This is a genomic window from Bradyrhizobium ingae (assembly GCF_055791185.1).
In genome coordinates this window covers 1-56,753 of record NZ_JBVUBB010000019.1, presented here as the reverse complement: position 1 = coordinate 56,753, position 56,753 = coordinate 1, and the positions used below count along the sequence as shown (strand labels likewise).

General features: G+C 64.2%; 49 protein-coding genes (1 of these 49 running past the window's edge). 27 read left to right on the top strand and 22 right to left on the bottom strand.

Annotated features, from left to right (window positions below):
• Nucleotides 1-1,046, bottom strand: the 5' portion of a protein-coding gene (locus ACV1FX_RS24920; RefSeq protein WP_473120217.1) for a cytochrome P450. 175 nt of this gene lie to the left of the window's left edge; 1,046 of the gene's 1,221 nt are visible here — the first part of the coding sequence; its start codon is at nt 1,044-1,046; the stop codon falls past the left edge of the window.
• 53 nt (nt 1,047-1,099) lie between these two features.
• Nucleotides 1,100-1,309: a ferredoxin gene (locus tag ACV1FX_RS24915; RefSeq protein WP_212402241.1), complete on the bottom strand. Its 210-nt coding sequence runs from the start codon at nt 1,307-1,309 to the stop codon at nt 1,100-1,102.
• A 160-nt stretch (nt 1,310-1,469) separates the two neighbouring features.
• Here ACV1FX_RS24915 and ACV1FX_RS24910 point away from each other — a divergent pair, with 160 nt between their 5' ends.
• Nucleotides 1,470-2,114 carry a TetR/AcrR family transcriptional regulator gene (locus tag ACV1FX_RS24910; RefSeq protein ID WP_473120216.1) on the top strand — a complete coding sequence of 215 codons (645 nt, stop codon included), beginning with the start codon at nt 1,470-1,472 and terminating at the stop codon, nt 2,112-2,114.
• On the opposite strand, the gene ACV1FX_RS24905 is transcribed toward ACV1FX_RS24910, so the two are convergent.
• From ACV1FX_RS24905 to ACV1FX_RS24890, 4 genes are all read right to left on the bottom strand, one after another.
• Nucleotides 2,111-2,749: an arylsulfatase gene (locus ACV1FX_RS24905; protein WP_473120215.1), complete on the bottom strand. Its 639-nt coding sequence runs from the start codon at nt 2,747-2,749 to the stop codon at nt 2,111-2,113. The genes ACV1FX_RS24910 and ACV1FX_RS24905 overlap by 4 nt on opposite strands.
• 169 nt (nt 2,750-2,918) lie before the next feature.
• On the bottom strand, nt 2,919-3,932 hold the full coding sequence (locus tag ACV1FX_RS24900; RefSeq protein WP_473120214.1) for an amino acid ABC transporter substrate-binding protein: 1,014 nt from the start codon (nt 3,930-3,932) through the stop codon (nt 2,919-2,921).
• Nucleotides 3,933-3,944: 12 nt separating this feature from the next.
• Nucleotides 3,945-5,294 carry an aspartate aminotransferase family protein gene (locus ACV1FX_RS24895; RefSeq protein ID WP_473120213.1) on the bottom strand — a complete coding sequence of 450 codons (1,350 nt, stop codon included), beginning with the start codon at nt 5,292-5,294 and terminating at the stop codon, nt 3,945-3,947.
• Nucleotides 5,295-5,297: 3 nt separating this feature from the next.
• Nucleotides 5,298-6,170 carry a MurR/RpiR family transcriptional regulator gene (locus ACV1FX_RS24890; RefSeq protein ID WP_473120212.1) on the bottom strand — a complete coding sequence of 291 codons (873 nt, stop codon included), beginning with the start codon at nt 6,168-6,170 and terminating at the stop codon, nt 5,298-5,300.
• Between the two features lie 107 nt (nt 6,171-6,277).
• Between ACV1FX_RS24890 and ACV1FX_RS24885 the strand changes: the two genes are divergently transcribed.
• A complete protein-coding gene (locus tag ACV1FX_RS24885; protein WP_473120211.1) occupies nt 6,278-7,465 on the top strand; it encodes an amino acid ABC transporter permease in 1,188 nt (395 codons plus the stop codon).
• A gap of 2 nt (nt 7,466-7,467) precedes the next feature.
• Nucleotides 7,468-8,574 carry an amino acid ABC transporter permease gene (locus ACV1FX_RS24880; RefSeq protein WP_473120210.1) on the top strand — a complete coding sequence of 369 codons (1,107 nt, stop codon included), beginning with the start codon at nt 7,468-7,470 and terminating at the stop codon, nt 8,572-8,574.
• Between the two features lie 67 nt (nt 8,575-8,641).
• Here the strand turns inward: ACV1FX_RS24880 and ACV1FX_RS24875 are convergent, their stop codons facing one another.
• Both ACV1FX_RS24875 and ACV1FX_RS24870 read right to left on the bottom strand, forming a co-directional pair.
• Nucleotides 8,642-10,063: an amidase gene (locus tag ACV1FX_RS24875; RefSeq protein ID WP_473120209.1), complete on the bottom strand. Its 1,422-nt coding sequence runs from the start codon at nt 10,061-10,063 to the stop codon at nt 8,642-8,644.
• A 182-nt stretch (nt 10,064-10,245) separates the two neighbouring features.
• Nucleotides 10,246-11,022, bottom strand: coding sequence for an SDR family oxidoreductase (locus ACV1FX_RS24870; protein WP_473120208.1), 777 nt, complete (start codon nt 11,020-11,022; stop codon nt 10,246-10,248).
• Between the two features lie 190 nt (nt 11,023-11,212).
• Here ACV1FX_RS24870 and ACV1FX_RS24865 point away from each other — a divergent pair, with 190 nt between their 5' ends.
• Complete coding sequence (locus tag ACV1FX_RS24865; protein WP_473120207.1) at nt 11,213-12,286, top strand: tartrate dehydrogenase; 1,074 nt, start codon at nt 11,213-11,215, stop codon at nt 12,284-12,286.
• Nucleotides 12,287-12,391: 105 nt separating this feature from the next.
• Here the strand turns inward: ACV1FX_RS24865 and ACV1FX_RS24860 are convergent, their stop codons facing one another.
• From ACV1FX_RS24860 to ACV1FX_RS24850, 3 genes are all read right to left on the bottom strand, one after another.
• Entirely contained in the window at nt 12,392-13,516 is a 1,125-nt protein-coding gene (locus ACV1FX_RS24860) for a GNAT family N-acetyltransferase (protein ID WP_473120206.1), read from the bottom strand.
• Nucleotides 13,517-14,014: 498 nt separating this feature from the next.
• Entirely contained in the window at nt 14,015-15,265 is a 1,251-nt protein-coding gene (locus tag ACV1FX_RS24855; RefSeq protein ID WP_473120205.1) for an allantoate amidohydrolase, read from the bottom strand.
• A gap of 117 nt (nt 15,266-15,382) precedes the next feature.
• Nucleotides 15,383-16,300 (bottom strand): LysR family transcriptional regulator, encoded by a 918-nt coding sequence (locus tag ACV1FX_RS24850; protein ID WP_473120204.1) that lies wholly within the window; start codon nt 16,298-16,300, stop codon nt 15,383-15,385.
• A 119-nt stretch (nt 16,301-16,419) separates the two neighbouring features.
• Here ACV1FX_RS24850 and ACV1FX_RS24845 point away from each other — a divergent pair, with 119 nt between their 5' ends.
• From ACV1FX_RS24845 to ACV1FX_RS24820, 6 genes are all read left to right on the top strand, one after another.
• A complete protein-coding gene (locus tag ACV1FX_RS24845) occupies nt 16,420-17,235 on the top strand; it encodes a putative hydro-lyase (RefSeq protein ID WP_473120203.1) in 816 nt (271 codons plus the stop codon).
• An 84-nt stretch (nt 17,236-17,319) separates the two neighbouring features.
• On the top strand, nt 17,320-18,570 hold the full coding sequence (locus ACV1FX_RS24840; RefSeq protein ID WP_473120202.1) for an ABC transporter substrate-binding protein: 1,251 nt from the start codon (nt 17,320-17,322) through the stop codon (nt 18,568-18,570).
• 231 nt (nt 18,571-18,801) lie between these two features.
• The gene (locus ACV1FX_RS24835; RefSeq protein ID WP_473120201.1) at nt 18,802-19,680 is read left to right on the top strand and encodes a branched-chain amino acid ABC transporter permease; all 879 of its coding nucleotides are present in this window, start codon (nt 18,802-18,804) and stop codon (nt 19,678-19,680) included.
• Entirely contained in the window at nt 19,680-20,657 is a 978-nt protein-coding gene (locus ACV1FX_RS24830; RefSeq protein WP_473120200.1) for a branched-chain amino acid ABC transporter permease, read from the top strand. Before ACV1FX_RS24835 ends, ACV1FX_RS24830 begins: the two co-directional genes overlap by 1 nt.
• On the top strand, nt 20,654-21,385 hold the full coding sequence (locus ACV1FX_RS24825) for an ABC transporter ATP-binding protein (protein WP_473120199.1): 732 nt from the start codon (nt 20,654-20,656) through the stop codon (nt 21,383-21,385). Before ACV1FX_RS24830 ends, ACV1FX_RS24825 begins: the two co-directional genes overlap by 4 nt.
• Entirely contained in the window at nt 21,369-22,073 is a 705-nt protein-coding gene (locus ACV1FX_RS24820; protein WP_473120198.1) for an ABC transporter ATP-binding protein, read from the top strand. Before ACV1FX_RS24825 ends, ACV1FX_RS24820 begins: the two co-directional genes overlap by 17 nt.
• 364 nt (nt 22,074-22,437) lie before the next feature.
• Here the strand turns inward: ACV1FX_RS24820 and otnC are convergent, their stop codons facing one another.
• Entirely contained in the window at nt 22,438-23,103 is a 666-nt protein-coding gene (gene otnC / locus ACV1FX_RS24815) for a 3-oxo-tetronate 4-phosphate decarboxylase (protein WP_473120197.1), read from the bottom strand.
• Between the two features lie 118 nt (nt 23,104-23,221).
• Between otnC and ltnD the strand changes: the two genes are divergently transcribed.
• The 6 genes from ltnD to ACV1FX_RS24785 all read left to right on the top strand — a co-directional run bounded on the left by ltnD (nt 23,222) and on the right by ACV1FX_RS24785 (nt 32,650).
• Nucleotides 23,222-24,136, top strand: coding sequence for an L-threonate dehydrogenase (gene ltnD, locus ACV1FX_RS24810; RefSeq protein WP_473120196.1), 915 nt, complete (start codon nt 23,222-23,224; stop codon nt 24,134-24,136).
• Between the two features lie 12 nt (nt 24,137-24,148).
• Complete coding sequence (gene otnI / locus ACV1FX_RS24805) at nt 24,149-24,931, top strand: 2-oxo-tetronate isomerase (protein ID WP_473120195.1); 783 nt, start codon at nt 24,149-24,151, stop codon at nt 24,929-24,931.
• Nucleotides 24,928-26,205 (top strand): 3-oxo-tetronate kinase, encoded by a 1,278-nt coding sequence (gene otnK / locus ACV1FX_RS24800; RefSeq protein WP_473120194.1) that lies wholly within the window; start codon nt 24,928-24,930, stop codon nt 26,203-26,205. Before otnI ends, otnK begins: the two co-directional genes overlap by 4 nt.
• Before the next feature lie 181 nt (nt 26,206-26,386).
• Nucleotides 26,387-28,078, top strand: coding sequence for a methyl-accepting chemotaxis protein (locus tag ACV1FX_RS24795; RefSeq protein ID WP_473120193.1), 1,692 nt, complete (start codon nt 26,387-26,389; stop codon nt 28,076-28,078).
• Between the two features lie 197 nt (nt 28,079-28,275).
• Nucleotides 28,276-31,461, top strand: coding sequence for an efflux RND transporter permease subunit (locus tag ACV1FX_RS24790; protein ID WP_473120192.1), 3,186 nt, complete (start codon nt 28,276-28,278; stop codon nt 31,459-31,461).
• Complete coding sequence (locus ACV1FX_RS24785; RefSeq protein WP_473120191.1) at nt 31,448-32,650, top strand: efflux RND transporter periplasmic adaptor subunit; 1,203 nt, start codon at nt 31,448-31,450, stop codon at nt 32,648-32,650. The genes ACV1FX_RS24790 and ACV1FX_RS24785 overlap by 14 nt, the downstream gene beginning before the upstream one ends.
• 114 nt (nt 32,651-32,764) lie before the next feature.
• Here ACV1FX_RS24785 and ACV1FX_RS24780 read toward each other — a convergent pair whose 3' ends face one another.
• Nucleotides 32,765-34,291 carry an acetyl-CoA acetyltransferase gene (locus ACV1FX_RS24780; RefSeq protein WP_473120190.1) on the bottom strand — a complete coding sequence of 509 codons (1,527 nt, stop codon included), beginning with the start codon at nt 34,289-34,291 and terminating at the stop codon, nt 32,765-32,767.
• Between the two features lie 498 nt (nt 34,292-34,789).
• Between ACV1FX_RS24780 and yghU the strand changes: the two genes are divergently transcribed.
• Nucleotides 34,790-35,671 carry a glutathione-dependent disulfide-bond oxidoreductase gene (gene yghU, locus ACV1FX_RS24775; RefSeq protein ID WP_473120189.1) on the top strand — a complete coding sequence of 294 codons (882 nt, stop codon included), beginning with the start codon at nt 34,790-34,792 and terminating at the stop codon, nt 35,669-35,671.
• A gap of 124 nt (nt 35,672-35,795) precedes the next feature.
• Here yghU and ACV1FX_RS24770 read toward each other — a convergent pair whose 3' ends face one another.
• From ACV1FX_RS24770 to ACV1FX_RS24760, 3 genes are all read right to left on the bottom strand, one after another.
• Nucleotides 35,796-37,070: an acyl-CoA dehydrogenase family protein gene (locus tag ACV1FX_RS24770; RefSeq protein ID WP_473120188.1), complete on the bottom strand. Its 1,275-nt coding sequence runs from the start codon at nt 37,068-37,070 to the stop codon at nt 35,796-35,798.
• A 307-nt stretch (nt 37,071-37,377) separates the two neighbouring features.
• Complete coding sequence (locus ACV1FX_RS24765; RefSeq protein ID WP_473120187.1) at nt 37,378-37,755, bottom strand: VOC family protein; 378 nt, start codon at nt 37,753-37,755, stop codon at nt 37,378-37,380.
• A gap of 123 nt (nt 37,756-37,878) precedes the next feature.
• Nucleotides 37,879-38,658, bottom strand: coding sequence for an SDR family NAD(P)-dependent oxidoreductase (locus ACV1FX_RS24760; RefSeq protein ID WP_473120186.1), 780 nt, complete (start codon nt 38,656-38,658; stop codon nt 37,879-37,881).
• Between the two features lie 171 nt (nt 38,659-38,829).
• On the opposite strand from ACV1FX_RS24760, the gene ACV1FX_RS24755 reads away from it, so the two are divergent.
• The 3 genes from ACV1FX_RS24755 to ACV1FX_RS24745 are packed head-to-tail and all read left to right on the top strand — an operon-like array spanning nt 38,830 to nt 40,995.
• The gene (locus ACV1FX_RS24755) at nt 38,830-39,618 is read left to right on the top strand and encodes an enoyl-CoA hydratase/isomerase (protein WP_473120185.1); all 789 of its coding nucleotides are present in this window, start codon (nt 38,830-38,832) and stop codon (nt 39,616-39,618) included.
• Between the two features lie 10 nt (nt 39,619-39,628).
• Nucleotides 39,629-40,615, top strand: coding sequence for a phosphotransferase family protein (locus tag ACV1FX_RS24750; protein WP_473120184.1), 987 nt, complete (start codon nt 39,629-39,631; stop codon nt 40,613-40,615).
• 2 nt (nt 40,616-40,617) lie between these two features.
• On the top strand, nt 40,618-40,995 hold the full coding sequence (locus tag ACV1FX_RS24745) for a DUF6285 domain-containing protein (protein ID WP_473120183.1): 378 nt from the start codon (nt 40,618-40,620) through the stop codon (nt 40,993-40,995).
• A 122-nt stretch (nt 40,996-41,117) separates the two neighbouring features.
• Here the strand turns inward: ACV1FX_RS24745 and ACV1FX_RS24740 are convergent, their stop codons facing one another.
• Complete coding sequence (locus ACV1FX_RS24740) at nt 41,118-41,897, bottom strand: enoyl-CoA hydratase-related protein (RefSeq protein WP_473120182.1); 780 nt, start codon at nt 41,895-41,897, stop codon at nt 41,118-41,120.
• A gap of 210 nt (nt 41,898-42,107) precedes the next feature.
• Here ACV1FX_RS24740 and ACV1FX_RS24735 point away from each other — a divergent pair, with 210 nt between their 5' ends.
• A complete protein-coding gene (locus tag ACV1FX_RS24735) occupies nt 42,108-43,382 on the top strand; it encodes an acyl-CoA dehydrogenase family protein (RefSeq protein ID WP_473120181.1) in 1,275 nt (424 codons plus the stop codon).
• A gap of 113 nt (nt 43,383-43,495) precedes the next feature.
• Here the strand turns inward: ACV1FX_RS24735 and ACV1FX_RS24730 are convergent, their stop codons facing one another.
• On the bottom strand, nt 43,496-45,076 hold the full coding sequence (locus ACV1FX_RS24730) for a fatty acid--CoA ligase (RefSeq protein ID WP_473120180.1): 1,581 nt from the start codon (nt 45,074-45,076) through the stop codon (nt 43,496-43,498).
• A gap of 86 nt (nt 45,077-45,162) precedes the next feature.
• On the bottom strand, nt 45,163-46,035 hold the full coding sequence (locus ACV1FX_RS24725; protein ID WP_473120179.1) for an SDR family oxidoreductase: 873 nt from the start codon (nt 46,033-46,035) through the stop codon (nt 45,163-45,165).
• Between the two features lie 101 nt (nt 46,036-46,136).
• Here ACV1FX_RS24725 and ACV1FX_RS24720 point away from each other — a divergent pair, with 101 nt between their 5' ends.
• The 4 genes from ACV1FX_RS24720 to ppc all read left to right on the top strand — a co-directional run bounded on the left by ACV1FX_RS24720 (nt 46,137) and on the right by ppc (nt 52,114).
• Nucleotides 46,137-46,949 (top strand): crotonase/enoyl-CoA hydratase family protein, encoded by an 813-nt coding sequence (locus tag ACV1FX_RS24720; protein ID WP_473120178.1) that lies wholly within the window; start codon nt 46,137-46,139, stop codon nt 46,947-46,949.
• Between the two features lie 93 nt (nt 46,950-47,042).
• A complete protein-coding gene (locus ACV1FX_RS24715) occupies nt 47,043-48,590 on the top strand; it encodes an acyl-CoA synthetase (protein WP_473120177.1) in 1,548 nt (515 codons plus the stop codon).
• A gap of 128 nt (nt 48,591-48,718) precedes the next feature.
• Nucleotides 48,719-49,123: a YccF domain-containing protein gene (locus tag ACV1FX_RS24710; RefSeq protein ID WP_473120176.1), complete on the top strand. Its 405-nt coding sequence runs from the start codon at nt 48,719-48,721 to the stop codon at nt 49,121-49,123.
• A 192-nt stretch (nt 49,124-49,315) separates the two neighbouring features.
• A complete protein-coding gene (ppc, locus tag ACV1FX_RS24705; protein ID WP_473120175.1) occupies nt 49,316-52,114 on the top strand; it encodes a phosphoenolpyruvate carboxylase in 2,799 nt (932 codons plus the stop codon).
• Between the two features lie 76 nt (nt 52,115-52,190).
• Here ppc and ACV1FX_RS24700 read toward each other — a convergent pair whose 3' ends face one another.
• The 3 genes from ACV1FX_RS24700 to ACV1FX_RS24690 form a co-directional block, all read right to left on the bottom strand.
• Nucleotides 52,191-53,105: an SDR family NAD(P)-dependent oxidoreductase gene (locus ACV1FX_RS24700; RefSeq protein ID WP_473120174.1), complete on the bottom strand. Its 915-nt coding sequence runs from the start codon at nt 53,103-53,105 to the stop codon at nt 52,191-52,193.
• A gap of 136 nt (nt 53,106-53,241) precedes the next feature.
• Nucleotides 53,242-54,381: a thiolase C-terminal domain-containing protein gene (locus ACV1FX_RS24695; RefSeq protein WP_473120173.1), complete on the bottom strand. Its 1,140-nt coding sequence runs from the start codon at nt 54,379-54,381 to the stop codon at nt 53,242-53,244.
• A 3-nt stretch (nt 54,382-54,384) separates the two neighbouring features.
• Nucleotides 54,385-54,798, bottom strand: coding sequence for a Zn-ribbon domain-containing OB-fold protein (locus ACV1FX_RS24690; protein WP_473120172.1), 414 nt, complete (start codon nt 54,796-54,798; stop codon nt 54,385-54,387).
• 188 nt (nt 54,799-54,986) lie between these two features.
• On the opposite strand from ACV1FX_RS24690, the gene ACV1FX_RS24685 reads away from it, so the two are divergent.
• Together ACV1FX_RS24685 and ACV1FX_RS24680 are read left to right on the top strand one after the other, a co-directional pair.
• Nucleotides 54,987-56,336, top strand: coding sequence for an amidase (locus ACV1FX_RS24685; protein ID WP_473120171.1), 1,350 nt, complete (start codon nt 54,987-54,989; stop codon nt 56,334-56,336).
• A partial coding sequence (locus tag ACV1FX_RS24680) for a DUF2848 family protein (protein WP_473120170.1) occupies nt 56,329-56,753 on the top strand: 425 nt, incomplete at its 3' end. The genes ACV1FX_RS24685 and ACV1FX_RS24680, both read left to right, overlap by 8 nt.

Here is a 56,753-nt window from a genome sequence, read left to right as displayed (position 1 = left end):
CCGAGCCCGAAGGCGGCATGGCGGTTCTCCCGCCGATCGAGCACGACCTTGTCGGCATCGGGAAACATTTTGGGGTCGCGGTTGGCCGCGGGGAAGGAGAGCAGGACCATGTTGCCCGGCTTGACCGGGCAGCCGGAGATGGTTGTCTCCTTCATCACTTCGCGCGCCATCGTCACCGGCGAATAGGCGCGCAGAAGTTCCTCGACCGCGATCGGTATCAGCTCGGGCTCGGCGATCAGGCGCTCGCAGTCCGCGGGCGTCTTTGCGAGGTGCCAGAGCGAGGAGCCGATCGCGCTCCAGGTGGTGTCGATGCCGGCGATCAGAAGCAGCCGCAGCGAGCCGTAGATGTGGGAGTCCTCGAGCGGCTGCCCGGTCTTGTCACGGGCATTGAGGAGATAGGAGATCAGGTCGTCGCCAGGCGTCTTCTTGCGCGCTTCGACATGGCCGGCGAAATAATCGGTCATCTCCTCGGCCGCCTGCTTCAGCATCATCTCGCTCTTGATGCTCAGCTCGAGGATCATGTGGATCCATTTGATGAAGAGGTCGCCGTCGCTCTCGGGGATGCCGAGCATGTGGGCGATCGCGCGCACCGGGATGTGCTTGGTGTAGCGAGCGGCGGCGTCGACCTTGCCGTCGGAAATGAATTCGTCGATCAGCTCGTTGCAGATGGCGCGGACGCGCGGCTCGAGTTTCCTCATCGCATCCGGCGTGAACGGTGGCAGCAGCAATTGCTTGGCCGGCTTGTGGTCGGGAGGATCCGAGGTGATCGGCGGCGCTGCGTTCTTGGCGACTTCGGGCCGTTCATCGCGAACGATGATGCGGCGCGAGGAGAAGCTTTCGGTGTCGTTGGCGATCTGCCGCACCGCCTCATAGGTCGTCGGCAGATAGCAGCCGAGAAATCGCTCTGTGTGCACGACGGGACTTGCAGCACGCATCTGGTCCCAGATCGGGAAAGGATCTTCCGTCCAGCGCGGGTCGGTGTGATCGAAATCGTGAAGCCAATCGGTGACGGGCGGATGGGCGGCGGGTTGGCTGACGTCGGACATCTCAGGATCCTCGGGGCTTGTGTTCACGGAAGAACGCAGGAACGCGCGGCGCGCTATTCCTCGGTCACTTCGATCGCGATTTCCGGACAGTTGGATTTGGCAAGCCAGGCCTTGTCTTCCAGGCCGGCTGGCACAGTGCCGTCGCCGACCTCATGCGCATTGCCGTATTCGTCGAGCTCGAACAGTTCCGGCGCGAGCGCCTTGCAGCGCGCATGGCCCTGACACTTGTCGGGATCGACGTGAACCCTTAGTCGTTCTGCCATTTAAGCTCCCTGGGTCATGCGTATCCGGGCTCCTCGAAGGGGCCGGGCGCGTTCCTCAATTGATTGTTCTCCGCAGCGGTCTCTGCGAATTAAGTTATAGTATATTACATTGCCGGCAGGCTTCCCCTGTCAAGCGCAAACTTATAGGTTTCCGCTCAACATGCCGACACAACTCGCCCGCAAGCCGCAAAACACCTATCACCATGGCGATCTTCGCGACGCCCTGATCAAGATCGCCCTGCGCGAGGCGGAGCAGGGCGGGGCGGAGGCGATCAGCATCAAGGCGCTGGCGAAGGAACTCGGCGTCTCCCAGCCTGCACCCTATCGTCATTTCGCCGACCGCGAGGCGCTGCTCGCCGCGGTGACGGCCGAAGCCTTCCGGCAATTCACGGCTGTGCTGCGCGAGGCCATGGCAAAGCCGTCGAAGCAGTCGAAACTCTCGCGGCTGGCGCAAGCTACGCTGGATTTCGGCCTGCGCCGCAACGGCATCTACCGGCTGATGTTCGCTTCGCGCACGGTTTCATGCGCCGCCAAGGGCAGCGAGTTGCACGCCGCGACCAACGAAACGTTCGCACTGGTGCTTGACGCATTGGAGGCGCCCGCCGTCGGTTATTTGCGCGAGCGGCATGCGCTGAAGATCTGGGCAGCATTGCACGGCGTGGTGATGCTGGCCGAGCAGGGGCTGTTCACCGGCGAGGCCGCGCACACGACGCGCGAGGAGTTGGTCGAGGATTTCGTGACCGAGACCAAGCTCGCGCTCGATGTCGCGATCAAGGAAGCCCGCCGTCGCGGGAAAGCGGACTAAACCTTCGCGGCAAGCAGCTTCTTCAGTTTCAGCACGGCGCTGTCAGGCGTCGTTACGACCGGCTTGCCGGTAGCGTCAGTGACCAGCGTCGCGGCGGCTGCGATACTGAACTGCGCGAGCGCGATCACGTCGCAGTCGCGCAGGTCTTTTGAGGCTTCCGCAATCAGGCGATCGTGCGTCGCGCGGTCGCCGCGGTCGAGCGCGGCGAGCGCGCCCTCGGCGAGCTTCGGCACGATCTCGACGGAGGCCGGAAATTCCGGCGGCATCGATTGCAGCGTCGGCGGGAAGGTCGAGAGCAGGCCGATGCGCCGGCCCATCGTCACCGCCTGCTCGATCATCGCTTCATTCGGTTTCAGGACCGGCATCGCCGCATGCGCGCGCGCGACCGCCTCGATGCAGGGTCCGAAGGCCGAGCAGGTGAACAGGATCGCGTCAGTTCCGGTCGCGACGGCATAATCCCCTAGCACGAGGAAGCGGTCGGTCATGGCGTCGGTCAGCGCACCGTCGCGCGCCAGATCCGCCGACAGGCTGTCGTCGAGTAGGTTCATCAGCCGCGCTTCCGGCCACAGGCGCGCGAACGCCGCTTCGATCGGGGCGATGGAATGTTTGAGCGCGTGGATCAGTGTGATGCGCATGGTGCCTCTTCTCCCTCGCCCCGCTTGCGAGGAGAGGGTCGGGGTGAGGGGAGTCTCCGCGGGGACGGTGAGAGTGGGATTCGCGGAAGCTCCCCCTCACCCGGATCGCATCTTCGATGCGATCCGACCTCTCCCCGCAAGCGGGACGAGCTGAAGAACGCGCAACTGGTTACTTGAACGGAATGGCGTACATCAAGCCGCCCTTGCTCCAGAGGCCGTTGAGGCCGCGCTCGAGCTTCAGCGGGCTGCCTTGGCCGACATTGCGCTCGTAGATCTCGCCGTAATTGCCGGTCGCCTTGATCGCCGTGACCAGCCACTTGTTATCGAGCCCAAGCCGGGAGCCGAGATCGCCGGAGGCACCTAACAGCCGCTGCACTGCGGGGGTCTGCGACTTCGCCATCTCCTCGACATTGGTCTGCGTCACGCCGAGCTCTTCCGCCTCGATCAACCCGTAATGCAGCCAGGTGATGATGTCGCTCCAGACTTCGTCGCCATTGCGGGTGAAGGGGCCGAGCGGTTCCTTGCTGATGGTCTGCGGCAGCACGACGTAATCGGCCGGGTTCGGTGCGGCCGTGGTCACTGCGCCGGCGAGTGCCGAGGCGTCCTGGGTCATGGCATCGCAGCGGCCGCCGAAGAAGGTCTGGTACATGGTGTCGACGCGGTCGAACACCAGCGGCTTCCAGTCGATGCCGTTGGCGCGGCCGTAGTCGCCGAGCGTCACCTCATGCGTGGTGCCCTGCGCAACGCAGACGGTGGCGCCCTTGAGATCCTTCAGCTCCTTTACACCGAGGTCCTTCTTCACGACAAAGCCCTGGCCGTCGTAGAAATTGATCGGTCCCTGCCGCAAGCCCAGCGTGGTGCCGCGCAAATAGGTCTGCGTCGAGTTGCGGTAGAGCACGTCGATCTCGCCCGATTGCAACGCGGTGAAGCGGTTCTGCGCGGTCAGCGCGACATAGCGCACCTTGTTGGGATCGCCCAGCACGCCGGCGGCAAGCGCGCGGCAATAGTCGACGTCGAGGCCCTTGTAGTTGCCTTGCGAGTCAGGCGCGGAGAAGCCGGCAAAGCCCGCGCTGACGCCGCACACCAGCGTGCCGCGGCTCTTCACCGTGTCCAGCGTCGCAGCCGTCGCCGCGCTGCTCGAAGCCGCGAGCAGGCCTGCCGCGATAATCACGTTCCTCATCATGCTACTCTCCCCTCAGTGATTGACACTACGCAACACGTTGTCGACGGCGGTGCCGAGCTTGTCGACGATCTGGTCGATCTCGTTCGCCGAGGCGATGTAGGGCGGCGCCAGCAGTACATGGTCGCCCCGGACGCCATCGACGGTCCCGCCGCCGGGATAGCAGCCGAGCCCCTCTGCGAAGGCGGCCGCCTTGATCTTCTGGTGCAGCTTGAGCGCCGGATCGAACGAGGTGCGCGTTGCGCGATCGGCGACGAGCTCGATCGCCCAGAACAGGCCGCGGCCCCTGATATCGCCGATGTGGCGGTGATTGCCGAAACGCTCGGTCAATCGTTGTTCAAGCTGACGCCCGCGCTCCTTGATGCGATCGAGGAGGGCATCTTCGCGGATCACGTCCTGCACCGCAAGTGCTGCCGCGCAGGCGAGGGGATGGGCGAGGTAAGTGTGGCCGTGCTGGAAGGCGCCGCTCCCGGCGCGGATGGTGTCGACGATCTTGCCGCTTGCGAGCATCGCGCCGATCGGCTGATAGCCGCCGCCAAGACCCTTGGCGATTGCCTGGATGTCGGGCGCGATTCCTTCCTGCTGCCAGGCGTGCATCGTGCCGGTGCGGCCCATGCCGCACATGACTTCGTCGAGGATGAGCAGCGCGCCATGGCGGTCGCAGATCTCGCGCACCGCCTTGAAATAGCCGTCGGGCGCGGTGACGGCGCCGGCGGTGGCGCCGACGACCGGCTCGGCGAGAAACGCTGCGACGGTGTCGGGACCGAGCCGCCGGAACTCGGCTTCGAGCTCGGCGGCCAGCCGCGCCACGAACGTCGCATCCGACTCGTCGTCATGCTTCTCGTGATAGGCAAAGGCCGGTGTCACGTGGCTGAAGGCGCCGGAGAGCAGCGGTGCATAGGGCTCGCGACGCCAGGCGTTGCCGCCGGCTGCGAGTGCGCCGAGCGTGTTGCCGTGATAGCTTTGCCGGCGTGCGATGAAGTGCCGGCGCTGCGGCTCGCCGCGCTCGATAAAATATTGCCGCGCGAGCTTGATGCTGGCTTCGATCGCCTCAGATCCGCCGCTGACGAAATAGGCGTAGGCAAGGCCGCCGGGCTCGTGGCCGACCAGCGTTTCGGCCAGCCGCTCCGCCGCCTCGGAGGAGAAGAACGCGGTGTGCGCATAGGCCAGTGTCGAGGCCTGCTTCGCCAGGGCCGCGATCACGCGCGGATGCTGATGGCCGAGACAGGAGACGGCGGCGCCGCCCGAGGCGTCGAGCACGCGCCGCCCGTCTTCGGCGAAGAGGTAAACACCTTCGCCGCCGATCGCCTTCGGCGGCGTCTCGCGCAAGGAACGGTGCAACACACGGGTCGTGCGGGTGCTCATGGCTCAACCTTTCTCTGAGACGTAGATGGAGGTCGCGGTCAATCGTGCCTCGGTGTCCTGAAGGCGTTTTTTCGCAACCGCGCCGCCGAGCGAAAACGTCACCGCGGCGAGTGACTGCGCGATCGCGATCGCGCCGGTGAGGCTCGGGAAGAATCCGGGCGAGGACGCAGCTTCGAACAGCAACACATGATCCGCGCCTTCGGCCATCGGCGCCGCAACGCTGTCCGCGATCGAGATCAGCGTCGCATCGGCGCGATAGGCGGCTTGCGCCACCCGGACGCTTGCGCCCGTATAGGGCGCAAAGCCGATCACCACGACGGCGTCGCTGGCGCGGAAGGCGCCGAGGTCGAGATCGTCAGGGCCGGAGCCGCCGACGATCTGCACCTCGCCCGCGCGGAACAGCCGCAACTCATAGTTCAGGAGCTCCGCGACACTGCGGCAGCTTCGGAAGCCGGCGATCCAGATCCGCTTGGCGTCATGCAATGCTGTTGCCGCGTCGGCCACGGAAGAAGCCGAGATCCGCGGCAGACCGGCAGCCTCCGCTTCAAGCTTGTCGGTGATCAGGGCAACGTCGGAATTCGGACCGTGGCGGCGCCCTTTGGCGCGACCGGAGAAGGGCGATGTCTGCGACGGCCGTCGCGCCTCGGTCAGCGCCGCGCGCAGCGCGTCCCAGCCGGAATAGCCGATCGCCTTGGCGAGCCGCGTGAACGCGGCCGGGTCGGCGCCGGCTTCGGCCGCGAGGTCGCGCATCGAGCGGGTGGTGGCGTCGTAGTCGTTGGCCGCGACAAAACGCCCGACCTCCTGCAACCGCATCGGGAGCGATGGCAATGCGCTGCAGAGTTCGCTCAACGGCGAGGATTTCGCGGGCTCGGCCATGAAACATTTGTTGCATATATCCTTGTTTAGTGCAACAGTTGATGCGCGCTGCCGAAGCGCATGGCCGGAAATCGCTGCTTTCAAAGCGTTTTGAGGATTTTTGTGCTGTGACGACTGATAGCCCCAGACCGCCCCCGCGCCGGACATTCTCGATCGCGCTGGGAGGCCCGCAGCTCAAGGGGCTGCTGTGGCAGATCCTCGTCGTCGGTGTCGCCCTCGCCATCCTCGCCTTCCTCTGGTCGAACACCGTTCACAATCTTTCGGCGCGCCGCATCTCGACCGGCTTTGCGTTTCTGGGCCGCGAGGCCGGCATGCCGATCGCCGACAGCCTGCTCGCCTACAGTCCGAAGGACACGTATTTCTGGGCGTTCGTCGTCGGTGTTGCCAACACCTTGCGCGTCGCCGTCATCGGCATCGTGCTCGCGACGATCCTGGGAACCTTGATCGGCATCTCGCGGCTGTCGGCCAATTGGCTGCTGTCGCGGCTCGCTGCCGTCTATGTCGAGGTGCTACGCGACATTCCGCTGCTGCTGCAGCTCCTGTTCTGGTACGTGCTGATGCAGGCACTGCCGGCCGCGCGCGCCGCATGGCGGCCGATCGACGGCATCTTCCTGTCCAACCGCGGACTGATCCTGCCGTCGATCCCGATCGGCGAGGGGCAGCTTTGGGTGCTTGGCGCCGCCCTTGTCGGCGCAGTCGTGTTCTACCTGATAAGGCGAGCCCAGATCGCGCAGCAGATGCGCGACGGCAAGCCGCGGCCCGCCTGGCCGTTTGCGCTCGGCCTCATCGTCGTGCTGCCGGCGCTGGTGTCATGGCAGCTCGGCGTGCGCTGGACCATCGCCTGGCCCGAGCTGCGCGGCTTCAACTTCGTCGGCGGCTTGACGCTGGCTCCCGAATATTTTGCCCTGCTGATCGCGCTCGTCACCTACACTTCGGCCTTCATCGCCGAGATCGTGCGCAGCGGCATCCAGTCGGTGCCGCGGGGGCAGTGGGACGCCGCCAACGCGCTCGGCCTGCGCCGCAGCTTCATGTTGCGGCAGATCATTCTGCCGCAGGCGCTGCGCGTCATCGTGCCGCCGATGACGAGCCAGTATCTGAACCTCACCAAGAACTCCTCGCTCGCGGTCGCGATCGGCTACCAGGACGTGGTCTCGATCGCCAACACCACGCTGAACCAGACCGGGCAGGCGATCGAGGCGATCGCGCTGATCATGGCGGTGTTCCTGACCATCAGCCTCTCGATCAGCTTCTTCATGAACTGGTATAACGCGCGGATTGCGCTGGTGGAGCGCTGACGATGACGGTGATCACCGACATTCCGCAATCGCCGCGCGCCATGCGCCGCCCACAATCCGGCAACCGCGTCCTGCGCTGGGTGCGCGCCAACCTGTTCTCATCGATACCGAATGGGATCATCACGCTGGTGCTATTTGCGGTGCTTGCCAAGGGCGTGTTCAGCTTCGTGCAATGGGGCATCGCCAACGCGGTCTGGCTGACGCCCGCAAACGACTCCAGCGCCTGCCGCGCGGCGCGCGGGTTGGGTGCCTGCTGGGCCGTCATCCCGGAAAAGTACCGCTTCATCCTGTTCGGCACCTATCCGTTCGACGAGCAGTGGCGACCGGCGCTCGCGGTCCTGCTGTTCATCGCGCTGTTCTACGTTTCCACCCGCCGTACATGGTGGCGGCGCGAGCTCGTCTATGTCTGGATCGCAGCGCTTGCGCTGATCAGCATTCTGATGTGGGGCGGCGTGCTCGGGCTGTCCTTCGTCTCGCAGGACCGCTGGGGCGGATTGCCGGTGACGCTGATCCTGGCGACCTTTGGGCTGGCCTTCGGCTTCCCGCTCGGCATCCTCGTGGCGCTCGGCCGGCGCTCGAAACTGCCGGCGATCCGCTCGCTCTGCGTGCTCTATGTCGAACTGATCCGCGGCGTGCCGCTGGTGAGCCTGCTCTTCATGGCAAGCGTGATGTTTCCGCTGTTCATGCCCGCCGGATTCAACATCGACAAGCTGCTCCGTGCGCAGATCGCGATCATCCTGTTCGCCGGCGCTTATCTTGCCGAAGTCGTCCGCGGTGGCCTGCAGGCCGTGCCGCGCGGGCAATATGAGGCTGCCGATGGGCTGGGACTGTCCTACTGGCGCAAGCAGCGGCTGATCATCCTGCCGCAGGCCATCCGTCACGTCATTCCGCCGCTGGTCAACACCTTCATCGCCTTCTTCAAGGACACGAGTCTCGTCCTGATCATCGGCATCTTCGATCTGCTGACGACAGCCAAGACTGCGATCATCGATCCCAACTGGCAGCAGTTTTCCGTTGAAGTCTACATCTTCATCGCCGTGATCTACTTCGCCTTCTGCTTCGCGATGTCGCGATACAGCCGGAGTTTGGAGGTGGGGGCGCCGAGGTGAGCTTCTCTCGTGTCCCGGACAAGGAGCAGCACGTCAGCGCTGCGCCGCGTTCAAGGCACGAAAGAGGTTACCTCTTCATCTTCGGATCGATTGGCGTCGTGCCGCGCAGACCCAAAATATCCTCCAGCACCTTTGCGCCGGCGATCACCTGCGCATCGCTGCGCGGCGCGCCGACGATCTGCACGCCGACCGGCAATCCCGACTCTGTGAAGCCGCAGGGCAGCGACAGCGCCGGGCAGCAGGCGAGCGTGATGGCGTAGACGATGCCGAGCCATTCGATGTAGTTGTCGAACCTCTTGCCAGCGCATTCGGCGACGTAACGGTTCTCGACCGGGAAGGGCGGCACGATGGTCGTGGGCACGAGCAGGAGATCATATGTCTTGAAGAATTCAACCGCACGCGCGGTCATCGCCACGCGTTGCGCGAGCGCGCGCTCGTGCGTTTCGACGGTAAGCTTCAGCCCTTCCTCGATGTTCCAGATCACCTCGGGCTTGAGCAGGTCCCGCTTCGTGCGCAGCAGGTTCGCCTTGGTGATCGCAAAGTCGAAGGCGCGCAGCACGTGGAAGCACTCATGCGCCTCGCGCCAGTCCGGATGCGCCTCTTCCACGATGGCGCCGGCTTCCGCAAGGCGCTCCGCCGCCTTCCGTGTGATCGCCTTGACCTCGGGGTCGACGGGCGTGACGCCGAGATCGGGCGAATGGGCGATGCGCCTCGGTTTACTGCCCGAGCGCGCGGCGGAGAGGAAAGAGGTCGCCGGCGCGGGCAGCGACAGCGGATCGTCGGCATAATCACCGCTCATGGCGTCGAGCAGCAGCGCAAGGTCCTCGACATTGCGCGCCATCGGGCCCTGTTGTGTCAGGTTGCGATCGATCCCGAACTTCGGTGTATGTGCGACGCGGCCGATGCTCGGGCGCATGCCGACGACACCGCAGAAGCTCGCAGGGCTACGCAAGCTGCCGCCCATGTCGGTGCCGTGCGCGAGCCAGGCCGTGCCCGTCGCAAGGGCGGCCGCGGCGCCGCCGGAGGAGCCGGCTGCCGATTTCGACGTGTCCCAGGGATTGAGCGTCGCGCCGAAGACCTCGTTGAACGTGTTGGCGCCGGCGCCGAACTCCGGCGTGTTCGACTTGGCGTAGACGACCGCGCCGTTGCCTTCGAGATGCTCGACCAGAAGGTCGGAGCGTGACGGGATGTTGTCCCTGAAGATCGGAGACCCCTGCGTGTTCAGCACGCCGGCGACGTCAGTCAGATCCTTGATCGGCACCGGCAGGCCTGCAAGCAGCCCGCGCTCGGCGATCGGCTTCTGCATCAGCGCCTTGGCGCTTGTCCGCGCGCGATCGAAGCACAGGGTCGGAAGCGCGTTGACCTGGCCGTCGACCTCCGCGATGCGCTTTTCCAGGACATCGAGCAGATCAAGCGGCGTGACCTCGCCGGCGCGCAGCTTGTCGACCACGGCGCACGCGGTTGCTCGGATCAGGTCTTGAGCGGGCAATCAGGATTCTCCTATTGCTACAACGTGCACTGTCATTGCGAGGAGCGGAGCGACGAAGCAATCCAGACCTTTTACCGCTGATGCATTTTTGGATTGCTTCGCGGAGCCTGTCGTCATCGGGCCGCGCTTCGCGCAGACCGGTGGCTCGCAATGACGACGTGCGGGGGCGCCGCCGAGCTCAATTAACCCCAACCCGCGCTGATCCCGCCATCAACTGTATAGATGACCCCTGACGTATAGCCGGAGCGGTCCGAGGCCAGAAACGCCATCAGGTCACCGATCTCGCGCGCATGTGCGGGCCGGCCGAGCGGCAGGCTTTTTTGGAATTCCTTGTAGCGGGTCTCATCGCCGAACTGCTGCTTTGCGCGGGTCTTGAGCAGCGTCACGTGACGGTCGGTGCCGACCGGGCCTGGATTGATTCCGACTACGCGGATGTTGTCGGCGAGGCTCTTGCTCCCGAGCGCACGTGTGAAGGCCATCAGCGCCGCATTGCCGGCGCTGCCGCAGATGTAGTTGGCGTCGAATTTCTCGCCGGCAGCACCGATGTCGTTGACGATCACGCCGCCGCCGCGTGCCTTCATCTGGGCGTAGATCATGCGCGTGAGGTTGATGTAGCCGAACACTTTCAATTCCCAGGCGTGACGCCAGCTGGCTTCGTCGATCTTGTCGATGGAGCCGCCGGGTATATCGCCGGCATTGTTGACGAGGATGTCGATCTCGGCGGCTTCCTTGGCGAGCCGCGTCACGTCTTCAGCCTTGCGCAAGTCCACGACGCTCGTCGCCGCGTCGAGCTGATGCGCCGAGCGCAAGCGGTCAGCCAGCGTCTCGAGCCGGTCGCCGCTGCGGGCGGCGAGCAGGAGATGGCAGCCTTCCTCGGCGAATGCTTCGGCTGCGGCCGCGCCGATGCCCTTGGACGCGCCGGTAATCAGAACGCGCTTGCCACGCAGATGCAGGTCCATGGGGATTCTCGCTGACGTCGGGAACGCGATGAAATCAGTAGGCGCTCGTCCGCGCCACGGTCAACATTGCAGTGCAGCGTTGCACTGCCGGCGAGTTTGGTCCATTGCAGGCTTGTCAACCAGGGCTCATGGTCGGCCCGGTCAGATCAAGTCAGGACAATTTCCAAGGAAGACTTCCAGGACAAAATCGATGAGCAAGAAGCAATACCGGATTGCAGTGATCCCCGGCGACGGCATCGGCAAGGAAGTGATGCCGGAGGGGCTGCGCGTGCTGGAGGCGGCCGCGAAGAAGCACGGTGTCTCCGTGCAGTTCGACCATTTCGACTTCTCGTCCTACGACTATTACGAGAAGCACGGGCAGATGATGCCTGACGACTGGAAGGAGAAGATCGGCGAGCATGACGCGATCTACTTCGGCGCGGTCGGCTGGCCGGCCAAGATTCCGGATCACGTCTCGCTGTGGGGTTCGCTGATCAAGTTCCGCCGTGAGTTCGACCAGTACGTGAACCTGCGCCCGGTGCGCCTGATGCCGGGCGTGCCGTCGCCGCTTGCGAACCGCAAGCCCGGAGATATCGATTTCTGGGTGGTGCGCGAGAACACGGAAGGCGAATATTCGTCCGTCGGCGGCCGCATGTTCCCGGACACCGACCGCGAATTCGTCACGCAGCAGACGGTGATGACCCGCATCGGCGTCGACCGCATCCTGAAATTTGCCTTCGAGCTCGCGCAGTCGCGGCCGAAGAAGCACCTGACCTCGGCGACGAAGTCCAATGGCATCTCGATCACCATGCCCTATTGGGACGAGCGCGTGGAGGCGATGGCCAAGAAGTTTCCGGGCGTGAAGTGGGACAAGTACCACATCGACATCCTGACCGCGAACTTCGTGCTGCATCCTGACTGGTTCGACGTCGTGGTCGGCTCCAACCTGTTCGGCGATATCCTCTCCGATCTCGGCCCGGCCTGCACCGGTACCATCGGTATCGCGCCATCCGGCAACATCAACCCCGAGCGCGACTTCCCCTCAGTATTCGAGCCCGTGCACGGCTCGGCGCCCGATATCGCGGGGCAGGGCATCGCCAACCCGATCGGCATGATCTGGTCGGGTGCAATGATGCTCGAGCATCTCGGCGAGAAGGAAGCCGGCAAGTCGATCGTCGACGCCATCGAGCGCACGCTTGCCGAACGCACGCTGCGCACGAAAGACCTAGGCGGCAACGCCGACACCACCGCGTGCGGCAAGGCGGTCGCAGAGATGGTGGACTAGGCTTGAGCTCCGCCCTCTCCCTTGGTGGGTCCGCTTGCGGGAGAGGGTGGCATAGGCGGCCTCGGGCCGCCGCTTTCCGGCGAATTGACCATCGAACTATAAGTGCTAGGCGCGAACCTGCCTGGGAAGATACCCAAATGCCGCCTTGGCCGTCGCAAAAGCGCGCGGATGGCGCCGCAGTTCCCGCACGGCGCGGTCGCGCAGCACGTCGAGCTGGCCGCGCCAGGACAATGCGATGCGGACATCAATCAACGGCAGCGGCCCTGCGCGGAACCGCCGCTTGTAGTCGTAATTGCCGATGCTGAGGTCGAAGTGCCTCACGCCTTCCGCATGCAGGGCCGCCATCGTCCGTTCTATGCAGAGCTGGCCGGGCGAGCAGTTCGACCATTGCCCGCGGGCGTTGGTGTTTCGTAGCAGCGAATAGCGTGCGCCATGCCTCAATCCCAGGGTGGTGGCCACGACTTCGTCGCCGCAGATCAGCGCCGAAACGACGGCGTAGCCGTCTCCGAGCCCGCGCCGGACGACGTCACGGTAGAACTTCGCGTTGCGGGGCTGATCCAGGACGAACCTCTCTCCCAGCTCGTTCATGCGTTTGTTCTGCTGGCGATCCATCATGTCGAGAATGCGCAACGCCTCGTCGACGTCGGCGGCCCTCTCAAACCTCGCTCCGGGATGGCGGGTGAATACGCGCCAGCGGCGCGGCAATTGGATCTTGGCGATCGAGGTGCGATAGTCCTCGAAATCGTCGCCGAACTCGACGACGTTGCCGTTCACCGAACAGGGGATCGCCCGCTCATCCGCCGTCAGCGGGTTGGGGCGCCCATGAATTATCTCGAGCGGCATCCTCTCGAGGCGGATCAGATCGGGACGCTCAGGCAGCAGGTGCAGCGCTGTCAGGAACGCGGAGGCGATGGCGCGCAGGTTCGCGGAATCGCGCGGCGCGTCTGACGCCAGAATCGGCGCATTGTAGTCGCTGAAGCCGTGATCGGCGAACTCGACGACGCGCATGCCGCTGCGCTTGCCGCACACCAGCGGAAAGAGCGCGACGTCGCGCCGCGCGGCGGCATCCACGATGAAGGCGATCAGGGGAGCGGCGTCGAAGGTGCGATACCATGCATCGAGCCAGTGCTTGTGCTGAAAGACCGTGGCGTCGCCGCCGTCACCCCACCGCGAGGAGGCTTTAGCCCAATCGTGGACGAATTCCACGCGGAACGCCGTGGACCGGTCCATGCTATTCACGCACCGCACTTGGCGTTACCCTCAGATGTCGACGGCCCCGAGCGCATCGCTGTGCCGGAGCCACGTGGCCACCGGACGGGGCGGTCGGAGAACAGTTCCGGCGGAGCCAGCGTCGAAGGTAGCGTCTGTTCGGTCGGTTAAACATTTTGGCTCAGCAATATGGGCGGCCAGAGTAGTCCAACTGCCGCGCAGCGAATTGTCGCAGCCCGCCAATGCGCGGGACCCTCCGCTATCAAAGATCGGACGTGCCATCTCGTTCCCTTGTCACAAGACTGCAACCCGCACTTGCAGCCGTAGGAAACTCAAGGGAATCGTTGCTGGCGAGGCGTGGCGCAACAAGTGCCCGCAAAGCACGCGGAGGGTGGGATTAGCCGAAGGCGTAACCCATCTCTTTACTTTCCGTGTGGCTAGAGCAGCGGCGGGTTACGCTTCTCTAGCCTAACCCACGATCTCTTGCGCGGGATGATGGTCAGTCATCTGCGCGCTCGTTCAGGATGCAACGCCCGCAATCGCCAGCACTGTGTGCATCAGCACGTTCGTCCCCGCGGTGCAGTCTGCCTGCGTCGCGTCCTCCAGCTCGTTGTGGCTGATGCCGTCCTTGCAGGGTACGAACACCATCGCCGCCGGCATCACTGTGTTGAGGTTGCAGGCATCGTGACCCGCGCCGGAGGTGATGCGGCGGCTGGAATAGCCGAGCGTGTTGGCAGCGTTCTCGACGGCTGCAATCAGCTTCGGATCGAAGTGCGTCGGCGCCTTGCGCCAGACGAGATCAAGCTTCACTTCGACCTTGCGGCGTGCGGCGATATCGGCAATGGCCGCGCGCAAGTCGCGATCGAGCGCGTCCATGATCGCGGCATCCGCGCTGCGGCAATCAACCGTGAAGGCGATCTCGCCGGGGATGACGTTGCGCGAGGGTTTTGCGATCACGGCCTCGCCGATGGTGCCAACCGCTTTCGGCCCGTGCTTGCTGGCGATTGCCTCCATTGCCAGAACGATCTCCGAGAGCGTCGCAAGTGCGTCGCGGCGCAGCGGCATCGGCGTCGAGCCGGCATGGCTTTCAAAGCCGGTGATATGGCCGTCGTACCAGAGCACGCCCTGGCCGGAGTCGACGACGCCGATGGTCTTTGTCTCCGCCTCCAGGATCGGTCCTTGCTCGATATGCAGCTCGACGAAGCACCCAAGCTTCTGGAAGCCGACCGGCTTGTCGCCGCGGTAGCCGATCGTATCCAGCGCCTGGCCGACCGTGACGCCCTCGGCATCCTTGCGCGACAGGATATCGTCGGTGGTGAAGTCGCCGACATAGGCGGCGGACGCCATCATGGCCGGTGCAAAGCGCGAACCTTCCTCGTTGGTCCAGTTGACGACGCAGATCGGCGCTTCGGTCTCGATGCCGGCGTCGTTCAGCGTGCGGATCACTTCGAGCGCGCCGAGCGTTCCCAGAATGCCGTCATATTTGCCGCCCGTCGGCTGGGTATCGAGATGTGAGCCGATGCCGACAGGCGGCTTCGACATGTCGCGGCCTTTCCGCAATCCGAACATCGAGCCGAGCGCGTCGACGTGCACCTCGAGCCCCGCGTCCTCGCACGCCTTGCGGAACCAATCACGCACCTGCTTGTCCTCGGTGCTCAGAGTCAGTCGCCGCACGCCGCCCTTCTGTGTCGCGCCGAATTGCGCGGTCTCGTGGATGGAGCTCCAGAGGCGGGCGGAATCGATTTGCAGATTGGTGGCGGCTCGGCTCATGCGGTCAGTCCATCTTAGCTGTCATTCCGGAGCGCCCGAAGGCGAACCCGGAATCTCGAGATTCCGAGTTCTCGCTATGCGAGCCCCGGAATGACGATTGAGTTGTCCGGCCCTCGTTCAATGACGCGCCGGCATCTCCGCGTCAACCGCGAGGCTCTTTTGCGCGATCTGCCGCGCGAGCTCGGCGACGCGCTCGATCGCGACGACGTCGGGCGAGGCGAGCCAGCTTGCCGTGAAGGTCAGCGGCGTGATGTTCAGGTCAGTATCGAGCAGTTGCAACCGTCCATCGGCGAGTTCTTTCTCGACGATCGCTGAAGGGATCACGGCGATGCCGAGCCCTTCGACGGCCATGTGGATGACGGTGGCAAGCGACGCGCTCGCGTGCAGCCGGATCGGCGGCAGCTCGGGCCGGTCGAACACCTCACGCACGACCTCGTAGGGTTTGGTCTTGCGCGGGAAGGTGATGATCGGAAAGCGTGCGAGGTCCTGCCGGGTCACGGGGCCATTGCCCAGGCCCAGCGACGGGCTCGCGAGAAAGCCGATCGGATAATCGACCAGCATACGGTTGTGCACGCCGGAGGCCGACAGCGGCCCCACCACGAAAGCGAGCTCGATCTCCTGCGCCATCAAACGCGCGGTCAGGTTCGGTGTGATGTCGACTTCGATCTCCAGCGACAGGTTTGGATAGATTTCGTTCACGCTCTTGACGAGCCGCGGCAGCCAGGTGTGCACGATGGTCTCGGCAACGCCCAGCCGCATCACGCCGCGCATTGCGGAGGCGTTGCCGATCTCGGCCATCATCGCCGCGCGCAGGCCGATTAGTTTCTCCGCATAGACCATCATCTGCCGGCCGCTCGGTGTCGGCGAAGCGATGCGATGATCGCGGTTGAGGAGCTTCACGCCCATCTCGCGCTCGAGCTGGGCAATGCGCTGGGAGATCGCCGGCTGGGTGGTGTTGAGCCGCGCCGCGGCTCCCCGGAAGCTGCCGAGTTTCACGACCCAGAGGAAGGTTTCGATCGACCTGAAGTCCAGCATTGGAAGGAATTTTCCAATCGATAAATAAAATTTATCGATCTACATTAGAAAGGAAGATTAGACTTTATACCATGCTTGGTGTTCGCTGTCCTTGTCGAGATTATAGGCAGGTCGATTGGATGACTGTTTTGGTGGCAGTGCAGCAAACTGAATCAAGCGACACCATTCCGAGCCGTCAGGCCCGGCTCGCCTATCGCGCCGGAGAGGTCGGCTCGACCGCGGGCGTCGCCCCCGGCTTCGTTCAGGGCAATCTGGCGATCCTGCCCGAGAAATACGCCAGCGCCTTTCACCGCTTCTGCCAACTCAATCCGAAGCCGTGCCCGATCATCGGCATGTCCGATGTCGGCAGCCCTTTCATTCCGGCGCTGGGCGTTGATCTCGATATCCGCACCGACGTGCCGCGCTATCGCGTGTGGCGCGATGGCGAGGTCGTGGAAGAGCCGACCGACATCACGAAGGACTGGCGCGACGATCTCGTGACCTTCGTGCTCGGCTGTTCGTTCTCTTTCGAAGAGGCGCTGCTCGACGAGGGCATGCCGATCCGCCACATCGAGCACAAGGTGCGCGTACCGATGTACCGCACCAACATCGCCTGCGGTGAATCAGGTCCATTCGCCGGACCCATGGTGGTGTCGATGCGTCCGTTCAAGCCGGCGGATGCGATCCGCGCGGTGCAGATCACCTCGCGCTACCCCGCTGTGCACGGAGCGCCCGTGCATCTCGGCCATCCGCACCTGATCGGCATCAAGGACATTGCCAAGCCCGACTACGGCGATCCCGTGCCCGTCGCCGACGACGAGATCCCGGTGTTCTGGGCCTGCGGCGTGACGCCGCAGTCGGTGATCAACGCCGCGAAACTCCCGTTTGCGATCACGCATTCGCCGGGCCTCATGCTGGTGACGGATTTGAAGAACAGGAACATGGCCGTGATTTAGTGGGCAGCATATGCTGCTTCTTCAGGCTTTACCGTGCAAACCAATCGCTCCATCGATAGCCGCAAGTAAGAGGGGAATTTGCCAATGACGATCACGCGCCGCGACGTTCTGCTCGGAGCCACTGCTACCGCAACTGCCGCACTCATGCCGCTCGCAGCTCGCGCGCAGACTTCGGAAGTGGTGATCGGGTTGACGTACCCAATGTCCGGCGCCAATGCCCAGATCGGCGTCGATGCGCAGCGCGCGTTCGAGACGGCGGTCGACATCATCAACAAGGACTTCGATTTCGACCTGCCGCTCGCGAAGGGCGAAGGGCTGCCGGGCCTCGGCGGCGCCAAGATCCGCCTGGTCTTCGCCGACCATCAGGGCGATCCGCAGAAGGGACGCGCCGAGGCCGAGCGCCTGATCACGCAGGAAAAGGTCTGCGCGGTGCTCGGCACCTATCAAAGCGCCGTTGCGGTCACCGTCAGCCAGATCTGCGAGCGTTACCAGATTCCGTTCATGTCGGCAGACAATTCCTCGCCCAGCCTGCATCGCCGCGGTCTCAAATATTATTTCCGTCCTTCGCCGCATGATGAGATGTTTTCGGCCGCGATGTTCGACTTCCTCGATGCAATGAAGAAGAAGGGCACCAAGATCGATTCGCTGGCGCTGTTTCACGAGGACACGATCTTCGGCACCGATTCCGCCAACGCTCAGCTCAAGCTTGCGGCCGAGCGAGGCTACAAGATCGCCGCTGACATCAAGTACCGCGCCAACTCGCCGTCGCTGTCGGCCGAAGTGCAGCAACTGAAGGCGGCCAACGCCGACGTGCTGATGCCCTCGAGCTATACCACCGACGGCATCCTCCTGATCAAGACCATGGGTGAGCTCGGCTACAAGCCGAACGCCATCGTGGCGCAGGCCGCCGGCTTCTCCGAGAAGGCGTTCTATGACGCGGTCGGCGACAAGGTCGAGGGTGTGATCACCCGCGGCAGCTTCTCGCTCGATCTCGCCGCCAAGCGGCCGATGGTCGGCAAGATCAACGCGATGTTCAAAGACAAGTCCGGCAAGGACCTCAACGACAACACCTCGCGCGAATTCATGGCGCTGATCGTGATGGCGGACGCCATCAATCGTGCCAAGTCCACCGACGGCGAGAAGGTCCGCGATGCCCTGGCCGCGACCGACATGCCGGGCGAGCAGACCATCATGCCCTGGAAGCGCGTCAAGTTCGACGAGATGGGCCAGAACGACGACGCCGATCCGGTGCTTCTGCAGTATGTCGGCGGCAAGTTCGTGACCATTTCGCCGGCGCAGGCGGCAGTGGCCGAACCGATCTGGCCGATGAAGTAGACAGGCCGCAGGGCAGGGTGGGGGACCAAGCACTGTGATAGCCGAGAAGAGCGAACTGCTTCACCGCATCGTCATTGCGAGCCACCGGGTCTGCGCGAAGCGCGGCCCGATGACAGGCTCCGCGAAGCAATCCAGGAACGTATCCGCGGAGACAGTCTGGATCGCTTCGTCGCTAAAGCTCCTCGCAATGACGGAGTTCTGCTGGAACATCCTGCATGTGGAGCTGCACCAGTGACAGCCGAAACCATTATCCAGTCACTGGCCAGCGGCCTCCTGATGGGGCTGCTCTACGGACTGATCGCCGTCGGGCTCGCGCTGATCTTCGGCCTGATGGACGTCGTGAACTTCGCTCATGGCGAGTTCCTGATGATCGCGATGTATGCAACCTTCTTCCTGTTCGCGTTCTTTGCGATCGATCCCTTGCTCTCGGCGCCGCTCGTTGCCGCGGCCCTGTTCGTGTTCGGGGCCCTGATCTATCTGCTGGTTGTTCGCTTTGCGATGCGTGCCAAGGCCAATGCCGGCATGGTGCAGATCTTCGCAACCTTTGGCCTGGCAATCGTGATGCGGGGCCTGGCCCAGCTCTTCTTCACGCCGGACTATCGCAGCATCACGCACTCCTGGCTCGGCGGCAAGACCGTCTCGGTCGCCGGCATCTTCCTGCCGGCGCCGCAGCTCGTTGGCGCCCTGGTGTCGATCGCAGCCTTTGCCGGGCTCTATTTCTTCATCAACCGCACCGATTTCGGCCGCGCGCTGGAGGCAACCCGTGAAGACCCCGGCGCTGTCGCGCTGGTCGGCATCGACAAGAACCGCGTGTTCGCGCTCGGCTGGGGCCTTGGCGCGGCCCTGGTCGGTCTCTCCGGCGCCATCATGGCGGTCTTCTTCTATATCTATCCCGACGTCGGCGCGTCCTTTGCGCTGATCGCCTATGTCACGGTGGCGCTCGGCGGCTTCGGCAGCGTGTTCGGCGCCTTTGCCGGCGGTATCGTGGTCGGCTTGGTCGAAGCAATGACCGCGCTGGTGCTGCCGCCATCGCTGAAATCGGTCGGCATCTACGCCGTCTATCTCCTCGTGGTCTTCATCCGGCCGCGCGGCCTGTTCGGGTCGATGTGATGGACAAGAATTTTTCCGCGCGGCGCCGCCGCGATCTGATCATAGCCGCCGTGCTCGCGGTGATCGCAGCGCTGGTGCCGCTGTTCGTGAAGGACGTTTACGTCCAGAACATCATGATCCTGACGCTGATGTACGCAGCGTTGTCGCAGAGCTGGAATATCCTGTCCGGCTATTGCGGACAGATTTCGCTGGGGCACGCGCTTTATTTCGGGTTGGGTGCCTACACCACCGCGCTTCTCTTCATGAAGTTCGGAGTGCTGCCGTGGTTCGGGATGATCGCCGGCGGCTTGATCTCCGCAGCGATCGCGATGGCCCTCGGCTATCCCTGTTTCCGCCTCGGCGGCCACTATTTCGCGATTGCCACCATCGTGATCGCCGAGATTGCGCTGCTGTTGATCCAGAACTGGGATTGGGCGGGCGCAGCGCTCGGCATCGACATTCCCGTGCGCGGCGATAGCTGGCTGAAGTTCCAGTTCACGCGAAGCAAGCTGCCTTACTTCTATTTTGCCCTCGCGCTCGCCTGCGTCGCCTGGTTCGTCACCTGGTGGCTGGAAGATTCCAAATGGGGCTTCTGGTGGCGCGCTGTGAAGGACAACCCGCAGGCCGCCGAGAGCCTGGGCGTCGACGTGTTCGATTCCAAGATGGGCGCCGCGGCCGTCTCGGCCTTCCTGGTCGCGGTCGGCGGCAGCTTCTACGCGCAGTTCGTTTCCTATATCGATCCTGAGAGCGTGATGGGCTTCCAGTTCTCGCTGCTGATGGCGCTGCCGGCGGTGCTGGGCGGGATCGGCACTCTCTGGGGTCCTGCGCTCGGCGCGGTCATCCTGATCCCGCTGACGGAATTGACGCGCTCCTATATCGGCGGCTCCGGCCGCGGGGTTGACCTCATCGTCTATGGATCGCTGATCATCCTGATTTCGCTGGCGCTGCCGCGAGGGCTGGTGAGCCTGTTCTCGTCACGCAAGGGAGCCGCACGATGACCGCGCTCCTCGAAACCCGCGGCGTCTGGCAGCGGTTCGGCGGCCTCGTCGCCAACTCGGATGTCTCGATCTCGGTCGGTCGCGGCGAGATCGTTGGGTTGATCGGCCCCAACGGCGCCGGCAAGTCGACGCTGTTCAATCTCATCGCCGGCGTCCTGCCGCCGACGCAAGGCTCGATTCTATTCGACGGCGAGGATGTCACGCGCATGCCGGCGGCCGAGCGCTGCCAGCGCGGCGTCGGGCGCACCTTCCAGGTCGTCAAGAGCTTTGAGACCATGACGGTCATCGACAACGTCATCGTCGGCGCGCTGGTGCGCAACACGGTGATGCGCGAAGCCCGCCGCAAGGCGCATGAGGTGCTGGAGTTCACCGGCCTTGCCGCGCGTGCAAATGTGCTTGCAAGCGACCTCGTGCCGGCCGAGAAGCGTCGCCTTGAGGTGGCGCGCGCGCTTGCCACCGAGCCAAAGCTGTTGCTGCTCGACGAAGTCCTCACCGGTCTCACGCCGACGGAAGCACAGACCGGTGTTGCGCTGGTGCGCAAGGTGCGCGATGCCGGCATTACCGTGCTGATGGTCGAACATGTCATGGAGATCGTGATGCCGCTGGTCGACCGCGCCATCGTGCTCGACCTCGGCAAGGTGCTGGTCGAGGGCAAGCCCGCCGACGTTGTCCGCGATCCCAAGGTGATCAGCGCGTATCTGGGAGATCGTCATGCTGTCGGTGCGTGAAGTCACGACCGCCTATCAGGGGCTGGTTGCGATCTCCTCCGTGTCGATCGATGTCGAGAAGGGCGAGATCGTCTGTGTCGCCGGCGCCAACGGCGCGGGCAAGTCGACGCTGCTCAAATCCATCGCCGGCGCCGAGCGCCTGCGCTCAGGCACCGTGACGTTCGACGGCAAGCGGCTCGACGGCATGGCGCAACATCATATCACGGCCACCGGCATCGCCTATGTGCCGGAGAACCGCCGCCTGTTCCCGCGCCTGTCGGTGCGCGATAATCTTCGCCTCGGCAGCTATCTCTACCGAAGCGAAGCAAACCGCGAAGGCCCGCTCGAACTCGTCTTCAATCTGTTCCCGCGTCTGTCGGAACGCCTCGAGCAGCGCGCCGAAACGCTCTCCGGCGGCGAGCAGCAAATGCTGGCGATCGGCCGCGCGTTGATGACGCGCCCTCGGCTGTTGATGTTGGACGAGCCCTCGCAGGGCATCATGCCAAAGCTCGTCGACGAGATTTTTCAGGCCGTCAAACGCATCCGCGACGCCGGCATGACCGTCCTGATCGTCGAGCAGCGCATGGCCGAATGCCTCGAGATCGCCGACCGCGCCTACATCCTGCAAACCGGCCGCGTGCTGATGCAGGGGCCCTCGGCGGAGATCAAGGGCAACCCGGACGTGCGGAAGGCGTATCTGGGGCTTTGATCCTTTTATCTCCAGTTACACCAACGTCATCCTGAGGTGCGCGCTCTTGCGCGCCTCGAAGGATGAGCCGCAGGCGCCCGCTGCCCATCCTTCGAGGCTTCACCTTGCGATGCCAACGCATCGCAGGGCTCGCACCTTAGGATGACGGTGGCGGATGTGGCTGGCGCTTGCAAAGACGATCTTGTGGCAGATCCTTGCCATTCCCTCAGTGTCATCGCCCGCCTTGTGCGCACTTGCGCACTGGGGCGGGCGATCCAGTATTCCAGAGGCAGCGATGGGATACGGAGAAGCCGCGGCGTACTGGATCACGGGGAATGACAGGCGGTGGTTGAGGCGACATCGTCGCGCCAATGACGGGCGGGCGCTAGTGATGCTCCCCATGCTCCGGCAGCGTCAGCCCGAACACCTTCACCAGATCCTTCACCTGCTCCGGCGACAGATGGCGCGGGTTCATCCCGCGCAGCAGCAGGTACAGTTTCGCCGTCTCCTCCAGCTCCTCCGTCGCGAACACGGCGGCTTCCAGCGTGTCGCCGGCGACGACCGGGCCGTGATTGGCGAGCAGCACTGATGAATATTTCCCCGCCAGCCCCTTGATCGCATCCGCCACCGCGGGATCGCCCGGGCGGTAATAGGGCACGAGCGCGGTGGTGCCGCATTTCATCAAATAATAGGCCGTCATCGGCGGCAGGGCCGCGCGCGGGTCGATCTCGGGCAGCATCGAGAGCGCGACCGAATGGGTCGAGTGCAGGTGCACGATCGCGCGCGCCGCGCCCCGCGTGTCGTAGAGCGCCGTATGCAACGGGACCTCCTTGGTTGGCGCATCGCCCGAGACGAGCCGGCCGGAGGCATCAAGCCGCGACAGCCGGGCCGGGTCGAGGAAGCCGAGCGAGGCGTTGGTCGGCGTCACCAGCCAGCCGCCGTCGTCGAGCTTGACGCTGATATTGCCGGAGGAGCCCGGCGTCAGGCCGCGCTCGAACAACGAGCGGCCGAAGCGGCAGATATCCTCGCGTAGTTTGCTGTCATTGCTCATGAAAGGGGCCCTGTTAGCTTCGTTGTCTCACGCTTTGGCAGCGCGGCCAAGCCGTGATATGCGGTTCAAGTGGCCGCCGAGAACCGGCCATTGAGGAACGTTCCAAGGGATCAATCGCATGTCGTCAGCCTCGCAAAAACCGCGTATCGCCGTCATCGGCCTCGGCTCGATGGGCTTTGGCATGGCCACATCGCTGAAACGGGCGGGATTCGCCGTCACCGGCTGCGATGTCTCGGCCGACGCGGTCGCACGCTTCGTCAAGGATGGCGGCGCAGGCGGGAAGACGCCGGCGGAGGCGGCGAAGGAGGCTGATGTCGTCGTCAGCGTCGTCGTCAACGCCGCGCAGACAGAGGCGATTTTGTTCGGCAAGGATGGCGCGGCCGAAACCATGCCGAAGGACAGCGTCTTCATCTCGTCCGCCACCATGGATCCCGACGTCGCAAGGCGCCTCGCCAGGCAGCTCGAGGCGACCGGCCGGCATTATCTGGATGCGCCGATCTCCGGCGGCGCGCAGCGCGCCGCGCAAGGCGAGCTGACGATTCTCGCCTCCGGCAGTCCGGCCGCCTTTGCCAAGGCGCGCCCCGCGCTCGATGCCATGGCGGCCAAGCTCTACGAGCTCGGCGATGCCGCGGGCCAGGGCGCTGCCTTCAAGATGATCAACCAGCTCCTGGCCGGCGTGCACATCGCGGCTGCCTCGGAAGCGATCGCCTTTGCCGCCAAGCAGGGCCTCGACATCCGGAAAGTGTACGAGGTGATCACGGCGTCCGCCGGCAATTCCTGGATGTTCGAGAACCGCATGCCGCACGTGCTGGACGGCGACTACACTCCGCGGAGTGCGGTCGAGATTTTCGTGAAGGACCTCGGCATCATTCAGGACATGGCACGATCGGCAAAATTCCCGGTGCCGGTCTCGGCTGCCGCGCTCCAGATGTTCCTGATGACGGCCGCCGCCGGCATGGGCCGCGACGACGATGCTTCGGTGGCGCGGATGTATGCGCAGGTCACCGGCGTGAAGCTGCCCGGCGAAAAATAAGAGGACGATGCCATGCCCCGTTTTGCCGCCAACCTCTCGATGATGTTCACCGAGGTGCCGTTCCTCGACCGCTTCGATGCCGCCGCACAGGCCGGCTTCACCGCCGTCGAATTCCTGTTTCCCTATGACCACCCGGTCGACGCGGTCGGCGAGCGGCTCAAGCGCAACGGGCTCACGCAGGCGCTGTTCAACCTGCCGCCCGGCAATTGGGATGCCGGCGAGAAGGGCTTTGCGGCGTTGCCCTCGCGCTTCGCAGATCTCAAGCAGAGTCTCGAGACGGCACTCCCTTACGCCCAGGCGACTGGCGTCAAGCGTCTGCATTTGATGGCAGGCATCGCCAACCGCGGCGATCGCCTCGCGATCGAGGCCTTCTACAAGTCGGTGGCGTGGGCGGCGGAATTCTTTGCGCCGCACGGCATCGACATCGTGATCGAGCCGATCAATTCGCGCAACGTTCCCGGCTATTTCCTCAACGACTTCGGCTTCGCACGCGACGTGGTCCAGGAATTGCGGTTGCCGAATTTGAAGCTACAGTTCGACATCTATCACTGCCAGATCATCCATGGCGACGTCACCATGCGCCTGCGTGAGATGATGCCGATCATCGGCCATGTCCAGATCGCCAGCATCCCCTCGCGCAACGAGCCCGATAGCGAGGAGCTGAACTATCCCTTCCTGTTCGCCGAGCTCGACCGTCTCGGTTATGCCGGCTTCGTCGGCTGCGAATACAATCCGCGTGGCAAGACCACGGATGGTCTCGCCTGGTTCAAGCCCTACGCTGGAGCAAAGTCGTGACACTTGCGCTGGGTTGCATCGCCGACGACTATACCGGCGCCTCCGATCTTGCCAACACGCTGACGCGGACGGGCCTGCGCACGGTGCAGACCATCGGCGTGCCGTCCGACGATCTGGCGCTGCCTGAGGTCGATGCGGTCGTGGTGTCGCTGAAGAGTCGCTCGATCGAGGCGGGACTTGCGGTGACGCGCTCGCGCGCGGCGGAGAAATGGCTGCGCGGCCGCGGCGCGAGCCATGTGTTGTTCAAGATCTGCTCGACCTTCGATTCCACCGACGCCGGCAATATCGGCCCGGTCATGGACGCCCTGCGCGAAGACTGCAGCGAGGCGCTCGTGCTGGTGACGCCGGCTTTCCCGGAGACCGGCCGCACCGTCTACCAGGGCAATCTCTTCGTCGGCAGTGTTCCTCTCAACGAGAGCCCGCTGAAAGACCATCCGCTCAACCCGATGCACGATTCCAACCTGGTGCGGGTGCTGGCGCGGCAGAGCCGGACCAAAGTCGGCCTCGTCAACCTCGCTGGCGTGACACGCGGCCCGGATGCCGTGCGTGCGCAGCTCTCCGAGCTCTCGGCCAAGGGCACGGGCGCAGCGATCATCGACGCCGTGTTCGACCGCGACCTCGAGACCATCGGTCTCGTTGCCGCGGGCCATCGGTTGTCGGTCGGTGCTTCCGGCATCGGACTCGGCCTGGCGCGCGCACTGGTCTCGACGGGAAGGGTGAGTCCGAATGTCGCAGCCACCGATGCGAGCGCGCCGGTCGGCGGACCGGCAGCGTGCCTCGCCGGAAGCTGCTCGCAGGCGACCCTTGCGCAGATCGGGAATGCCGAACGTGTCATGCCGGTGTTGCATCTCGATCCCGAGCAAATTGTCGCAGGCGGAAGCGAAGCACAGCGCGCGATCACCTGGGCGAAACCACGGCTCGCTGATGGTCCGTTGCTGATCGCCTCGAGCGCGACGCCCGAGGCGGTCGCAGCGGTGCAGGCACGTCACGGCCGCGATGCGGCCGGTCATGCCATCGAGCAGGCCATGGCCGATATCGCCGAAGGGCTGGTGCAATCGGGTGTTCGGCGCCTGGTCGTCGCCGGCGGCGAGACGTCGGGCGCCGTCGTTGACCGCCTGAAGATTCCCGGCTTCCTCGTCGGCGCGGAAATCGCTGCGGGCGTGCCGGTGTTGCGCGCGGTTGGTGCCGAGGAAGGCAACATGCTGCTTGCCCTTAAATCAGGCAATTTCGGCGGGCCGGAGTTTTTCACCGATGCGCTTGGCCTCATGCGCTAAGCGCAGGGCTCTCTTAGTCCTCTGTTTATTTCTTTCGCGTTCCGTACTCGTACGGGGTCGTAGTTAACATCTGCTCAGTTCCTTTAGTGTTGGATGGCGGCTGCACTCCTTTGGGTTGCAGCTATTTCCTGACGCGCGGTCGTGGCCGAAAAGCCCCGGTCCTACACGAGAGACTGAAGCAATGCTCGCGAAGATTTCCATTCGTGCCAAGATCATCAGCGTCGTGGCCTTTCTGCTGGTGGCGATGACCGGCATGGGTCTGCTTGCCGTCATGAAAATGCGGTCGATCAACGCCAACACGGTCGACATCACCAAGAACTGGCTTCCCAGCGTGCGGGTGCTTGGCGAGCTTCGCGCCGGTGCCATCACTTATCGCACCATGATACGCGGTCATCTGTTGGCCGAGACGACCGAGGACAAGCTTGCGGCGGAAAAGACAGTCGCAGGAGTGGTCGAGGCAGTGGCCAAGTCCCGCAAGGAATACGAGCCGATGATCACCTCGTCGGAGGAGCGAGCCCTGTACAGCGAATGGTCCAAGCTGTGGGACGACTACAAGAAGGGTATGGACGATGTCATGGCGCTGTCGCGCAAGGACGTCGGCAAGATCCCGCGCGAAGCGCGTGAGCTGAACGCTAAAATCGTTGGCACGATCGGCCTCCAGGCGGACGATGTGCTCAGAAGGGGTATCGAGCTCAACAACAAGGGCGGCGATCAGGCCGCCCAGGACGCCGCCGACAGCTATGCCTTCGCCTTCATGCTGGTATCCGTCATTCTCGGCGCCGCGCTCGTCATCGGCGTCGGCCTCAGCTTCTACATGATCCGCGATATTTCTAGAGGCATCAATTCCATCGTCGAGCCGATGCAGGCGCTCGGCAAGGGTGACCTGACCGCCGAAGTGCCGCACCAGGGCGAGAAGACCGAGATCGGCGCCATGGCCGACGTTCTCCAGGTCTTCAAGGAGGCGCTGATCGCCAAGAAGGCGGCTGACGAAGCTGCCGCACACGATGCGGAGATCAAGATCGAGCGCGGCCGTCGCGTCGACAACATCACCCGCGAATTCGAATCCATGATCGGCGAGATCGTGCAGACGGTCTCGTCCGCCTCGACCCAGCTCGAAGCCTCGGCCTCGACGCTGACGGCGACCGCCGATCGTTCGCAGCAGATGGCGACCACCGTCGCTGCCGCCTCGGAAGAAGCCTCCACCAACGTGCAGTCGGTGGCCTCAGCCACCGAGGAGATGGCCTCGTCGGTCGGCGAGATCAGCCGCCAGGTCCAGGAATCGGCGCGGATGGCGGGCGACGCCGTCGGCCAGGCCCGCACCACCAGCGAACGTGTCAGCGAGCTCTCCAAGGCGGCCTCCCGCATTGGCGACGTCGTCGAGCTGATCAACACCATCGCCGGCCAGACCAACCTTCTGGCGCTGAACGCGACCATCGAGGCGGCGCGTGCGGGCGAAGCCGGCCGCGGCTTCGCGGTGGTGGCTTCCGAAGTGAAGGCGCTCGCCGAGCAGACCGCCAAAGCGACCGGCGAGATCGGCCAGCAGATCACCGGCATCCAGGCCGCCACCAACGACTCCGTCGGTGCGATCAAGGAGATCTCCTCGACCATCGAGCGCCTCTCCGAGATCTCCTCGGCCATTGCAGCGGCCGTGGAAGAGCAGGGCGCCGCGACCCAGGAGATTGCCCGCAACGTGCAGCAGGCGGCGCAGGGCACGCAGCAGGTCTCCTCCAACATCACCGACGTGCAGCGCGGCGCGACCGAGACCGGCACCGCATCCTCGCAGGTGCTGTCGGCGGCGCAGATGCTGTCCAACGATTCGAGCCGCCTGAAGACCGAGGTCAGCAAGTTTCTGACCAACGTTCGCGCGGCCTGAGCGCATAGTCCCGGGCCTTCGCCGGCCGACGGTGAGGCGCATAGCTGCGATGCCTGTGCCGCAGTGCGGTAGCAGGGAAGTGAATGAGTGGAAGCGCTTGGCGTTGGCGCTTCCTTCGGTGTTCCGGTAAAGGGAAAGAGGAATCCCCGCAGGGGGCGGATTCCTCTTCTCGCGCTCGATCTGGAACTGATTGGCGAATGATAGCACTCGTTCGTATCGCCCTGAGCCGGCCGTACACCTTTGTCGTGCTCGCGCTCCTGCTCCTGATCGTCGGACCGCTCGCGGCGCTGCGGACGCCGACCGATATCTTCCCGGACATCCGCATTCCCGTGATCGGCGTGGTCTGGCAGTACACCGGCCTGCCGCCGGACCAGATGGCCGGCCGCATCACCACGCCCTTCCAGCGCGCTCTGACGACGACGGTCAATGACATCGAGCACATCGCCGCCAATTCATACAACGGCTTCGGCATCATCAAGATCTTCTTTCAGCCGAACGTCGATATCCGTACCGCGAACGCGCAGGTCACTGCGATCTCGCAGACGCTGCTCAAGCAGATGCCACCGGGCGCGACGCCGCCCTTGATCCTGAACTACTCGGCCTCGACCGTACCGATCATCCAGGTGGCGCTGTCCGGTGAGGGACTCACCGAGCAGAACCTCGCCGACATCGGCATCAACCAGCTCCGTACACCGCTGGTCACCGTGCCGGGCGCGGCGATCCCGTATCCGTTCGGCGGCAAGCAGCGCCAGGTGCAGATCGACCTCGATCCTTCCGCGCTCCAGGCGCGCGGGCTCTCGGGCCAGGACGTCGCCAACGCGCTTGCCGCGCAAAACCTGATCACGCCGGTCGGCACCCAGAAAATCGGCAGCTTCGAGTACAACATCCAGCTCAACAACTCGCCGCTCAGGATGGAGGAGCTCGGCAATCTGCCGATCAAGACCGTCAACGGCGCGATGGTCTATGTGCGCGACGTCGCGACGGTGCGCGACGGCAACCCGCCGCAGACCAACATCGTTCACGTCGACGGCAACCGCTCGGTGCTGATGATGGTGCTGAAGGCCGGCGCGACCTCCACGCTCGATATCATTTCCGGCATCAAGCAGAAGGTGGTCGAGGTCAAGGACCAGCTTCCGGATGCGCTGAAGATCGGCTTCATCGGCGATCAGTCGGTGTTCGTGCGCGGCGCTATCGAGGGCGTGGCCTTCGAAGGCCTGATCGCGGCGCTGCTGACGAGCGTGATGATCCTGCTTTTCCTCGGGAGCTGGCGCTCGACCATCATCATCGCGATCTCGATCCCGCTGTCGGTGCTCGGCGCGATCATCATGCTGTCGGCGATCGGAGAGACGCTCAACATCATGACCCTCGGCGGCCTCGCGCTTGCCGTCGGCATCCTGGTCGACGACGCCACCGTGACCATCGAGAACATCAATTACCATCTGGAGCAGGGCAAGCCGGTCGAGCAGTCGATCCTGGACGGAGCCAACCAGATCGTGACGCCGGCCTTCGTCTCGCTGCTCTGCATCTGCATCGTGTTCGTGCCGATGTTCTTTCTCACCGGCGTGGCGCGCTTCCTGTTCGTGCCGATGGCTGAAGCCGTGATGTTCGCGATGATCTGGTCGTTCATTCTGTCGCGCACGCTGGTGCCGACCATGGCGAACTACCTGCTTCATGCGCATGTCCATCATGAAGGCGGGCCGCCGAAGTCGCGCAATCCGTTCGTCTGGTTCCAGCGTGGCTTCGAGGCGCGGTTCGAGCGCATCCGGGGCGGTTATCGCGGGCTGCTGTCGCTCGCGCTGGCGCACCGCGCGGTGTTCGTGATCGGCTTCCTTTGCGTGGTCGGCGCATCGTTCGCGCTGGTGCCGTTTCTGGGACGCAATTTCTTCCCCGCCGTGGATGCCGGCAACATCCTGATGCATGTTCGCACCCAGGTCGGCACCCGCGTCGAGGAGACCGCCAACCAGCTTGCCGACGTGCAGAAGGCGATCCGCAAGTTGATCCCGGGCGAGATCGAGACGCTCACCGACAACATCGGCATGCCGATCTCCGGCATCAACATGACCTACAACAACACCGGCGTGATCGGTCCGCAGGATGGTGACATCCAGATCAAGCTGAAGGAGGGCCATAAGCCGACCGAGGAACACGTGCGCGTGCTGCGCGAGCAGTTGCCGCGGCTGTTCCCGGGCGTCAGCTTCTCCTTCCTGCCGGCCGACATCGTCAGCCAGATCCTCAACTTCGGCGCACCGGCGCCGATCGACCTGCAGGTCCGCGGCGCCAATCTCGATGCCAATTTCGCCTATGCCAACAAGCTGCTCGCCAGGGTGCGGCGCATCCCCGGCGTGGCTGATGCGCGCATCCAGCAATCGCCGAACAACCCGACCTTCAATATCGATGTCGACCGTACCCGTGCGCAATATGTCGGCCTGACCGAGCGCGACGTCACCAACAGTCTCGTCGTCAATCTCGCCGGATCGTCGCAGGTCGCGCCGACCTACTACCTCAACCCCGATAACGGCGTGTCCTATTCGATCGTGATGCAGACCCCGCAATACCAGATTGACTCGCTGAGCGCGCTCCAGACGTTGCCGATCACGGCTGCCGGCAATGCGCAGTCGCCGATCCTCGGCGGCATCGCCGACATCAAGCGCTCGACCTCGAGCGCGGTGGTGTCGCAATACGACATCCAGTCGCTGGTGCAGATCTTTGCGACGACGCAAGGCCGCGATCTCGGCGCTGTCGCCGCCGACATCCGCCAGGTGATCGCCGATACCGCCAGGGAGGTGCCGAAGGGCTCCTCCGTCGTGCTGCTCGGCCAGGTGCAGACGATGAACAGCGCCTTCACCGGCCTGCTGTTCGGCTTGTTGGCCGCCGTGGTGCTGATCTACTTTCTGATCGTCGTGAATTTCCAGTCCTGGTCCGATCCCTTCGTGATCATCACCGCGCTGCCGGCGGCGCTCGCCGGCGTCGTCTGGATGCTGTTCACGACCGAGACGACGCTGTCGGTGCCGGCCCTCACTGGTGCCATCATGTGCATGGGCGTGGCGACGGCCAACAGCGTGCTTGTCATCTCCTTCGCACGAGAGCGCTATGAGCAGCTCGGCGATCCCATTGCCGCGGCGCTGGAAGCGGGCTTCGTCCGGTTCCGTCCGGTGCTGATGACGGCGCTCGCGATGATGATCGGAATGGCGCCAATGGCCCTCGGGCTCGGCGAGGGCGGCGAGCAGAATGCTCCGCTGGGGCGCGCCGTGATCGGCGGCCTGATCTTCGCGACCTTCGCCACGCTGATGTTTGTTCCCGTGGTCTTTAGTATGGTACACAAGAAACAAGGCGCCAAAGCCGCCGCCGCTGCCTCGCTGGAGAAGCCGCATGCCGCCCACTGAACCCCGCTCGCCGGTCTCGCGCCGGAAACTGGGCATATTTGGCGTGGTGGCGCTGATTGCGGCGGGTCTCGTCGTCGGCACGGGTATCCGCGCGCGCGAGGAGCAGGGCGCCAAGCTGAAACAGTGGACTGACGACCAGGCCGTTCCGAGCGTCGCGGTGACCCTGCCCAACGCCAAGGCGCTCAGCGCCACCATCGACCTGCCGGGTCGGCTTGAAGCCTATTACCGCGCCCCGATCTTCGCGCGCGTCTCCGGATATTTGAAGAGTTGGAGCGCCGACATCGGCGCCCGCGTCAAGGCGGGTCAGGTGATCGCCGAGATCGAGGCGCCGGACCTCGATCAGCAACTCCTGCAGGCCCGCGCCGATCTTGCAAGCCAGCAGGCGAGCGCCAGACTATCGGAAGCCACCCTGAACCGGCGCAAGACGCTGGTCGCCTCGAACTTCGTCTCCGCGCAGGAAATCGACGAGCGCACTGCCGATCTCTCCAACAAGAAGGCTGCCGTCAATTCGGGCCAGGCCAATGTCGAGCGCCTCGAGGCGCTCGCCGGTTACAAGAAGATCACCGCACCGTTCGACGGCGTCGTCACCGCGCGCGACACCGATGTCGGCGCGCTGATCAATGCCGGGGGCGGCTCGGGACCGGCGATGTTTGTGATATCGGACATCACCAGGCTGCGCGTTTATGTCAACGTGCCGCAGAATTATGTGCCGGCGATCAAGATTGGCGCCAAGGCCAGTATCACGCTGCCGGAATATCCGAACCGGACCTTCCCTGCGACCGTCGAAGCCTCCTCGCAGGCTGTCGACGTCTCGTCCGGCACGACGCGCATGCAGCTCGGGCTCGACAATTCCAGCGGCGAATTGATGCCCGGCGGCTATGCCAGCGTGAAGCTGAGTTTGCAGCGCGACTCCACGCCGCTCAGCATTCCCGCAAGCGCGCTGATCTTCAACGGCAGCGGCCTCCGCGTTGCGACCGTCACCGCCGAGGACAAGGTGCAGTTCAAGACCGTGACCATAGCCCGCGATCTCGGCCGCGAGATCGAGCTCGCCTCCGGCATCGCTCCCGACGACCGTGTCATCACCGCGCCACCGGACGGCCTCGCCGACGGCGATCAGGTCCGCGTGGTTGGCGCCGCCGCCAGGGGTAAGCCGGCGACGGCCTCGGAGAAGCAGGATCCGAAGGGGTAGGGTCCACTCGCATCAGGTGTGCTGCTTTCTGCCGGCTCTGCGGAGCGGTGCCATAGACTGCAGATCTTCGACGGAATGGTGGGCAAGGCGCTGTCGCGCCTTTGCTCACCCTTGCTACAAGATATTGCTTGCCTGCCACTCCGGCACGCCATCCGCGGCCATCGTGATCTCGCCGCGCGAGCCGACCGGCGTGCGATTCATGTCGAGCAGATGCGCCAGCGTTGCGTAGTCGCTCGCCGGAATGCGCGCCAGCGTTCGCCTCCGGTCCTCCGTGCGCAGCATGACGACGCCGTGCTCGACATCGCCGCCACGGCCATAGAGCACCGTAAAGCTCTCCACCTTGCCCTTGCCGCCGGCCTCGGTGACGAACTCCGGTACCGCGCGCTTGTTGCGGTCGGCCTCACTCTGCACGCTGGTTTCTTGCGCCAGCGCTTCGTGCGGCGGCGTCTTCGACACCACCAGCGCATGGTGCTTGGTGACGAAGCCGCCTTGGCCATAGAGCAGCCCGAGTTTGCCGCCGGCGCGCAACTTGCGCACCATCGCGCAGGCGGCATGCGTCATGTAGGTGTTGAGCGGCGCGCCGAAAAAGGTGAGGCCACCGGTCACGGTCGGCTGAACGTCGGGCCCGAGGCCCAGCGTCCGCCGCGCCATCTTCGGCACGCAAGGAAAGCAGCTATAGAGCTCGATCGCGTCGAATGTCTTGCCGTCGCGGCCGGCGAGATCCATCACCGCCTTCAGCACCGCGTTCTGCGCATGGCTTTCATAAAACTGGTCGCGCAGGAGGTAGTCGCGCGGCTCTTCGGCCGAGGCACCGCCGAGCGGATAGACCAACTGGTCCTCGGGAACGCCGGCCGCCCGTGCTTTCGCAAGGCTGGTGAGCATCAGCGCGCCGCCCATATTGACCATGGGATTGGCGACCATCAGCTTCGTGTAGGGCCAGGCGATCAGGCGGTTGTCCGCGGTCGGCGTCGTGATCTCGACCGGCGCAAAGCGCCGCTTCAACCAGGCATTGGGATTTTGCGCGGCGGCCTCCGAATAGCGCGACCATAACGTGCCGGACTCCGCCATTGCCTCACGCGGCGTCTGGCCCCAATGCGCGGAGGAAGCCGCCTCGTAGAAGGGATAGACCGTCACGGGACGAAATACGCCGAGCGTCACGGCAAGCGGCTTCTGGAACGCAGCGCCGCGCTTCGGCTCCTCGGCGTCATGCGCAAACGGCGTCCAAGGCAGCCTGGCGCCGGTACGCTCGGCCTTGGTCGCAGTCGACTGCGCCTCCGCGCCGCAGACGGCGGCGACGTTGCACTCGCCGCGCGCGATGCGCAGCGCCGCCTCATGCAAATAGCGGATCGGGCTCTCGCCCCCGACCGGGCCGTAGTAGCAATGCGAAGGTTCAATACCGAGCCGCTGCGCCAGCAGTTTTTCGGGATCGCGATAGCGCCAGCTCAGGAAATTGACGACGTCGAGCGACTGGATTTCGCCGAGCAGCTTTGTGCCGGCATCCTCTTCGGCGCGCCGCAGCGCCCGTTCGAGAAGGTCGAGCGGCTCGAGGCCCCTGGCGATCTCGTGGGGCCGGTCAACGATCTCGCCGACGCCGACGATGACGGGAATGCGGTCCGGTGGGATGCTGGTCTTGTCTGACATGACTTCGATTCACGATATCAATTGCTTCGTCTTTGCGAGGAGCGAAGCGACGAAGCAATCCAGGGTATCTCCGCGGAGACAGTCTGGATTGCTTCGCTTCGCTCGCAATGACTGTTTGTTATCATTCTGCCACCAGCGCATTCATGTGCTCGAGGCTTCGGCGGACTCTTCCTTGAACTCCTGGACCACGGCGCCCGCCGATGCTGCCTGAAGGCGAACGGCGGGAACTCGATTCCCGGCATGTCGCAGATCGGCAATTGCATCCGTCCCTCCGGCGGCCGGCCGCTACTGTTGCTTTGGGAAAAGCCAGCCCGGCCTTGCCGTCATGCAAAGCCGGTTCGCCATGGGCTTCTTGCGTGCAGGCGCCAGACGGATGCCATGCTCGCCATGACAAAACGGGGAGGGCGCCCATCTGCCAATGCAACCCGGCGCTATTGCCAATCTCGCCGCTATCGCTAGCTAACACCGCACGCGCCTTCCGCGCTGGAGCCCTTCTTCATGACCGACGTACCCGCCTACGAGCCGCCCAAAGTCTGGACCTGGAATAAACCGAGTGGCGGGCAGTTTGCCAGCATCAACCGACCGATCGCGGGTCCCACCCATGACAAGGAGTTGCCGGTGGGCCGGCATCCGCTCCAGCTCTATTCGCTGGCGACCCCGAACGGGGTGAAGGTGACAGTGATGCTGGAGGAGCTGCTTGCGCTCGGCCACAAGGGCGCCGAGTACGACGCCTGGCTGATCAATATCGGCAAGGGCGACCAGTTCGGCAGCGGCTTCGTGGCCATCAATCCGAACTCGAAGATCCCCGCACTGCTGGACCGCTCCGGTCCTGAGCCGATCCGAATCTTCGAGTCCGGCTCGATCCTGGTCTACCTCGCCGAAAAATTCGGGGCCTTCCTGCCCAAGGACATCAAGACGCGTACCGAAGCGATGTCCTGGCTGTTCTGGCAGATGGGCAGCGCGCCCTATCTCGGCGGCGGCTTCGGCCACTTCTACGCCTATGCGCCGACCAAGATCGAATACGCCATCGACCGCTTTGCGATGGAAACCAAGCGCCAGCTCGACGTGCTCGACCGGCGGCTTGCCGAGAGCGAGTACCTTGCCGGCAGCGAGTATACGATCGCCGACATCGCGGTGTGGCCCTGGTACGGCGCGCTCGCCAAGGGGCTGGTCTATGGCGCGGGCGAATTCCTGTCCGTGCAGGACTACAAGAACGTGCAGCGCTGGACCGACCAGATCGCCAAGCGCCCGGCCGTCAAGCGCGGCCGTATGGTCAACCGCGTCTCCGGCGATCCTGCGAGTCAATTGCACGAGCGTCACGACGCATCGGATTTCGAGACCAAGACGCAGGATAAGCTTCAGCCGGCGGCTGCGTCGTAAATCTCTCCACGAGTTAGGGTGGGCAAAGCGAAGCGTGCCCACCACTTATGTGGATCCGTGTGGATGGTGGGCACGGCGCTAGCGCGCCTTTGCCCACTCTACGATAGCTACGACAGCCGCATCTTCACGGCATGCTCAGCTCGTGCCGTCCGACCACCATCCAGTGCACCTCGTCCGGGCCGTCCGCAAAGCGGAGGTGTCGGACGTCCTGATACATCTCGGCGAGCGGCGTCCATTGCGAGATGCCGGTGGCGCCGTGCATCTGGATCGCCTGGTCGATGATGGTGCAGGCGCGCTCCGGCACCATGGCCTTGACCATGGAGACCCAGACGCGCGCCTCCTTGTTGCCGAGCACGTCCATGGCCTTTGCCGCCTTCAGCACCATCAGCCGCATCGCCTCGACCTCGCAGCGCGCCTGCGCGATGATCTGTAGGTTGCCGCCGAGATGGGCGATCTTCTTGCCGAAGGCTTCGCGGGTGAGCCCGCGCTGCACCATCATGTCGAGCGCTTTCTCGGCCTTGCCGATGGTGCGCATGCAGTGATGGATGCGCCCCGGGCCGAGGCGCAATTGCGAGATCTCGAAGCCGCGGCCTTCACCGAGCAGGATGTTGTCTCTGGGCACGCGGACATCGTTGAAGCGCATATGCATGTGACCGCGCGGCGCGTGGTCCTGCCCGAACACGTGCATCGGTCCCAGGATTTCGACGCCGGGCGTATCCTTCGGCACCAGGATCTGCGACTGCTGCTTGCTCGGCGGCGCATCGGGATTGGTCTTGACCATCACGATCATGATCTTGCAGCGGGGGTCGCCGAGGCCCGAAATGTAATACTTCTCGCCGTTGATGACCCATTCGTCGCCGACCAGCTTCGCGGTGGTCGAGATGTTCTTGGCATCGGATGAAGCGACGTTCGGCTCGGTCATGGCATAGGCCGAGCGGATCTCGCCGTTCAAAAGCGGCTTCAGCCATTTCTCCTTCTGCGCCTTGGTGCCGACGCGCTCCAGCACTTCCATGTTGCCGGTGTCGGGCGCCGAGCAGTTCATGGTCTCCGAGGCCAGCGGGCTCTTGCCGAGCTCGACCGCGATATAGGCGTAGTCGAGGTTCTTCAGCCCTTTGCCGGTCTCGTCATCGGGCAGGAAGAAGTTCCAGAGGCCTTCCTCCTTCGCCTTGTTCTTGGCCTTCTCGAGCACCTCGAGCTGACCCGGCGTAAAGCTCCAGCGGTCGTCTTTCTTCTCGCCGTGCCTGACGAACTCCGCCGTCATCGGCTCGACCGTCTCGCGGATGAATTTCTTCACATGGTCATAGAGTGGCCGGACCTGGTCCGACATTCTGAGATCGTTGAGCTCGTCGCCGGGATTGAGCGTGTAATTGGTGGTGCGGGGCACATAGGCGTGTTTCATTCTTGTTCCTCCCGATTGAGTGAGCTGCGATTGCCGCGACAATAGACGCGGCTAGTCGAAAGCGCGAGCGTGGTTTTTTGGGAGATGCACCCTGCCACGCGGCGGAATTTTTGCGGCGCGGATCAAACGATGTTTGAAGCGCTGGAAATAGCTGTGCTGCTGCTCACACTCACCGCCATTGCGAGCGCAGCGAAGCAATCCAGAATCTTTCCGCGGCGACGGTCTGGATTGCTTCGCTGCGCTCGCAATGACGAGATTGGGGAGCGTGCGTCCGCTCCCTCGCGGGTCATCGCCCGCGATTGCCCGCTCACATCATCCGGTGCATCGCGCAGATCTTGTTGCCGTCGGGATCGCGCAGATAGGCGAGGTAGAGCTTGGCCCCAGATCCCTCGCGAATGCCAGGCGGATTCTCGATCGGCGTTCCACCGGCTTCGACGCCGGCTGCATGCCATTTGTCGACCTGATCGGTCGAACTGCAGGCAAAGCCGATTGTGCCGCCGTTGGCGGCCGTGGCAGGCTCGCCATTGATCGGCTTGCTGACGGAAAAAATACCCGACTTGGTGATGTAGAAGATGCGATGGCCGTCGACACGCGCGGGCCGCACTTCGAGTGTCGCCAGCAGCCTGTCGTAGAATGCCTTGGCCTTGTCCAGATCGTTGGTGCCGATCATTACGTGTGAGAACATTGCCCTTTTCCCCCTTGGTAGAATTCTTTTAGCCCGGATGGAGCGCAGCGTAATCCGGGACCAGTCCCTCGGCTTGCACCATCCCGGATTGCGCTGCGCTCCGTCCGGGCTACGTCGACAAAATCAAAACGCAGTATAGCCGCCGTCGATCACGAACGTATCCGCGGTGTGATAGGACGATGCCTTGCTCATCAGGTACACCGCGATGCCGCCGAAATCCGACGGCTCGCCGAAGCGCCGCTGCGGAATCCGCGGCATGACGTTGGCGACGAATTTCTCGTTGGCCATGATGCCGGCGGTCATGTCGCTCCTGATCCAGCCGGGCAGGATCGCATTTGCGGTAACGCCGTAGCGCGCCAGCTCGACGCCGAGCGCACGTACCAGTGCGTTGATGGCGGCCTTGGTCGCGGCGTAATGCTCGTTGCGCGCGGTGCCGAAGATCGAGGCAAGGCTCGACGTCGCAACCAGCCGGCCGAAGGGATCGCCGGCATTGGCGCGGTCGGTCATGTGCCTTGCCGCGGCCTGGAATGCGTGGAACACGCCGTCGAGATTGGTCGAAAACATCGTGCGCCATTCCTCTTCGGTACGCTCGACGAAGGAACGCCTGCCGCCGCCGCCGATGCCGGCATTGGCAAAGCAGCCGTCGACACGGCCGAACGTGTCGAGCGTCGCCTTCATCGCCGCATTCACCGATGCAGGATCGGTGACGTCGCAGACGCGGGCATCGACCTTGCCGGGCGAGCCCACGATGCTCGCGGCGGCAGTCTTGTTCTTTTCGGCGTTGCGGCCCCAGATCGAGACGTTGCAGCCTTGCGCGGCGAGCGCCTGCGCAATGCCGAGCCCGATGCCGCCATTGCCGCCGGTGATCACCGCGACGCGGCCGGTGAGATCGAAAATGGTCATGGGCGTTTCCCCGTTTTTTTAGCATGATGCGCATCAGCCAGTGCGCACAAGATTGTCCGCTATGTCCCGATCACCATGGACAAGCCTGCGGCAAAAATCAAATATGCGCACCGACGAAAAGCAATTCCGGTCTGCGGAACATCGCGGGGCCGCAACGCAGGTGAGGAAACCATGCAGTTCAAACACGTCACGCTCGATTTCGACGGACCGGTCGCCGTCCTCAAGCTGGATCACCAGGAGGTCATGAACGCGGTCTCGATGGACATGCTGGGCGGGCTCACTGAGGCGCTGGACGCGATCGAGGAGCGGAAGGGCGAGGTCCGTTGCGTGATGCTGACCGGCGCGGGACGTGCGTTCTGCACCGGCGCGAACTTGCAGGGGCGCAACACCCAATCGAAAAAGACCAAGGCCGGCCTGACGCTGGAAACTGGCTTTCACCCGTTCCTGCGGCGGATCCGCAATCTGCACTGTCCGATCGTCACCGCGGTGAACGGACCGGCGGCCGGCGCAGGCATGAGCTTTGCGCTGCTCGGCGACATGATCCTGTGCGCGCGCTCGGCTTATTTCCTGCAAGCCTTCCGCCGCATCGGCCTGGTGCCCGATTGCGGCTCGACCTGGCTGTTGCCGCGCCTCGTCGGCAAGGCGCGCTCGATCGAGCTGTCGCTGATGGGCGAGCGGTTGCCGGCGGAAAAGGCACTGGAATGGGGCCTCGTCAACCGGGTCTATGACGACGGCGCGCTGATGGAGGAGGCGATGAAGCTCGCGCATGAACTCGCCAATGGGCCGACGGTTGCGCTGTCGCTGATCCGCAAGCTCTATTGGGACAGCCCGGAAAATTCATTCGAGGAGCAGCTCAATCTCGAATTCCAGTGCCAGCTTCGCGCGGGCGACACCGAGGACTTCCGTGAGGGTGTTGGCGCCTTCCTCGAGAAGCGGCCGGCTAAATTCAAAGGCAAATGATCAGAGGCAAATGATCGAGGCGGAGCTTTCGCGTAGCGTCACGCGCTGGTGCCCGGGCGCAACCGGTGCGACCGGCGCGGCCAAGCTGTCCGGCGGCGCCAGCCAGGAAACCTGGCGCTTCGACATCACGCATCCGGACGGCAATATCGGTGCGATCCTGCGCCGCGCGCCGAAAGGCTATGGCGCCGCGCCCTCGCGCGCCGCGGGCCTTGGCGCCGAAGCCAGCCTCATGCAGCTTGCGTTCGAGGCCGGCCTGCCGTCGCCGCGCGTGCTGCATGTATTGGAGGGCGAGGACGATCTCGGTACCGGCTTCATCATGCAGCGTGTCGAAGGCGAAACCATCGCGCGCAAGATTTTGCGTGATGACGCGTTCGCCGCGGCGCGCCCCACGCTCGCGCGGGAGCTCGGCGGCGTGCTGGCAGGTCTCCATAGGTTGCCGCTTGCCAAACTGCCCGAGCTGCGGCGCATGACGGCCGCGAAGGAGATCGACGAGTTCGCGCGCGACTATCGCAGCCTCAACTGGCCCAAGCCGGTGTTCGAAGTTGCGCTGCGCTGGCTCCGTGACCACGATCCAGGCCCGTCGCCGGAGATGACTCTGGTGCATGGCGATTTTCGTAACGGCAATCTCATCATCGGCGCCGACGGATTGCGTGCGGTGCTGGACTGGGAGCTCGCCCATCTCGGCGATCCCATGGAGGATCTCGGCTGGCTCTGCGTCAACTCCTGGCGCTTTGGCGAGATCGACAATCCTGTCGGCGGCTTTGGTCCGCGCGAAGAGTTGTTCGCTGGCTATGAGGCCGGGGGCCGCAAGGTCGATCCGGCGCGGGTGAAATTCTGGGAAGTGATGGGCACGCTGCGCTGGGGCATCATGTGCTGCGGCATGATGCAGCGGTTTCGCACCGGCCCCGATCATTCCATGGAGCGCGCGCTGATCGGCCGCCGTGCTTCCGAGACCGAGATCGACCTGTTGCGCCTGCTGGCGCCGCGAGGGAGCTGACCATGCAGGACGAGCCCACGCCCATCGAGCTGACCAAGGCGGTTGCCGATTTCCTCCGCAGCGACATCACGCCACTGATCTCAGGCCACCAGGCTTTCAAGCTGCGCGTGGCCATCAACGCCCTCGACCTCGTTGTACGGCAGTTGACGCTGGAGGCGGGGAGCGATGCGAGGGAGGTGGCGCGGCTGCGCGCGCTGCTCGGCATGGACGGTTCGGTGACCGAGCTCAACCGCGCGCTCTCCGAGCGCATCGCGAAAGGCGAGTTGGATCTCGCAGCGCCGGGGCTCGCCGAGCATCTCTGGCAGACCACGATGGACAAGCTCGCCGTGGATCAGCCGAATTACGCGGCGTACAAGCGCGAGCTGGCGCGGGGCGGATGATTCGGCCCCATCCTTAGTCATCGCGAGGAGCGAAGCGACGAAGCAATCCAGACTGTCACCCGCGCAACGATTCTGGATTGCTTCGTTGCGCTCGGCAATGACGTGTGGAGACGGCGTGGTTCCTACCTCCCCAGCCACTTCGGCGGCCGCTTCTCGGAAAACGCCTTCGGCCCCTCGATGTAGTCCTGCGAGGCCACCATCGCCTTTACCGCCGGGTACTCCCGCTGCTCCTCGATCGCTTGCTCCAGCGATACGGCAAGCCCCTTCTGGATCGCCTGCTTCGAGGCACGGATCGACATTGGCGAGTTCTTGGTGATCATCTCCGCCCAGCGCAGCGCGGCGGCGAGCGCTTCGCCCTGCGGCACGACCTCGTTGACGAAGCCGAGCTCAAAACCTTCCTTGGCGCTGACGTGGCGCGCGGTGAGGATCATGCCCATGGCGCGCTTCAGCCCGATCTGCCGTGGCAGGCGGTGCAGGCCGCCGGCAAGCGCAGCGAGGCCGACGCGCGGCTCGGGCAGCGCGAAGGTTGCGTTTTCGGAGGCGATGATCAGGTCGCAGGCGAGCGCGATCTCGAAACCGCCGCCCATCGCGACGCCGTTGACGGCGGCAATGATCGGCTTGTCGCAGTCGAAGCGCGAGGTCAGCCCGGCAAAGCCGCCCTTGTCCCAGCCGCGCTTTCCGCCGGCCGCCTGCCATTTGAGATCGTTGCCGGCGCAAAACGCCTTGTCGCCGGCGCCGGTGACGATCGCGACCCACTGCGCAGGATCGGCGGAGAAATCGTCAAACACCTTGTTGAGCTCGAAATGCGCATCGATGTGCAGCGCGTTGTACACCTCGGGTCGCGACAGCGTGACGATCGTGACCGGTCCCTTGCGTTCCACCTTTGAGAACTTCAGCTCCATCGCGCGCTCCCGCATTTTCTCGTGAAGGAATATTGGCGTCATATTAACGCGCGTCAGTGCCCGAGCACCATCGAATTGCGCAACGCGCCTTGCGCCGTTCACACGTCTCGGCTTGCTTGACTTGCGCGCGCTCTTCTCACCTTAATCGTGTGAAGCTGAATGTGCGTGGCGCCTTAACGCAAAACGAAAAAATCGATCCGGGAGCGAACCGTGGATTTCTCATTGCCTGCCGATCTCGTCGCCTATCTCGGAGAGCTCGATGCCTTCATCGCGCGCGAGATCAAGCCGCTGGAAGAGGCCGACGACAACATCCGCTTCTTCGACCATCGCCGCGAATGGGCGCGCACCGATTTCGAGAATGGCGGCCTGCCGCGGCACGAATGGGAGGCGCTGCTGCGCAAAGCGAAAGATCTCGCGGACGCCGCCGGCCATCTGCGCTTCGCGGTAGCGAGGCAATATGGCGGCCAGGATGGTTCCAACCTCTGGATGGCGGTGATCCGCGAGCATTTTGCGTCAAAGGGCCTCGGCCTGCACAACGATCTCCAGAACGAGCATTCCATCGTCGGCAATTTCCCGGTCGTCACCATGCTCGACCGCTACGGCCGCGACGACCAGAAGGCGATGATCGACGGCTCGATCAAGGGCAAATACCGCATCACTTTCGGGCTGACCGAGCCGCATCACGGCTCCGACGCCACCCATATGGAGACGCGAGCCGTTTCCGCGACCCGCGACAACGTCAAGGGCTGGATCATCAACGGCGAGAAGATGTGGACGACCGGCATGCACGTTGCCACGCATTGCGCGCTGTTCGCGCGCACCAGCGGCAATGATGGCGATGCCCGCGGCATTACCTGCTTCCTGGTGCCGGCGACCAGCCAGGGCGTCAGGGTCGAGGAGTACATGTGGACCTTCAACATGCCGACGGACCATCCTCGTGTCAGCTTTACGGACGTGTTCGTGACGGAGGATGCGCTGTTCGGCGGGGTCGGCCGCGGCCTGTCGCTCGCGCAATGTTTCGTACACCAGAACCGCATCCGCCAGGCTGCAAGCTCGCTCGGCGCGGCCGTCTACTGCATCAACGAGAGCGTGAAATATGCGCGCGAGCGAAAGCCGTTCGGCAAGGCGCTCGCGGAGAACCAGGCGATCCAGTTCCCGCTGGTCGAGCTTGCCACCCAAGCCGAGATGCTGCGCCTGTTGATCCGCAAGACCGCCTGGGAGATGGACAAGCTTAACGAGGAAGAAATCGAGCGCACGCTGTCGGACCGCGTCTCCATGTGCAACTATTGGGCAAACCGCCTCTGCTGCGAGGCTGCCGACCGCGCCATGCAGGTCCATGGCGGCATGGGCTATTCACGCCACAAGCCCTTCGAGCACATCTACCGGCACCATCGTCGCTATCGCATCACGGAGGGGAGCGAGGAAATCCAGATGCGGAAGGTGGCGGGATTTTTGTTCGGGTACATGGGGCCGGGGAAGCATTGACGGCTGCTCACGCGCGATGACGACCCTCCGCGAGTCGCCTGGCGAAAGCCAGGACCCATTACCCCAGGGAGCAGTTTGACGCGGACTGGTAACCACTGGTGGATGCAGCGGCGCTAGTTCACCCGTCGGTCCTGCCCCGCCCAATACGGCTCGCGTAGTTGCCGCCGCAAGATCTTGCCCGACGGATTGCGCGGCAGCGCGGGGATGAACTCCACGCTCTTCGGCGTCTTGAAACCGGCAATCCTTTCGCGGATGAAATTGATGATGTCGGTGGCGGTCGCCTCTTTGCCCGGCTTCATCACCACGATGGCTTTGACCGCCTCGCCCCATTTGTCGTCGGGCACACCGATCACCGCCGCCTCCGCGACGTCAGGATGATCGCACAGCGCGCTCTCGACCTCGGCGGGATAGATGTTCTCGCCGCCGGAGATGATCATATCCTTGATGCGGTCGTGGATATAGAGGTAGCCGTCCTCGTCCATGTAGCCCGCATCCCCGGTGCGCAGCCAGCCGTCGGCGCGTAGCGTCGCAGCGGTTGCCTCCGGCAAGTTCCAGTAGCCGGCCATGTTGGAGCCGGAGCGCGTCGCGATCTCGCCGACCTGGCGCGGCGGCAGCGGCTTGCCGTCGGCATCAAGGATCGCGATCTCGACGCCGGGCAGCGCCTTGCCGGCCGAGCGCATCCGCTCCAGACCCTCGACATGATCCTCCGGCGACAGCGCGACGATCGTGCCTGTCGTCTCGGTCATGCCGTACATCTGCACGAAGCCGCACTTGAAGATTTCGATGCACTCCTTGAGCAGCGCCGCCGGTATCGGTGAGGCCCCATACAGCATGAATTTCAGCCGAGAGAAATCAACCGTCTTCGCGCGCGGCTGCCGCACCACGAACTGCATCGCCGCCGGCACCATGAACAGTTTTGTGATGCCTGACAGCTCGAAGAAGTCGAGCACCTTGGTCGGATCGAACTCGCGCGCGATCACGCCGCGGGCGCCGTGATAAAGTCCCATCACGCCCCAGCCCGACCCGCCGATGTGGAAGATCGGCATCGCGACCAGTGAGACGTCGTCTGTGGTCCACCGGTTCCACTCCGGCTTCTCGGCGTCGTTGCCGCTCTGTACGAGGTTGAGAAAGTTCGCATGCGACAGCATTGCGCCCTTCGGCTTGCCGGTGGTGCCGGAAGTATAGAGCTGGATCGCGATGTCCTTGGGGCTGATCGCGACCTTCGGATCATCACCTCCTTGCGCATCTCGCCAGGCGGCAAAATCCGGCCATTCGCCCGTACCGCCTTCGGTGGCGATCACGCTGCGCACGTTCGGCAGCCGGTCCCTGATCTGGCGCGCCAACCTGATGAGCTCGGGCCCGACGAACAGCACGGGCGCCTTGCAGTCGTCCACGATGAACGCTACTTCCGGCCCCGCGAGCCGCCAGTTCACCGGCGCCATCACGACGCCGGCCTTCATCGCGCCCATCAAGAGCTCGAAATAGACATCGCTGTTCTTGCCGAGATAGGCGATGCGGTCGCCGTGCCTGACGCCCATCGCCAGAAGCGCATTGGCGACCTTGTTCGTCTTGGTGTCGAATTCGGCGAAGCTGGTGAGGCGGCCTTCAAATTCATAGGCGATCGCGTCGCCGCGGCTCTTCGCGCGCTCGCGCACCATCTCGGCGAGGTCCGCCAATGGCTGTGAAGTGGACATGTCTCTCCCGTGGTGTTTAGTCTTATGACGCGGGTCCCGGGCTCGCGCTTCGCGCGCCCCGGGACGACGGCTGAGAGGGAATGGCATCACCCCCGTGCCGCCCGGTCCTTCTCGTTCTGTGCCATGATGCTCTCGCGCGCCGTGGTCCAGTCGTCATCGCTCCAGTCGCGGAGCTGGTAGAAATTGCCACCCATGGCGAGCGCCTGGGCGCCGTCCATGGCGATGGTCTCGCCGTTGATCCAGTCGCAACCGCCGGAGATCAGGAACACCGCGAGGTTCTGCAGCTCCTCCATGGTGCCGACGCGGCCCATCGGATTCATCGCCTTGGTCCGCGCGCCGGCCTCGTCACCGGGCTTGATGCGCTTGCTCATGCCCTCGGTCGGAATTTCGCCGGGCGCGATGGTGTTGAGGCGAATGCCGTGGCGGCCCCATTCGGTCGCAAGCGACATCGTCATGGCGTGGATTGCGGACTTGCTCATCGCCGACGGCACGACGTAGGGCGAACCGTTGCGCACCCAGGTCACAGTGATCGAGACGACATTGCCGGGCTGCCGCGCCGCAATCCAGCGCTTACCGACGGCATGCGTCACGTAGAACGTACCGTGCATGACGATGTTGGCGACCGCATCGAAGCCGCGCGGCGAGAGTTCTTCGGTACGTGAGATGAAATTACCCGCCGCATTGTTGATGAGATCGGTCAGCGCGCCCTCGCGAAAGATGTTTTCGATCATTTCATCGACGGCCAGCGCGTTGCGGATGTCGACGCCATGGCTGGTGACGCGGCCGCCGTAGAGATCCATCAGCTCGGTCGCGGTCTCGTCGCAGACGATCTTGCGCCGGCCGCAGATGTGCACCTCGGCGCCGAGCTGGAGGAAGCGCGCCGCCATCGACTTGCCGAGACCGGTGCCGCCGCCGGTCACAAGGATGCGCCGGCCGGCCAGAAGATTTTCCTTGAACATGGCGTTTCCCCTCGATGGATTATGAGTTAATTGGTCGACTAAATCCGCCGCCCGCCGTCCTGTAAAGCGGCGACCGATCAAGAACAGGGGAGAATCCGTCGATGGAAGAGCGCGTCTCGATCTCGATTTCGGAAGGCATCGCCGACGTCCGCCTGGTGCGGGCGGACAAGATGAACGCGCTGGACCAAGCGATGTTTCAGGCCTTGGTCGACGCAACCGAGCGGCTTTCCAAAGAAAAAGGCGTGCGCGTCGTCGTGCTATCCGGCGAGGGGCGGGCGTTCTGCGCGGGCCTCGACATGGGACGTTTTGCCGCCATGAAGGAGAAGGGCGGCAACGGAATTCCGGGTGGCGAAAATCGCGATCTCACCGCGCGCACGCATGGCAAGGCGAACTTTGCGCAGCAGGCGGTATGGGGCTGGCGCCAACTGCCCGTGCCTGTGATCGCCGCGGTGCACGGCGTTGCCTTTGGCGGCGGCTTCCAGCTCGCGCTCGGTGCCGACATGCGCTTCGTCGCACCTGATACGCGGATGTCGATCATGGAGATCAAATGGGGTCTCGTGCCCGACATGGCGGGCACGCCGATCCTGGCCACACTCGTGCGCGATGATATCCTGCGCGAGCTCACTTATACGGGCCGCATCTTCTCGGCCCAGGAGGCGATGACTTATGGCCTCGCCACGCGCATCTGCGATGATCCGCGGGCGGCCGCGTTCGAGGTTGCGCGTGAGATCTCCGGCAAGAGCCCGGATGCGATCCGCGCGGCAAAGCGCATGCTGAACAATCTTTCGGTCGATCCGGGAGCTGCGCTGCTTGCCGAGTCCGTCGAGCAGCAGAAGCTGATTGGCAGTGCGAACCAGACTGAAGCCGTTCGTGCCAACATGGAAAAGCGCGCGCCGAAGTTTGCGGATTTCTAATCCGTCATTCTCATTCCGGGTTCGGCTCTTCGAGCCGCCCGGAATGATACCTAACATCACGGCGACAACCCGACGAAAGATCGGAACACAAAAATGAGCGCAACGTCCCAACTCTTCCTCGGTCTCGCCTCCGGCGAGCGCCACCGCAGTCATACCGAGGTCGCCGATCGCGCGAACCGCATCGCAAGCGGCCTCGCCAAGCTCGGCGTCAAACAGGGCGATTGCGTCTGCATGCTCATGCGCAACGACATCGCCTTCCTGGAAGCCGCATACGCCGCGATGCGGCTGGGTGCCTACGGGGTGCCGATCAACTGGCACTTCAAGCCGGAGGAAATCAACTACATCCTGCAAGACTCCGGTACCGCCGTGCTGATCGGGCACGCCGACATGCTGCATTCCTTGCGCAGTGTGATTCCAGCGGGCATCACCGTGCTCAGCGCGCCGACGCCGCCGGAGATTTTGAAGACCTACAAGATCGATCCGGATCGATTGGCGGCGCCGGATTTTGCGATCGATGTCGATACCTGGCTTGCGCAATTCGAGCCCTACGACGGTCCGGTGGTGCCGCAGCCGATGAACATGATCTACACCTCGGGCACGACGGGCCATCCGAAGGGCGTGCGCCGTGCCGCACCGACGACGGAGCAGCAAGCTGCCGGCGAGCGCATGCGCGCGATGATCTATGGCCTGAAGCCGGGCGCCCGCGCGCTGCTGCCCGGGCCGCTCTATCATTCCGCGCCGAACTCATTCGGCATCCGGGCAGGCAGGCTTGGCGGTACGCTGGTGCTGATGCCGAGGTTCGAAGCAGAGGAATTTCTCGAGCTGATCGGGCGCTACAGGATTGACACCATCTTCATGGTGCCGACCATGTTCATACGCCTGATGAAACTGCCGGAGAAGCTGCGCAAGCAATACGATGTCTCGTCGCTGCGCCACGTCATCCATGCCGCCGCGCCCTGTCCGCCCGACGTCAAGCGCGCCATGATCGAATGGTGGGGACCGGTGATCTACGAATTCTACGGCTCGACCGAATCGAGCGCCGTCACCTTCGCAACCTCCGAGGACGCGTTGAGGAAGCCCGGCACGGTCGGAAAGGTCTCGCCAGGTGCCGAATTGCGATTCATCGGTGAGGATGGCCGCATAGTGCCGGCGGGCGAAATCGGCGAGATCTATTCGCGCATGGCGGGGTTGGCCGACTTCACCTATCACAACAAGCCGGAGAAGCGCACCGAGATCGACCGCGACGGCTTCATCACCTCGGGCGACGTCGGCTATATCGACGAAGACGGCTACGTCTTCATCTGCGATCGCAAGCGCGACATGGTGATCTCGGGCGGGGTCAACATCTATCCGGCCGAGATCGAGGCCGTGCTGCACGCCGTTCCCGGCGTGCATGATTGCGCCGTGTTCGGCATCCCCGACGCCGAGTTCGGTGAGGCGCTGATGGCGGTGGTCGAGCCGCAAGCCGGCGTGACACTGGAAGCCGACGACATCCGCACGCGCCTGAAGACCCAACTTGCGGACTACAAGGTGCCCAAGCACATCGAGATCCGTGCTCAATTGCCACGCGAAGATTCCGGGAAGATATTCAAGCGCCGCCTGCGCGATCCCTATTGGGAAAAGGCAGGACGGAAGATCTAAACGCGATCCAGTAGCCAAGCGCCGCGAAGACCAATTCCCGGCATTGCCCGGAGCGGATATCGAAGCTGTCTTCGCAGCGACAGCTTTCGAGCCTATACAAGCACGATCATTGATCGGCGGATTATCCCATGGCTCCTGTTTCCATCCTGCTCAACTTGCTCTGGATTCTCATCGGCGGTGCCTGGATGGCGTTCGGCTGGCTGGTGGCTTCCGTCATCATGGCCATCACCATCGTCGGCCTGCCCTGGGCGCGGGCCGCCTTCAACATCGCCGTCTATACACTGCTGCCGTTCGGCTCAAGGGCGGTGCGGCGCGACGAGGTCACCGGTGAGAGCGATATCGGCACTGGCCCGCTCGGGGTGCTCGGCAATATCATCTGGTTCCTGCTCGCCGGCTGGTGGCTGGCGCTCGGCCACCTCGTTACCGCCGTGATCCTGGCGGTCACCATCATCGGCATTCCCTTCGCCTGGGCGCACCTGAAGCTTGCGGGTATCGCGCTGTGGCCGATCGGCAAGGTGATCGTGCCGGCCTAGCGTGGACGAACTGGGCCACAACATCTTGTGTTTCTGGTTTGATGCGTCGGGCAAGCCCTACTGTGCATGGGGTTGATTTCGCGAAACGCGTTCCCCCAGTGTGCGCCGCCCCCAAGTTTATCTTGCACCGCGGCAAAAAACTTGCACACTCGCCGGGCCGGGCAGCCAAGGGACTTCGAAGGGAATTCAGCCATGTCCCTCCAGACCGTACCATCTGACACAGCGATCGACCGTGCCAACCGCGCCGAGGAAGCTCAGGCGCTGGAGGCGGATGTACGGCTGCGGGACGACATTCGTCTTTTGGGACGCATTCTGGGCGATACGGTGCGCGACCAGGAGGGCGCCGACGTGTTCGACCTCGTCGAGCGGATCCGCCAGACCTCGATCCGGTTCCACCGTGACGAGGACCGGCTCGCCCGCCGTGAGCTGGAGCAGATCCTCGACGGCATGTCGATCCCGGATACTCTGCGCATCGTCCGCGCCTTCAGCTATTTCTCCCACCTCGCCAATATCGCTGAGGACCACAACAACATCCGCCAGATGCGGGCGCGTAGCGCCGCCAAGGGCGGCGGGGCCGGGATGCTCGCCGAAACGCTGACGCGCGCGAAGAGCGAGGGCTTGAGCGGCGAGGAGTTGCGGCGCTTTTTCAAGGACGCTCTCGTCAGTCCGGTGCTGACGGCGCATCCGACCGAGGTCCGCCGCAAGAGCACCATGGACCGCGAGATGGAAGTTGCGGCGCTGCTCGACCGCCGCGAGCGCGTCGCGCTGACGCCGGACGAGGCGGCGGCCAGCGACGAGCAATTGCGTCGCGAGGTGCTGACGCTGTGGCAGACCAACCTGTTGCGCCGGACGAAGCTCACCGTGCTCGATGAGGTCGCCAACGGCCTGTCGTTCTACGATTACACCTTCCTTCACGAGGTCCCGCGTCTCGTCAATTCGCTCGAGGACCGGCTGGAAGAGGGCGGCGAGCAGGCCGCGGCCGAGCTTGCCTCGTTCCTGCGCATGGGAAGCTGGATCGGCGGCGACCGCGACGGTAATCCCTTCGTCACCGCCGATGTGATGCGCGGCACGCTGCGGCTGCAGTCCAGCCGGGTGATGCAGTTCTATCTCAACGAGCTGCACGTGCTCGGCTCGGAACTGTCGATCGCGGCGCACCTCGCGGACGTTTCCGAGGAGCTGCGCGCGCTCGCCGAGCGCTCGCCAGACACTTCGCCGCACCGGAGCGGCGAGCCGTACCGCCTCGCGGTCTCCGGGATCTATGCACGGCTGACGGCGACGGCCGAAAAGCTCCAGGTCGAGATCACGCGCCGGCCCGTCGGCAAGGGCGCGCCGTACGAGAGCGTGAAGGAGCTGCAAGCCGATCTCGACGTGCTGCATCGCTCGCTGATCTCGAACAACGCCCGCGTCATCGCCCGCGGCCGGCTGCGACTGCTGCGCCGCGCGGTGGACTGCTTCGGCTTCCATCTGGCGCGGCTCGACATCCGCCAGAACTCGGCGGTGCACGAGCGCACCGTCGCCGAGCTGATCGATGCGGCGAACCCCGGCATGTCCTATCTGGCGCTGGGCGAAGAGGCACGCATTTCGCTGCTCACCAACGAATTGCGCAGCACGCGCTCGCTGGTCTCGCAATTCGTCAAATACAGCGACGAGACGATGAGCGAGCTCAATGTCTTCCATGCCGCCGCGGAGGCGCATGCGAAGTTCGGCTCGGACGCCATCCCCCAGTGCATCATCTCAATGTGCAAGGGCATGTCGGACATGCTCGAGGTGGCCGTGCTGCTCAAGGAGGTCGGTCTCGTCAACCCATCGGGCCGCAGCGCCATCAACATCGTGCCGCTGTTCGAGACCATCGAGGACCTGCAGGCCTCCTCGGGCATCATGGACCGCATGCTGTCGCTGCACGACTATCGCCGTCTGGTCGACAGCCGCGGCAGCGTGCAGGAGGTGATGCTCGGCTACTCCGACAGCAACAAGGATGGCGGCTTCGTTACCTCGGGCTGGGAGCTCTACAAGGCGGAGATCACTCTCGTCGAGGTGTTCGAGCGCCACGGCGTGCGGCTGCGCCTGTTCCACGGCCGCGGCGGCTCGGTCGGCCGTGGTGGCGGACCGAGCTATGACGCCATCGTCGCGCAGCCGGGCGGCGCGGTGAACGGTCAGATCCGCATCACCGAGCAGGGCGAGATCATCTCGTCGAAATACTCCAACGCCGAAGTCGGCCGCAACAATCTGGAGATCCTTGCCGCCGCGACGCTGGAGGCGAGCCTCTTGCATCCGCGCCAGAGCGCGCCGCGCCGTGAATATCTGACCGCGATGGATGAACTCTCGAGTCTTGCGTTCAAGGCTTATCGCGGCCTCGTCTACGAGACCGATGGCTTCGTCGACTATTTCTGGTCGTCGACCGTGATCAACGAGATCGCGACGCTCAACATCGGCAGCCGCCCGGCCTCGCGCAAGAAGACCCGCGCGATCGAGGATCTGCGCGCCATTCCCTGGGTGTTCTCCTGGGCGCAATGCCGCTTGATGCTGCCCGGCTGGTACGGTTTTGGCAGCGCGGTCGAGACCTGGATCGGCGAACATCCCGACAAGGGCATGCCGTTCCTCAAGGAACTCTACAAGGAGTGGCCCTTCTTCCGCATGCTGCTCTCGAACATGGACATGGTGCTCGCAAAAAGCTCGATCGCGATCGCCTCGCGCTATGCCGAGCTCGTGCCCGACGAAGCCTTGCGCGAGAAGATTTTCGGACGCATCCGCCGCGAATGGCATTCATGCATCGAAACGCTCTTGGACATCATGGGACAGGACCGGCTGCTGCAAGGCAACCCGCTTCTGGAGCGTTCCGTGCGCCATCGCTTCCCCTATCTCGATCCGCTCAACCACGTGCAGGTCGAGCTCTTGAAGGAGCACCGCGCACAGAATCCGGATGAGCAGGTGCTGCGCGGCATCCAGCTCACCATCAACGGCATCTCGGCGGGCCTGCGGAATACGGGTTAGCGCAACACATTCGGTCGTCATGCCGGGTCAAGCGCGGCCATGACGTGTGGAGGCGATGGGCGCTAAGCGGTGACCGTCACACCGGATCCCACGTAAAGATGTCCGCCGAGCGATCGAGCTTGTAGAACGATCCCTTGAGCGCCGGCATTGCGTGCTCGGCGATCGATTGTGGCGTCCAGCCGTCGCTGCTTTGCACGGAGCGGATCGGACGCGACTGGCTCATCAGGAAGATCTCGTTCATGCGGACGGCAAAGATCTGCCCGGTGACGTCCTTGGCGGCGTCGCTGAGCAGATGGGCGACCACCGGCGCGATCAGTTCGGGGCCCATCTTCTGGATTTTCGCCACGCGTGCCTTCTCGGCCTCGGTCTCGGTCGGGATCGTACCGATCATCCGGCTCCAGGCAAACGGCGAGACGCAGTTCGAGCGTACGTTGAAGCGGTTCATGTCGAGCGCGATCGACTTCGACAGGCCGACGATGCCGAGCTTGGCCGCGGCATAGTTGGCCTGGCCGAAATTGCCGATCAGGCCGGAGGTCGAGGTGAAGTGCACGAAGGAGCCGCTCTCCTGCTCGCGGAACAGCCGTGCGGCGGCGTGGCTGACGTAGAACGAGCCCATCAGGTGCACCTTGATGACGGCCTCGAAGGCTTCCACGCTCATGCGGTGGAAGATCATGTCGCGCAGGATTCCAGCGTTGTTGACGACGCCGTCGAGCCGACCGAAATGATCGGTCGCGCTCTTGACGATCTTGCTGGCGGGAATGGCTTCGGCGACGCTCTCGAAATTGGCCACCGCCGTGCCGCCACGCTTCTTGATCTCCTCCACGACCTCTTCCGCGGGTGCTGCGCTGGAGCCCGAGCCATCCGACGCTCCGCCGGGATCGTTGACGACGACCTTGGCGCCCTCGGCCGCGCACAGCAGCGCGATCGCCCGACCGATGCCGCGCCCTGCGCCGGTGACGATGACGACCTTGTCCTGCAGTGATTGTGTCATGGGGGTTCTCCGCTATCTTTTCCAATCTTCGCCGTCGTTCCCGGGCGCGCGAAGCGCGAACCATGGTGCGCAGTTGCGCACCTTAGAATCTCGAGATTCCGGGTTCATGCTACGCATGCCCCGGAATGAGTGCGCGTTACCTCTCGTTCGTGAACACGATCGTGCCGCTGGCGGCGAACATGCCGCCGACGCCGTGGCATACCGAAATCTTCGCATTGGGCACCTGCGCCGGCGCAATGCCGCGCATCTGGCGTACACTCTCCTGGAGCGCGTACATGCCGTACATGCCCGAATGCATGTAGGAGAGTCCGCCGCCATTGGTGTTCAGCGGCAGCTTGCCGCCCGCCCGCGTGTTGCCGTCGGCAATGAACCTGCCGGTCTCCTCATAGGGCATGAAGCCGAGATCGCCGAGACCGAACAGCGGCAGATGCGCGAACGCATCGTAGATCATGAGATGATCGACATCTTTGTGCGCGATGCCTGCTTCCTTGAAGGCGAGGGGGCCGGCGGTCTTGAACGCACGCGAGGAATTGAACGTCTCCATCTGGCTGACCATCGGCGTCTCCACGCTCTCGCCGGTGCCCATGATGTAGACGGGCTTGTGCGGAAAATCCCTGGCGCGGTCGGCCGAGGTCAGGATCAGCGCGCCGCCGCCGTCGGTGACGAGGCAGCACTGCAGCAGCCGGAACGGATAGGCGATCATCCGCGAGTTGAGGACGTCGGCGACCGTGATCGGCTCCTTCATCATCGCGCGCGGGTTCTCCGCCGCCCATTCCCGCTGCACGACCGCGACCATCGCAAGCTGCTCATGGGTGATGCCGTACGTCTTCATGAAGCGCAGCACGGGAATCGGGAACATGCTGGGTGGGCCGTAAACGCCGAAGGGTGCTTCGAACTGGCCGTTGAGGCTGTCCGGCGCGGTGAAGCGCGGCTGCTTGCCGATCATCGACTTGCCGCTCTCGGCATGGGTGATCAGCACGGTCTTGCACAGGCCGGCCTCGATCGCCGCCGCGGCGTGACGGACATGCAGCATGAACGAGCACCCGCCGACCGAGGTGCCGTCGACCCAGGTCGGCTTGATGCCGAGATAATGGCAAACCTGCTGCGGCGTCTCGACGGCGGTGGCGAATCCATCGATGTCGGACAGTCTCAGCCCGGCGTCCGCAATGGCGTTGAGGGCTGCGTCCGCATGAAGCTGAAGCTGCGACACGGTGGGGATGACGCTGAGTTCGGTGGTTTCGGCGGCACCCACGACGGCCACCTGGTTCCTGTGCATGGCCTACCCCTTCGCCGGACGGAATACGGGGAGGGTGATGGCGTCATCGAGCTTCTGGAAAGCGACCTCGAGCTTCATGTCGAGCTCGAGCGCTTCCGGCGTCTGCGGACAGTCGATGATATTGCTCATCATCCGCGGTCCCTCCGCGAGCTCGACCACCGCGATCGCGTAAGGCGGCGTGAACCCCGGTGCGGCGGGGCGGTGATTGATCACGTAGCTGTACAGAAAGCCCTTCCCGCTTGCCTTGAAGATGCTCACCTTGCGGCAGGCGCAGGACGGGCAGAACGGACGCGGCGGGAAATAGACATGCGCACAGGCGTCGCAACGCTGCAGGCGCAGCTCGCCCGCTTTCGTGCCGTCCCAGAAATGCTGCGTCTCCGGCGTCGGTTTCGGTCGCGCGCGCTGCGGTTCGGCCATTGCGGCAGATCCTCCCAAGCGACGGGCTTGACGCCCGCCCGTTTCGATCTTGATGCGACAATTGACTATTGGCCGTCAACGGTCCAGCGATGCGGGCGCATGGTAACTATACCGTCGCGCGCGCAATGCTTGTGTCGAACTGAGCCTGCGCGATAGATTGCGCCTGCCAAATATTCCGTGAGACAGACATGCCCGACTTTCCGACACTGGCGAAGCTTGCCGAAGACCTCGAGAGCGGCCGCACAACCTCCCGCAAGCTGGTTGAGGAATGCCTCGCCAGGATCGCCGATCCGGCCGGCGAAGGCCAACGCGCCTTCATCCATGTCGACAAGGCCGCGGCGCTGGCGGCGGCCGATGCGATGGATGGCTTGCGCAAGGCCAACGCGGCACTGTCGCGCTATGCCGGCATTCCGATCTCGATCAAGGACCTCTTCGACATCAGGGGGCAGACGACGCGCGCCGGCTCCCGCGCGCTCGATGATTCCGATCCCGCCGAGCACGACGCGGCCGCGGTTGCGCGGCTGCGCGCTGCCGGATTCGTGGTGATGGGGCGGACCAACATGACCGAGTTCGCCTATTCCGGCATCGGCATCAATCCGCATTTCGGCACGCCGAAGGGCGCCTGGAACCGAGCCGAGGGCCACGTGCCCGGCGGTTCGTCCTCGGGCGCGGCCGTGTCCGTGCTGGACGGCATGGCGCATGCCGCGCTCGGCACCGATACCGGCGGCTCCTGCCGGATCCCCGCGGCCTATAACGGCATCGTCGGCTACAAGCCGACGCAGCGTCGCGTGCCGCTCGATGGCTCAGTGCCGCTGTCATTCTCGCTCGACAGCATCGGCCCCCTGGCGCGAACGGTGAGTTGCTGTGCGGTGCTCGACGCCGTGCTGGCGGACGAGCCGATCGTTCCGCTGAAGCCGCGCCCGGTGAGGGGCATGCGGCTTGCGGTGCCGACCACCATTGCACTCGACGACCTCGATACGGCCGTGGCGCAGACCTTCGAGCGGGCGCTGGACGCGCTCGCTAGTCACGGCGCCGGCATCGAGCGCATCGAGATGTCGGAATTCCACGACATCGGCCCGATGAACGCCAAGGGCGGCTTTGCTGCCGCCGAAAGCTTCGCATGGCATCGCTACCTCATCACGGCCAAGGGCGACGTCTATGATCCCCGTGTCGCGGTTCGGATCATGCGCGGCGAGGCACAGAGCGCGGCCGACTACATCGATCTCCTCAACGAGCGCCGCTCGCTCATTGCGCGGGTCAATGCGCGGATCGCGCCCTATGACGCGCTGGTCCTGCCGACCACTGCCAACACGCCGCCGAAGATCGCCGATCTTGCCGACGACAAGGCGTTCACCGCCGCGAACCTGCGTGCCTTGCGCAACTGCACCCTCATCAACATGATCGACGGTTGCGCGATCTCGCTGCCGGCCCATCGTGCGGGCGAGGTTCCCGTCGGCCTGATGCTGGCGGGCGCCGGCGGATCGGACCGTCGCATTTTCGAGCTTGCAGCCGGCATGGAGGCCGTGATCCGTGTTTGACCTGACCTTCACCGTCGACGCCCAGGACACGACAACGCCACTGACGCTTGCGATCGACCAGGCCGTCATTGCCGGTTGGACCGGCCGCGATCCCGTCGCGCGCGACAAGCACATCGCGGAGCTGGAGGCCGTCGGCATCGCGCGGCCGGCATCGACGCCGATCTACTACCGCGTCTCGGCGCGGCGGCTGACGATGGAAGACAGCATCGAATGTTCCGGCGGCGAATCGTCCGGCGAGGTCGAGTTCGTGCTGATCGGCTGGCAGGGCCGCATCTTCGTCGGCTGCGGTTCCGTCGCCCTCGACCATCTACCGGGTCTTCAAACGCAATCAGCTGAACCGCCGCACCCCGGCGATGCGCGAGGAGAAACGTCGCATTATCAAGGACAAGATCGGCGAACTCGGCCATGTCGACCTGC

What these genes read in the sequence shown, in the direction of transcription:
- ACV1FX_RS24915 (WP_212402241.1), bottom strand. Translation starts at nt 1,309, where the DNA reads ATGGCAGAACGACTAAGGGTTCACGTCGATCCCGACAAGTGTCAGGGC.
- ACV1FX_RS24910 (WP_473120216.1), top strand. Translation starts at nt 1,470, where the DNA reads ATGCCGACACAACTCGCCCGCAAGCCGCAAAACACCTATCACCATGGC.
- ACV1FX_RS24905 (WP_473120215.1), bottom strand. Translation starts at nt 2,749, where the DNA reads ATGCGCATCACACTGATCCACGCGCTCAAACATTCCATCGCCCCGATC.
- ACV1FX_RS24900 (WP_473120214.1), bottom strand. Translation starts at nt 3,932, where the DNA reads ATGATGAGGAACGTGATTATCGCGGCAGGCCTGCTCGCGGCTTCGAGC.
- ACV1FX_RS24895 (WP_473120213.1), bottom strand. Translation starts at nt 5,294, where the DNA reads ATGAGCACCCGCACGACCCGTGTGTTGCACCGTTCCTTGCGCGAGACG.
- ACV1FX_RS24890 (WP_473120212.1), bottom strand. Translation starts at nt 6,170, where the DNA reads ATGGCCGAGCCCGCGAAATCCTCGCCGTTGAGCGAACTCTGCAGCGCA.
- ACV1FX_RS24880 (WP_473120210.1), top strand. Translation starts at nt 7,468, where the DNA reads ATGACGGTGATCACCGACATTCCGCAATCGCCGCGCGCCATGCGCCGC.
- ACV1FX_RS24870 (WP_473120208.1), bottom strand. Translation starts at nt 11,022, where the DNA reads ATGGACCTGCATCTGCGTGGCAAGCGCGTTCTGATTACCGGCGCGTCC.
- ACV1FX_RS24865 (WP_473120207.1), top strand. Translation starts at nt 11,213, where the DNA reads ATGAGCAAGAAGCAATACCGGATTGCAGTGATCCCCGGCGACGGCATC.
- ACV1FX_RS24860 (WP_473120206.1), bottom strand. Translation starts at nt 13,516, where the DNA reads ATGGACCGGTCCACGGCGTTCCGCGTGGAATTCGTCCACGATTGGGCT.
- ACV1FX_RS24855 (WP_473120205.1), bottom strand. Translation starts at nt 15,265, where the DNA reads ATGAGCCGAGCCGCCACCAATCTGCAAATCGATTCCGCCCGCCTCTGG.
- ACV1FX_RS24850 (WP_473120204.1), bottom strand. Translation starts at nt 16,300, where the DNA reads ATGCTGGACTTCAGGTCGATCGAAACCTTCCTCTGGGTCGTGAAACTC.
- ACV1FX_RS24845 (WP_473120203.1), top strand. Translation starts at nt 16,420, where the DNA reads ATGACTGTTTTGGTGGCAGTGCAGCAAACTGAATCAAGCGACACCATT.
- ACV1FX_RS24840 (WP_473120202.1), top strand. Translation starts at nt 17,320, where the DNA reads ATGACGATCACGCGCCGCGACGTTCTGCTCGGAGCCACTGCTACCGCA.
- ACV1FX_RS24830 (WP_473120200.1), top strand. Translation starts at nt 19,680, where the DNA reads ATGGACAAGAATTTTTCCGCGCGGCGCCGCCGCGATCTGATCATAGCC.
- ACV1FX_RS24825 (WP_473120199.1), top strand. Translation starts at nt 20,654, where the DNA reads ATGACCGCGCTCCTCGAAACCCGCGGCGTCTGGCAGCGGTTCGGCGGC.
- ACV1FX_RS24820 (WP_473120198.1), top strand. Translation starts at nt 21,369, where the DNA reads ATGCTGTCGGTGCGTGAAGTCACGACCGCCTATCAGGGGCTGGTTGCG.
- otnC (WP_473120197.1), bottom strand. Translation starts at nt 23,103, where the DNA reads ATGAGCAATGACAGCAAACTACGCGAGGATATCTGCCGCTTCGGCCGC.
- ltnD (WP_473120196.1), top strand. Translation starts at nt 23,222, where the DNA reads ATGTCGTCAGCCTCGCAAAAACCGCGTATCGCCGTCATCGGCCTCGGC.
- otnI (WP_473120195.1), top strand. Translation starts at nt 24,149, where the DNA reads ATGCCCCGTTTTGCCGCCAACCTCTCGATGATGTTCACCGAGGTGCCG.
- ACV1FX_RS24795 (WP_473120193.1), top strand. Translation starts at nt 26,387, where the DNA reads ATGCTCGCGAAGATTTCCATTCGTGCCAAGATCATCAGCGTCGTGGCC.
- ACV1FX_RS24790 (WP_473120192.1), top strand. Translation starts at nt 28,276, where the DNA reads ATGATAGCACTCGTTCGTATCGCCCTGAGCCGGCCGTACACCTTTGTC.
- ACV1FX_RS24785 (WP_473120191.1), top strand. Translation starts at nt 31,448, where the DNA reads ATGCCGCCCACTGAACCCCGCTCGCCGGTCTCGCGCCGGAAACTGGGC.
- ACV1FX_RS24780 (WP_473120190.1), bottom strand. Translation starts at nt 34,291, where the DNA reads ATGTCAGACAAGACCAGCATCCCACCGGACCGCATTCCCGTCATCGTC.
- yghU (WP_473120189.1), top strand. Translation starts at nt 34,790, where the DNA reads ATGACCGACGTACCCGCCTACGAGCCGCCCAAAGTCTGGACCTGGAAT.
- ACV1FX_RS24770 (WP_473120188.1), bottom strand. Translation starts at nt 37,070, where the DNA reads ATGAAACACGCCTATGTGCCCCGCACCACCAATTACACGCTCAATCCC.
- ACV1FX_RS24765 (WP_473120187.1), bottom strand. Translation starts at nt 37,755, where the DNA reads ATGTTCTCACACGTAATGATCGGCACCAACGATCTGGACAAGGCCAAG.
- ACV1FX_RS24760 (WP_473120186.1), bottom strand. Translation starts at nt 38,658, where the DNA reads ATGACCATTTTCGATCTCACCGGCCGCGTCGCGGTGATCACCGGCGGC.
- ACV1FX_RS24755 (WP_473120185.1), top strand. Translation starts at nt 38,830, where the DNA reads ATGCAGTTCAAACACGTCACGCTCGATTTCGACGGACCGGTCGCCGTC.
- ACV1FX_RS24750 (WP_473120184.1), top strand. Translation starts at nt 39,629, where the DNA reads ATGATCGAGGCGGAGCTTTCGCGTAGCGTCACGCGCTGGTGCCCGGGC.
- ACV1FX_RS24745 (WP_473120183.1), top strand. Translation starts at nt 40,618, where the DNA reads ATGCAGGACGAGCCCACGCCCATCGAGCTGACCAAGGCGGTTGCCGAT.
- ACV1FX_RS24740 (WP_473120182.1), bottom strand. Translation starts at nt 41,897, where the DNA reads ATGGAGCTGAAGTTCTCAAAGGTGGAACGCAAGGGACCGGTCACGATC.
- ACV1FX_RS24730 (WP_473120180.1), bottom strand. Translation starts at nt 45,076, where the DNA reads ATGTCCACTTCACAGCCATTGGCGGACCTCGCCGAGATGGTGCGCGAG.
- ACV1FX_RS24725 (WP_473120179.1), bottom strand. Translation starts at nt 46,035, where the DNA reads ATGTTCAAGGAAAATCTTCTGGCCGGCCGGCGCATCCTTGTGACCGGC.
- ACV1FX_RS24720 (WP_473120178.1), top strand. Translation starts at nt 46,137, where the DNA reads ATGGAAGAGCGCGTCTCGATCTCGATTTCGGAAGGCATCGCCGACGTC.
- ACV1FX_RS24715 (WP_473120177.1), top strand. Translation starts at nt 47,043, where the DNA reads ATGAGCGCAACGTCCCAACTCTTCCTCGGTCTCGCCTCCGGCGAGCGC.
- ACV1FX_RS24710 (WP_473120176.1), top strand. Translation starts at nt 48,719, where the DNA reads ATGGCTCCTGTTTCCATCCTGCTCAACTTGCTCTGGATTCTCATCGGC.
- ppc (WP_473120175.1), top strand. Translation starts at nt 49,316, where the DNA reads ATGTCCCTCCAGACCGTACCATCTGACACAGCGATCGACCGTGCCAAC.
- ACV1FX_RS24700 (WP_473120174.1), bottom strand. Translation starts at nt 53,105, where the DNA reads ATGACACAATCACTGCAGGACAAGGTCGTCATCGTCACCGGCGCAGGG.
- ACV1FX_RS24695 (WP_473120173.1), bottom strand. Translation starts at nt 54,381, where the DNA reads ATGCACAGGAACCAGGTGGCCGTCGTGGGTGCCGCCGAAACCACCGAA.
- ACV1FX_RS24690 (WP_473120172.1), bottom strand. Translation starts at nt 54,798, where the DNA reads ATGGCCGAACCGCAGCGCGCGCGACCGAAACCGACGCCGGAGACGCAG.
- ACV1FX_RS24685 (WP_473120171.1), top strand. Translation starts at nt 54,987, where the DNA reads ATGCCCGACTTTCCGACACTGGCGAAGCTTGCCGAAGACCTCGAGAGC.